This is a genomic window from Streptomyces sp. NPDC091272 (assembly GCF_044757485.1).
Taxonomy (GTDB): Bacteria; Actinomycetota; Actinomycetes; order Streptomycetales; family Streptomycetaceae; genus Streptomyces.
Window position 1 is genome coordinate 366,056 of record NZ_JBIVVC010000004.1, and the last position, 56,991, is coordinate 423,046.

Sequence of the window (56,991 nt, forward strand, 5' to 3'; positions counted from 1 at the left end):
TGCTTCCCGGTGCTCACCCAGTACGTGTGGGGCGCTCGGGACCGGGGGGCCACGCTCATCGTGATCGACCCGCGCGAGACGGCGGTGGCCCGCACGGCCGACATCCACGTCGCCCTCAAGCCGGGCACGGACTCGGCGTTCTTCAACTCCCTGCTGCACGTCGTCGTACGGGAGAAGCTCGTCGACGAGGCCTACCTGGCGGCGTACGCCACCGGCTGGGAGGAGGTCAGGGCCAAGGTCGCCGAGTACCCCCCGGAGCGGGCCGCCGAGATCTGCGGGGTCCCGGCCGCGCAGATCGAACAGGTCGCCCGGGTCTTCGCGGGGGCGGGCAAGGCGATGGCCTGGCACGCACGCGGCATCGAGCACCACTCCCAGGGGGTCGAGAACTGCCTGTCGGTCATCAACCTGTGCGTGGCCACCGGCAACATCGGCAAGCCGGGCGCCGGCTACGGCACGCTCACCGGCCAGGGCAACGGGCAGGGCGGCCGCGAGCACGGCCAGAAGTCCGACCTGCTGCCCGGCGGGCGCTCGATCATGAACCCCGAGCACCGCCGGCAGATCTGTGAGATCTGGGGCATCGAGGAGTCCGAACTCCCGCCCGCCGGCACCTCGATGATGGAGATGGTCTGGCAGATGCAGCGCGGCGAGATCCGCGGAATGATCGGCATCTGCAACAACCCGTTCGTCTCACTGCCCAACTACCGGGTGGTGAAGGAGGGTTACGACGCGGCCGAGTTCCACGCCCAGTTCGACTTCTTCCTCTCGGAGACGGCGGCCAACGCGCACGTCGTCTTCCCGGTCACCAGCTGGGCCGAGGACGAGGGCGTGATGGCCAACGCGGAGGCCCGCGTCGTCAAGCACAACAAGGCGCAGGAGCCCCCGGCCGGCGTCCGCACCGACACCTGGGTGATGTGCCAGCTCGCCCAGCGCCTCGGCGCGGGGGACAAGTTCGCCTTCGCCGGGTCGCGGGAGGTCTTCGACGAGCTGCGGGTGGCCTCCGCCGGCACCGTCAACGACTACTACGGCATCACCTACGAACGCCTGGAGGAGACCGGCGGCATCGTCTGGCCCTGCCCGGACACCGAGCACCCCGGCACCCCGCGCCTCTTCGAGGACGGCAAGACCTACCACCCCGACGGCAAGTTCCACCTCCAGGTGGTCGAGTGGCACCTGCCGATGGACCCGTACGACGACGAGTTCCCGATGACGCTCACCACGGGACGCACCGTCGCGCACTTCCTCTCCGGCAACCAGACCCGTCGGCTCGGCGCGCTCGTCGAGCAGACCCCGCGTCCCTGGGTGGAGGTGCACCCCTCGCACGGCTTCCGCAACGGCGACCCGGTGCGCGTGGTCACCCGGCGCGGCAGCTCCGTATACCCGGCGCTGGTGACGGAGGCGATCCGCCCCGACACCTTCTTCATCCCGTACCACTGGCCGGCGCCGACCGCCGCGAACGTCCTGACCATCGACGCCCTCGACCCCCGCTCCAAGATCCCGGAGTACAAGGTCTGCGCCTGCCGGATCGAGCGGGCGGAGCGGATCGACGAGGTTCCCGCGCCACCGGTGGCGCCGGGCCACCAGGCGTACCCCGAGACCCAGGTCTCCCGCACCGACCCCCTGCCGCCCACCGCCCCACAGGGCAGGGCAACCGCAGAAGAGAGGCGCTGACCAGCCATGATGGGTAAAACGATCTTCATTGACCCGGGTCGCTGCATCGGCTGTCAGGCCTGTGTGTCGGCCTGCCGCGAATGCGACTCGCACCGCGGCAAGTCGATGATCCACCTCGACTACACCGAACCCGGCCAGTCCGTCGCCTCCCTCCCCACGGTCTGCATGCACTGCGAGGACCCGGTCGCGCCCTGCGCCGAGGTCTGTCCCGCCGACGCGATCCTGGTGACCGCGGACGGGGTGGTCCAGCAGGCCGACACCACCCGCTGCATCGGCTGCGCCAACTGCGTCAACGCCTGTCCGTTCGGGGTCCCCAAGATCGACCTTGAGGCCAAGCTCCAGATGAAGTGCAACCTCTGTTACGACCGCACCGCCTACGGGCTCGCGCCCATGTGCGCCACGGTCTGCCCGACCGGTGCCCTCTTCTACGGAACTCTCGAAGAGCTCCAGGCCGAGCGTCCGGGCGTCCAGGTCGCCGACTCCTTCGCGTTCGGCGACGTGATGGTCTCCACGGGGGTCGCGATGGTCGTCCCCGCGGACAAGGTCCAGTGGCCGGTGCCCGGCGGGCTCCCGGTCGTCGAGGTGAACGGGGTCGACGTCCGATGACCACAGTCCAGCCGCCCCCGCCCGGGGGCCCCGGCGGCACGCCACCGGTGGACTCCGGCAGCACCGCCACGGCCACCAGCACCGACGACGCCCAGGCCGCCCTGCGCGACCGGATCAGCGCCGACTCCCTCACCACCCGGCGCGACTACCTGCGCATCGTCGCCACCGTCTCGGGCGGCCTCGCGGTCGGCGGCCTGGCGGTCGCCGGGGGAGTGCTGCACCGGCACGGCGAGGCCCAGGGCGACGGCGCGCCCGAGCCGAAGAAGATCGCCGACGGCCTGCAGCCCGGCGACTCGCTCGCCTTCCGCTACCCGGGCGAGGAGGACCGCGCCGTCGCCGTGCGCCTCACGGACGGTTCCCTGGTCGGCTACTCCGCGGTCTGCACCCACCTCGCCTGCGCGGTCCTGTGGCGCAAGGAACGCGGCACCGAGGGCGAGCTCTACTGCCCCTGCCACGAGGGCATCTTCGACGCCCGCACCGGTGAGGTCACCGCGGGCCCACCGCCCCGGGCGCTTCCCAAGGTCGTCGTCGTCGAGGAGTCGGACGGCAGCATCTGGGCGATCGGCACCACCCGCTCGGGCGAGAGCGTCGAGGACGGCCTCTGTCGCCAGATCGTCGACAAGCACCCCGAGTTCGCCGCCCGTGTCGGCTGCCCGGGAGCCACCGCCCCCCGGCGCACCCCCGCCGACCCCCGCGAGCAGCAGAGGCAGACATGACCGACCGCCCCCCGAACCCACCCCCCGGCCCGAACGCCTCCGGCACCCCCGCGTCCGGCACCCCCGCGTCCGGTGCCGCCGCCCCCGGCCCGAACGCCCCCGGCCCGAGCCCCACCCCTAGCCTGAACACCGCTCCCGGCCCGCACACCGCCACCGGGCCCTCGCGGCCCGTCTACCGTCCCGGCAGCGCCGACCCGCGTCTCAACCGCCCGGTCCGCGAGCGCTACCCGCAGATCCGGCCCACCAGCGGTTACGGCGACCCCCGGGTCCGCCACACGGGCCCCGGCCCCGGCGCGGGCACCGAGCACGAGCCGGAACGCTCGGCCAAGCTCACCGCCCGCCTGCTCCTCGCCATGTCCGTGGTCATCGGCCAGTTGTGGGCCCTGACCATCACCGTCAACGAGTGGATGAAGGGCGACACCGGCACCGCCTGGTGGGGTGCGGGGTTCCTCTGTCTCTCCTTCGCGGCCGTCCTCATCCTCTGGCTCCTCGACCCCAAGGACCGGTGACTCCCATGTCCACCGCAACTCCGGCATCCCCCGGCACCGGCAGCGAGCCCGGCGCCGGCGCCGACACCTACCGGCCCGGCACCACGATCACCGACTGGCGCCCGGAGGACGACTCGTTCTGGCGGTCCACCGGCCGCAAGGTGGCCAGCCGCAACCTGTGGATCTCGGTCCCCGCACTGATGCTGGGCTTCGTCGTCTGGCAGGTCTGGTCGGTGACGGTCGTCAAGCTCGGCGACGTCGGCTTCGGCTACTCCAAGTCGCAGCTCTTCTGGCTGACCGCCATCCCCGGCATCACCGGCGGCACCTTCCGGATCCTCTACACCTTCATCGGGCCGATCTTCGGCGAGCGGAAGTTCACCGCGTTCTCCACGATCATCCTGATCGCCCCGATGCTGTGGCTGGGCTTCGCGCTCCAGGACACCTCCACGCCGTACTGGGAGATGGCCCTGATCGCCGCGGTCTGCGGACTCGGCGGCGCGAACTTCGCCTCTTCGATGGCCAACATCGGCTTCTTCTTCCCCAAGCGGGAGAAGGGCAACGCCAACGGTATGAACGGCGGCCTCGGCAACCTGGGCGTCTCCGTCGTCCAGCTCGTCGCCCCGCTGGTCGTCACCGCGGCCGTGCTCCTCGCCCCGGCGGGCGGCCCGCTGAAGAGCAAGAAGACCGGCGAGGACGTCTGGCTCCAGAACGGCGCTTTCCTCTGGGTGCCGCTGCTGGTGATCGTGGCGCTGCTCGCGTGGTTCCTGATGAACGACCTCAAGGTCGCCGCCGCGCCGTTCAGCCAGCAGAAGATCATCTTCAAGCGGAAGCACAACTGGCTGATGACCTGGCTCTACGTCGGGACCTTCGGTTCGTTCATCGGCTTCGCCGCGGCCCTGCCGAACCTGATCAACACCACCTTCACGCCGATCAACTCGGCCTACTCGGCGACGACGTACGCCTGGATCGGGCCGTTCGTCGGGGCGCTCGCCCGCTGGGGCGGCGGCTGGCTCGCCGACAAGATGGGCGGCGCCCGCGTGACCATGCTGTCCTTCGTCGGGATGGGGATCGCCCTGGTCGTCGTGATCAGCGCGCTGCCGGGCGGCGGCGGAAACGGAAACTTCTGGGTCTTCTACGCGGGCTTCCTCGTCGCCTTCCTCTTCTGCGGCCTGGGCAACGGCTCGACCTTCCGGCAGATCCCGGTGATCTTCCGTGACCAGCACCTGAAGAGTGCGGCGGGCGGCAGCGACGAGGAGAAGGCGGCCGCGCTCAAGCAGTCGGAGATGGAGTCCGGGGCGGTCATCGGCTTCAGCTCGGCCATCGCGGCCTACGGCTTCTTCTTCATCCCCGCGATGTTCGCGAACTTCCCCGTGGTGAGTTCGCTGTGGGTGTTCGTCGGCTTCTACGTCACATGCCTGGCGGTGTGCTGGTGGTTCTACGCCCGCAAGGGCGCCGAGGCCCCCAGCTGACCCGGTGCCCCCAGTTGACCCGGTGCCCCCAGCTGACCCGGTGCCCCCAGCCGACCCGGGGGCACCGGGCCGGCCGCCGTACCCTGGAGGCATGAGCACTCCCGAGTCCGCCACCCCCGAGCCGGCCGGCCGCCCCAGGCCCCGGCTGGTCTTCGACGACCCGCTGGACCAGCAGTCGTCGGACGACACCGACGGCGGCTGGGGCGAGCGGCCCGCCGGGGGCGGCGGCGCGGCGGACCTCGCCCGCTTCCTGGACGAGAAGCCGCCCCACCACGTCTGAACCGGCCGGGGGACACATCCGGCGAGGCGGGTCCGCACGGGGCGCGGGACGCACCCGGGGAGGCGCGGCAGGAGGGTCTCCGTGCCTGCGGGGCGCGGCCGGGGTGCTTCCGCGCCTACCCGGCGCGTCAAGGCCGTTTCCGCGCCTACGGGTTGCCGTGCCCCGGTCCGCGTTGGGCGACCAGAGCGTCCCTGATCTCCTTCAGCACCTCGATCTCCGTGGCGTCCATCACCTCGTCGGTCGCCTCCTTCGCCTTCTCCTTGGCAGCCCGCCTGGCGAGGTACTTCGCCATCGGCAGCACCATCAGGAAGTAGACGACGGCTGCGGTGATCAGGAAGCTCAGCACCGCGCTGAGCACCGTGCCCCACATGATCGGGATGCCCTGCATGGTCCCGTCGACGACCTTGCACGGGTTCTTCAGGCAGGAGCTGTACTTCTCCAGGTCCTGCGTGCCGAACGCGCCGACCAGCGGATTGATCACGCCCTTCACGATCGAGTTCACGATGTTGGTGAAGGCGGCGCCGATGACCACGGCGACCGCGAGATCGATCACGTTGCCGCGCATCAGGAAGGCCTTGAAGCCTTCCAGCACACTGGTCTTCTCTTCGCTCACGAGTGAGCCTCATTTCGCAAGTGCAGGGGGCAGAGCAAATATCCCCGCAACTTACGGCAGCACCCGTCGCCACTGTCCAATCCTGCAACCCGTATCGGTGACGACACTGCTCGTCAGCTCGATTCGGCGCCGCCCCGGTGTTCAACACAGCGTCACCACCAGCCGGGACGCCGCCCCTTCGCCCGCCAGCCGGGCCGCGACGGACCGGGGAACCGCCAGCACCACCAGTGCTCCGTCGGCCGCGGCGGCCCCCGCCGGTTCCGGCAGCCCGCTCACCCGGGCCCCGGTCGCCACCACGCGGGCCGCGGGACTTCCGCCGCCGGTCGGGGGGTTGGGCGCGGCGATCACGTCGACGCGGTCCCCTGTTCGCAGCAGCCGTACCGTGGCCGCGTCCGCGATCCGTACCGGCGCGTGCACCGTCTCGGCCTGCGGGGCCGCCCGCCCGCGCACCTGCTCGGGCGCGCCGGCCGGCGCCGGGTGCGCCTCGACACGGTCCGTGCCGCGTGGCGCCCAGGCGGCCAGGGCCGCAGCGGTCACCGCGAGCCCCGCCGCCACCAACCGGCGCCTGCGCCGCACGGCCCGCCACAGCCCGTGCCGGACCCCGCCGCCTCGCACTCGCAACGGGGCGAATTCCGGCACTCCGCACGGCTCGGGCGCCGACGGGGGTGGCAGGGGCAGGGGCAGAGGAGGCGAAGCAGCAGGGGACGACACGGAAAATCACCACCAGGTCATGAGGGGCGTTCGCTCTGAACACCCCTCACGATCCCCGCGTTCCGCCGATCCCGCCGAGGCCTGTGCACAGTCCTCGGACTGTGGACAACTCGCTCACCCCCGAGGGTGATTCAGAGCTCGATCCCCGTCTCCAACCCGTCCAGCGCGTGGGCGCACAGGCAGTCCCGAGTGGCGTTCGCGGGGAGCCCGGCCACCGCGTCGAACAGCACCCCGCGCAACCGGTCCACGTTGGCGCCGAACACCTTCAGCACCTCCTCGTGGCTGACGCCCTCACCCGTCTCGGCCCCGGCGTCCAGGTCCGTGACCAGCGTCATCGACGTGTAGCAGAGCCCCAGTTCACGTGCGAGCACCGCCTCCGGGTGACCCGTCATGCCGACCACGGACCAGCCCATCGACGCGTGCCAGCGCGATTCGGCCCGGGTCGAGAAGCGCGGTCCTTCGACGACCACCAGCGTGCCGCCGTCCACCGGCTCCCACTCCCGTCCGCGCGCCGCGGCCAGCGCGGCCTCGCGGCCCACGGGGCAGTACGGGTCGGCGAAGGACATGTGCACGACCGCGGGCAGCTTTCCCTCGACCGCCGTCTCACCGTCGTAGAACGTCTGCGTCCTGGTCTTCGTACGGTCGACGAGCTGGTCGGGAACGAGCAGGGTGCCGGGACCGTACTCGGCCCGCAGTCCGCCCACGGCGCACGGTCCGAGCACCTGGCGGGCTCCCACCGAGCGCAGCGCCCACAGGTTGGCGCGGTAGTTGATGCGGTGCGGCGGCAGGTGGTGGCCGCGCCCGTGCCGGGGGAGGAACGCCACCCTCCGGCCGGCGATCTCGCCCAGGAACAGCGAATCGCTGGGCTTTCCGTAAGGCGTGTCCACCGCCACCTCGGTCACGTCCTCCAGGAAGGAGTAGAAACCCGAACCGCCGATGACACCGATCTCTGCCTGCGCTGCGTTCACCATGGCCGTCAGCCTAGGACCTGCCCCGCGGCGGCCGTCGGCCCGGGGCCGTCGCACGCCGAAGTCCCCGCCGTCGGTGACGGCGGGGACTTGGGGACACGGTTCTCAGGCGGCCGAGGACGACCCCGAGGAGGAGCTCGACGAGCTCGACGAAGACTTCGACGACGAGGCGGACGAGGCCGTGGACGACGACGAAGCCGCGGGCTTCGACTCGGATCCACCGCTCGACGATCCACCGTTCGACGAGGACGAGGCGGTCTTCGAGGCCGAGGACGCCGCCGTGCTGCTCGACGAGGAACCGCGGCTGTCGTTCCGGTAGAAACCGGAACCCTTGAAGACGATGCCGACCGCAGAGAAGACCTTCTTCAGGCGTCCCTGGCAGTTCGGGCACTCGGTCAGTGCGTCGTCGGTGAACTTCTGAACGGCCTCAAGGCCTTCGCCACACGCGGTGCACTGGTACTGGTAGGTCGGCACTTGCTCCTCCTGGCACTCTCACTCGATGAGTGCTAACGACGGTCCATAGTGACGTATTCCGCTGGATCAGTCCACCGTGACCGGCACGCGGTGACCCACACCACGTGCCGCGACCCGCCCCGAGGACCGCGGCAGCAGCCGCGAGCGGAGCAGTACCAGCACGGTCAGGGCCAGCGCCGTGCCGCCCAGCGGCACCAGGAATCCGGCGCTCGAACCGTGTGCGTCGGTCAGCCTGCCGGCCACCGTCACCGCCATGGCCTGGCCGAACGCGACGGCGCCGGTCAGCCAGGTGAAGGCCTCCGTGCGCGCGGTGGCCGGGACGAGCGTCTCGACCATCGTGTAGCCGGTGATCAGCGCGGGCGCGATGCACAGGCCCACCAGCAGCCCCAGGCCGGCGAGCAGCGGCACCGAGTGCACCGCCCACAGTCCGGACGCGAAGAGCGTCAGACCCACGTAGCCGGTCATCAGACGCCGGCGCGGGCCGATCTTCCAGGCGATGGTGCCGCAGGCGACGCCCGCGAGCATGTTGCCGCCCGCGAAGATCCCGTACAGCAGCCCGTTCATGCCCGGGTTGCCGGCCTCGGCCGCGAACGCGGTCAGCGAGACCTGCATGCCGCCGAAGACGGAGCCGATGCCCAGGAAGGCCACCGCGAGCACCCGTACGCCCGGCACGGACAGCGCCGAGACGTGCGGGGCGCGCTCGGCGCCCGCGGTGCGGCTCGGGGCGGGCTGGGTGCGCTTCTGCGCCGCGAAGAACAGGCCGCCCGCCAGGGTCAGCGTCGCCTCCGCGATCAGGCCGGCCGCCGGGTGCACGCCGGTGCACAGCGCGGTCGCCAGCACCGGGCCCACCACGAACGTGAACTCGTCCGTCACGGACTCGAAGGCCGCGGCCGTCGACATCAGGGGCGAGCCGTCCAGCTTGGCGGCCCAGCGCGCCCGCACCATCGGCCCGATCTGCGGCACCGAGGCACCGGCGGGGACCGCCGCCGCGAACAGCGCCCACAGGGGCGCGTCGGCGAGGGCGAGCGCGGTCAGGGCGGCGACGGACGCCGTGTGCACCAGCACCCCTGGCAGCAGCACCGCGCGCTGTCCGAACCTGTCCGCGAGCTTGCCGCTCTGCGGGGCGAACAGCGCCATGGAGACACCGGTGACGGCGGCGACGACGCCCGCGGTGCCGTACGACCCGGTGGTGTGCTGCACCAGCAGCACGATGCCGATGGTCAGCATCGCGAAGGGCTGCCTGGCCAGGAAGCCGGGGAGCAGATAGGACCAGACCCCGGGGGTACGCAGCAATTGCCCGTAGCCGGGACGCCTGGTCGTGTCGTGCGTGGTGGCGTCGGTCGTGACCGTGTTCGTCACGGCCCTTGCCTTTCTGCCGCCTGGTAGCGCATCCCTTTGCACGCACGTCGTACGTGGGCACGCATTGCGTGCGGAAGCCGCCGAGAGCTGTCCTCTTGCGCAGGACCGGCGGTAGGTACCAGGGCCCGGTCGATACCGGGGCAGGCCGCCGTGCGGTCGCGCCAGCCCTGCGTCAGGCAGAGTTGGTCGATCAATTCACCTTCATGCTACAGGGGCTTTCGCAGTGTCGCCCTTGCTTTCGCTGCCGCGGGCCGTGGCGCGGGTTCTTTTCCGGTACCGAGCCAGTCCGCCAGCTTGCCGCCCTGGCCGACTGCCCGCAGCCGCCGCTCGGCCGAGTCCCGCACCGGGTCGGTGGCCACCACCAGCAACTCGTCCCCGCGCCGCAGCACGGTCATCGGCTGCGGCACAAAACTGGTGCCGTCGCGCACGACGAGGGTGACGGCGGCGCCGGGCGGCAGCCGGAGCTCGCCCACCTCGACGCCGTGCATCAGGGACTTCTCCGGGATCGCCACCGACAAGAGGTGGCCGCGCAGCCGCTCCAGCGGCGCCGACTCGATGCCCAGGTCGGCGGTCTCGCCGCTGTCGCCCAGCTTCAGCCGCCGCGCCACCCAGGGCAGCGTCGGCCCCTGCACCAGTGTGTAGACGACCACCAGCACGAAGACGATGTTGAAGATCTGGTCGCTGTCCTCGACGCCGCCCACCATCGGGATGGTGGCCAGCACGATGGGCACCGCCCCGCGCAGCCCCGCCCACGACAGCAGTACCTGTTCGCGCACCGGCGTACGGAAGGGCAGCAGGCTCAGTAGTACGGAGGCGGGCCTCGCCACCATCGTCAGGACGAGGCCGACGACGATCGCGGGCCAGATGTCGTCGAGCAGCTCGTGCGGGGTGACCAGCAGGCCGAGCAGGACGAACATGCCGATCTGGGCCATCCAGCCGAGGCCGTCGGCGAAGCCGCGGGTGGCGGGCCAGTGCGGCAGCTTGGAGTTGCCCATGATCACGGAGGCGAGGTAGACCGCGAGGAAGCCACTGCCGTGCGCCATGGCACCGGCCGCGTACGCCGTCACCGCGATGGCCATCACGGCGATCGGGTAGAGGCCGGACGCGGGCAGGGCCACGCTGCGCAGGCCGAGCGAACCGAGCCAGCCGACCGCGAGTCCGATGGCCGCGCCTATGGCGAGTTCGAGGGCGATCTCGCCCACCAGTGCGTACCAGGTGTCCACCGGGCCCGCCGCGGAGAACGCGACGACGAGGATGACCACCGGGGCGTCGTTGAACCCCGATTCGGCCTCCAGGATGCCCGTCAGGCGGGACGGCAGCGGCACCTTGCGCAGTACGGAGAAGACGGCCGCGGCGTCCGTCGAGGACACCACCGCGCCGATGATCAGTGCCTGCCGCCAGTCGAGGCCCACCAGGTAGTGCGCACCCGTCGCCGTGATGCCCACGCTCACCGCGACGCCGAAGGTCGACATGATGACCGCCGACGGCAGCGCGGGTTTGACCTCCTTCCACTTCGCCCCCAGACCGCCCTCGGCCAGGATCACGACGAGTGCGGCATAGCCGATCACCTGGGTCAGCTCGGCGTTGTCGAAGGCGACGTTGCCGATGCCGTCCTGGCCCAGGGCGATGCCGATGCCGAGATAGACCAGCAGGCTGGGCAGCCCGCTGCGCGACGAGAGGCGCACCGCCGCGACCGCGACGAGCAGCACCACCGCGCAGATGAGCAGGAGTTCGTTGAGCTGGTGGACAGTCAGGGGCCGGTCCTTTCCTGGAGCCTGCCGGATCGATCCTCCAGCGGCGTGCCTGCGCAAGGTAGTTTCATTACCTTACCTAATCTTTGACGCTTCCTTAACGCCTTTCCCCAACCACCTCGCAGTGGGCCTGCGGAGACCGGGTCGACGGCGGTACGGGAGACCGAGTCAGGAGCGGTACGGGGCTGCGCCTATGGTTGCTCCAGCACTCCAGGACCACCCTGCCCCGCGAAGGACAGCGATGCCCGCCACCACACCCGCCCCTTCCGCTGCCCCGCAAGGCAAGAAAAAGAAGAAGGGGCGCGCCCGCCTGCTCGTCGTCGTGCTGGTGCTGGCGATCGTCGCGGGGGTCGGCTACGGCACGTACTGGAGCGTCAGCACCGTGCGCGCCTCGTTCCCCCAGACCAGCGGCGAGCTCACGCTCGACGGCCTGGCGGGACCGGTCGACGTCAAGCGCGACGCCAGCGGAATCCCGCAGATCTACGCCTCGTCGGACACCGACCTCTTCCGCGCCCAGGGCTTCGTCCAGGCCCAGGACCGGTTCTACGAGATGGACGTCCGCCGGCACATGACCTCGGGCCGTCTCTCCGAGATGTTCGGCTCGGGACAGGTCGAGACCGACGCCTTCCTGCGCACGCTCGGCTGGCGCCAGGTGGCGCAGAAGGAGTACGAGACCAAGCTGTCGCCGGAGACCAAGAAGTACCTCCAGGCGTACGCGGCGGGCGTCAACCAGTACCTCAAGGGGCGGTCCGACAAGGACATCTCCGTCGAGTACGCGGCCCTCGGCTTCACCACCGACTACACGCCCGAGGAGTGGACCCCGGTCGACTCGGTGGCGTGGCTCAAGGCGATGGCCTGGGACCTGCGCGGCAACATGCAGGACGAGATCGACCGCTCGCTGATGACGAGCCGCCTCGACCAGAAGCAGATCGCCGACCTCTATCCGGCCTACCCCTTCGACCGGCACAAGCCGATCGTCGAGGAGAACCTGGCCAGGACGAGCGGCGGCACGGGCACAGGTACAGGTACAGGCACAGGCACAGGTACTAACAGCGGCTCCGGCGCGGGCACCAGCGGTACGGGCAGCGGCACCGGTACGGGTACGGGTACGGGCAGCAGCAGTACCGGCACCGGAAATGGCAGCAGTACCGGCACCGGCACCGGTAGCACCACCCAGGGGCTCCAGTCCCAGCTCTCCCGCGTCTCCGACGCCCTCGACAAGATCCCGGCCCTGCTCGGCCCCAATGGCAACGGCATCGGCTCCAACTCCTGGGTGGTCTCCGGATCGAAGACCACCACCGGCAAGCCGCTCCTCGCCAACGACCCGCACCTCGCCCCGCAGATGCCGTCCCTCTGGTACCAGATGGGCCTGCACTGCCGTGAGGTCTCCGCGCAGTGCCAGTACGACACGGCGGGCTACACCTTCTCGGGGATGCCGGGCGTGGTCATCGGTCACAACCAGGACATCGCCTGGGGCATGACCAACCTCGGCGCCGACGTCACCGACCTCTACCTGGAGAAGGTCGGCCCCAACAACACCTACCTGTACGACGGCAGGGAGAAGCCCTTCAAGACCCGCGAGGAGACCATCAAGGTCGCCGGCGGCGCGTCGAAGAAGATCACTGTCCGCTCCACCGACAACGGCCCGCTGGTCTCCGACCGCAACGGCGAGCTGGAGACGGTCGGCCAGAAGGCACCCGTCACCAACGCCGCCCCCGACCGCGGCAACGGCTACGCGGTCTCCCTGCGGTGGACCGCCCTGGACCCGGGCAGGTCCATGGACGCCGTCTTCGAGCTCAACCGGGCCAAGAACTTCACCCAGTTCCGGGCCGCCGCAGCCCACTTCGAGGTGCCGTCGCAGAACCTGATCTACGCCGACACCCAGGGCAACATCGGCTACCAGGCGCCGGGCACCATCCCGATCCGCAAGGGTGGCCGCGACGGCCGGCTGCCCGCCGCGGGCTGGGAGTCCAGGAACGGCTGGAGCGGCTTCGTTCCGCAGGCCCAGCTGCCCTACGAGTACAACCCGAGCCGCGGCTACATCGTCACCGCCAACCAGGCCGTGGTGGATGCCAAGAAGTACCCGTACCTGCTCACCGAGGACTGGGGGTACGGCGCCCGCAGCCAGCGCATCAACGACCTGATCGAGTCCAAGACCAAGGACGGCGGCAAGATCAGCTCGGACGACATGCGGACCATGCAGATGGACAACAGCAGTGAGATCGCCAAGCTGCTGACGCCCTACCTGCTGAAGCTGGACGTCTCCAAGGACCCCTACGTCCGCGAGGCACAGAAGCTGCTGGAGGGCTGGGACTACACCCAGGAGTCCGACTCCGCGGCCGCCGCGTACTTCAACGGCGTCTGGCGCAACATCCTGAAGCTGGCGTTCGGCAACAAGATGCCGAAGGAACTCCGGGTCAAGGGACAGTGCCTGTACGTCCGCGGAGCCGATGGTTCCGGACCGGTCGACGACCTCGCCAAGCCCACCCGGGAGTGCGGCGAGCGGGACGGCGACACGGCGCAGCCCGACGGCGGCGACCGCTGGTTCGAGGTCGTGCGCAACCTGGTCAAGGACGAGAAGAACGAGTGGTGGTCCTCGCCCGCCTCCCGCACGGACAAGGCCACCACGACCCGTGACGAGCTGTTCGCGCGGGCCATGGAGGACGCCCGCTGGGAGCTGACCTCCAAGCTCGGCAAGAACATCACCACGTGGAACTGGGGCCGGCTGCACCAGCTCACGCTGAAGAACCAGACCCTCGGCACCGAGGGCCCCGGCTTCATCCAGTACCTCCTCAACCGCGGCCCGTGGAACCTGGGCGGCGGCGAGGCGGCCGTCAACGCCACCGGCTGGAACGCGGCCGGCGGCTACGAGGTCGTCTGGGTCCCGTCGATGCGCATGGTCGTCAACCTCGGCGCGCTCGACAAGTCCCGCTGGATCAACCTGACCGGCGCCTCGGGCCACGCCTACAGCCCGAACTACAGCGACCAGACGGACAAGTGGGCCAAGGGCGAGCTGCTGGACTGGCCGTTCTCCAAGGCCGCGGTCGACAGGAGCACCACCGACACCCTGGTACTCAACCCGGGCAAGGAAGTCACACCGGGCGAGCAGTAGAGAAGCGCCGGACGCCGCCGGGCGTCACCACCGCGTGCACGGGGTGGTCGTGGGGTTCCGCCGGAACCTCGTCGACCACCTCGTTCTCGTACAGCAGCACCACCAGTGGCAGCGCGACGGGCGGCGCGGCGCTCACGCGCGCGCGTGGCGGCCGTGGGCCGGCGCTCTCCAGGCGCGCCAGCACCCGGTCGTACGACCCGCCGCCGCGCCCCAGCCGCATCCCGTGCCGGTCCACCGCGAGACCCGGCAGCAGCACCGCTCCCGCGTCGCGTACGGCGTCCACCCCTTGTCGGGGCCCGCTCGGCTCCAGCAGCCCCCTGGCGGCCCGTACAAGGCCCTCCTGGCCCTCGTACGCCGCCCAGTCCAGGTCGTTGTCGGGCAGCAGCACCGGGAGCAGCACGCGCACCCCGCGCGCGTGGAGTGCGTCCAGGAGCACGCGGGTGCCGGGCTCGCGGCCGATCGAGACGTACGCGGCGACCGTGTCCGCGCCGCCGAGTTCGGGCAGCTCCAGTGCGTGCGCGGCGAGAACCGTGGCGGCCCCCTCGGCGTCTTCCACCGACAACAGGCGCCGCCGTCGGAGGAGTTCGCTCCGCAGCGCGGCCTTACGTGCCACACGGTCCGTCATCTCGGCGTCGCCCACGGTCACTTAACCTCCGTTATTCGCGCGTACTGCAACAAAAAGGCTGGAAGCCGACCTTCCGTCAGGGTCCAGCCGATATCGTTCCGGCATGACTCAGGCCCACCCCAGGATCAGTAAGGCTGTCATCCCGGCAGCGGGACTCGGCACGCGCTTCCTGCCCGCCACCAAGGCGACGCCCAAGGAAATGCTGCCGGTCGTCGACAAGCCCGCCATCCAGTACGTCGTCGAGGAGGCCGCCGCGGCGGGCCTGTCCGACGTACTGATGGTCACCGGCCGCAACAAGCGCCCCCTTGAGGACCACTTCGACCGCAACTACGAACTGGAGTCGGCCCTCACCAAGAAGGGCGACGCGGGGCGCCTGGCGAAGGTCCAGGAGTCCAGCGACCTGGCGACCATGCACTACGTCCGCCAGGGCGACCCGCGCGGCCTCGGCCACGCCGTCCTGTGCGCCGCGCCGCACGTCGGCGACGAGCCCTTCGCCGTGCTCCTCGGCGACGACCTGATCGACCCGCGCGACCCCCTGCTGGCCCGCATGGTGGAGATCCAGGAGCTGCACGGCGGCAGCGTCATCGCCCTCATGGAGGTCGACCCGGACCACATCCACATGTACGGCTGCGCGGCCGTCGAACCGACCGCGGACAGCGACGTCGTACGGGTGACGGGACTCGTCGAGAAGCCGGAGCGGGCCGAGGCGCCCAGCAACCTCGCGGTCATCGGCAGGTACGTCCTGGACCCGGCCGTCTTCGGGGTGCTGCGCGAGACCGCACCGGGCCGCGGCGGCGAGATCCAGCTCACCGACGCGCTCCAGAAGCTCGCGGTCAGGGACGGTTCGGGCGCCGGTGACGAGAAGAGCGGCGGACCCGTCCACGGTGTGGTCTTCAAGGGCCGGCGCTATGACACCGGGGACCGCGGGGACTATCTTCGGGCGATTGTCAGACTCGCATGCGAACGTGAAGACCTGGGCCCGGACTTCCAGACCTGGCTCCGCAGGTACGTCACCGAGGAGATGTAGCAAGTGAGCACCACCGAAGCACCGCCCGCCGCCCCGCACGACGGCGGTCACGGCCCCGACCGCGTCTGGTCGGTGGACGAGCACCTCGACGACGTCCTCGGCGCGGTCCGCCCGCTGGAGCCCATCGACCTCCAACTCCCGGACGCGCAGGGCTGTGTGCTCGTCGAGGACGTCATCGTCCCCGTGGCACTGCCGCCCTTCGACAACAGCTCGATGGACGGGTACGCGGTCCGGGTGGCCGACGTCACCGGCGCGAGTACGGAGTTCCCCGCCGTGCTCACCGTCATCGGCGACGTGGCGGCGGGTTCCGGTGGTGCCGACGCGCTCAGGGTCGGTCCGGGCGAGGCGGCCCGCATCATGACCGGAGCCCCGCTGCCGCCCGGCGCCGAAGCCGTCGTTCCGGTCGAGTGGACCGACGGCGGCACCGGCGGCGGCCCCGCCACCACCATGCGCGCCGCCGGGGCGAACCCGCAGGACTCCACCGGCGAGGTGCGCGTGCACCGGCCCGCGAAGGACCGCGCGCACGTCCGCGCGGCGGGCAGCGACGTCAGGGCGGGCGACATCGCCCTCTCGGCGGGCACGGTGCTCGGCCCGCCCCAGATCGGCCTGCTGGCCGCGATCGGCCGGGCCACGGTGCTCGTCCACCCGCGCCCCCGCGTCGTCGTCATGTCGACCGGCTCCGAACTCGTCCAGCCCGGCGAACGGCTGGCCGCGGGCCAGATCTACGACTCCAACAGCTTCGCCCTCACCGCCGCCGCCCGCGACGCGGGAGCCATCGCCTACCGCGCCGGAGCCGTCACCGACGACGCCGAGGAACTCCGCGCCACCATCGAGGACCAGCTGGTGCGCGCCGACCTCCTGGTCACCACCGGTGGCGTCAGCGTCGGCGCGTACGACGTCGTCAAGGAGGCGCTCGCCTCGGTGGCCGACGAGGACGAGCCCGGCAGCGGCGTCGACTTCCGGAAACTGGCCATGCAGCCGGGCAAGCCGCAGGGCTTCGGGACCATCGGCCCCGACCACACCCCACTGCTCGCACTCCCCGGCAACCCGGTCTCCAGCTACGTCTCCTTCGAGCTGTTCGTCCGCCCGGTGATCCGCGCCCTGATGGGCCTGCCGGACGTCCACCGCACGACGGTCCGCGCCACCCTCGCGGCGGACGGGCCCCTCGGCTCACCCTCCGGCAGGCGCCAGTTCCTGCGCGCGACGTACGACCCCGCGGCCGGCACGGTCACCCCCGTGGGCGGGTCCGGATCCCATCTGGTCGCGGCCCTCGCACACGCCGACTCACTGCTGGTCGTCCCCGAGGACACCACCGAGGTCGCGCCGGGGACGGAGGTCGAGGTGGTCCTGCTCACCCAGTGACCGGCGCGTGGCGGTACGGTGTCTGCCGCTGCGCCGTGGCAACGACTGCCCAGGCAACGACCGGCGCCGGAACGCGAGGCGGAGTTAATGAGTACGCAAGGCAGCCAGAGCAGCCCGACGGGCCCCCGGGCCCCGGCAGGGCTGACGCACATCGACGAGGCCGGCGCGGCTCGGATGGTCGACGTCTCCGAGAAGAACGTCACCACCCGCACCGCCCGCGCCAGCGGACGCGTCCTCGTCGCGCCACGCGTGATCGAGCTGCTGCGCGGCGAGGGGGTCCCCAAGGGCGACGCCCTCGCCACCGCACGCATCGCGGGCATCATGGGCGCCAAGCGCACCCCCGACCTGATCCCGCTCTGCCACCCCCTCGCCGTCTCAGGCGTCAAGGTCGACCTCTCGGTCGCCGACGACGCGGTCGAGATCCTCGCCACCGTGAAGACCACGGACCGTACGGGCGTCGAGATGGAGGCGCTCACGGCGGTCACCGTCGCGGCCCTGACCGTCATCGACATGGTCAAGGCGGTCGACAAGGGCGCCGTCATCACGGACGTACGGGTCGAGGAGAAGACCGGCGGCAAGTCGGGGGACTGGAACCGCTCATGACCCACAGCCACACGCACCGGTACGCGGACCCGATCACCGCCCTGGCCCCCGACGCCCCCGCCGGTACCGAGGACCGCCGCGCGTCCGAGGCGCACGCACCCCCGGGCGTCGTGCCAGTACCGGTCTCCGAACCCGGTTACCAGCCGCAGGAGCCAGGCGCCCCGATGCACGCGGGCCCGGACATCCGCCCGTACCGCGCACTCGTCGTCACCGCCTCCAACCGGGCGTCCGCGGGCGTCTACGCCGACAAGGGCGGCCCGCTCGTCGCCGAGGGGCTGGCCCGGATGGGCTTCATCGTGGACGGCCCCCGCGTCGTGCCCGACGGGGACCCCGTCGAGGCGGCCCTGCGCGACGGCGTGCTCCTCGCGTACGACGCCATCGTCACGACCGGCGGCACCGGGATCTCGCCCACCGACCGCACCCCCGACGCCACCCGCCGCGTCATCGACTACGAGGTCCCCGGCATCCCCGAGTCCATCCGGGCCGAGGGCCGCCCGCACGTCCCGACGGCCGCGCTCTCCCGGGGCCTCGCCGGAGTGGCCGGGGGCACGACCCTGATCGTCAACCTCCCCGGCTCCACCGGCGGTGTCCGCGACGGCCTCGCCGTCCTCGACCGGATCCTGCTGCACGCCGTCGACCAGCTGCGCGGCGGCGACCACCAGAGGCCCGCCGGCCCCGCCGGCCCGTCCGGGAGCGTCAACTGAACGGCTCCGCCTGGCCCGTGGAACTGGTGGACGGCGACATCACTCTCCGCCCGATAAAACTGCGCGACCAGCGGGCCTGGCGCGAGGTCAACCGGCGCAACCGCGAATGGCTCCGCCCCTGGGAGGCGACCGTTCCGCCCCCGCTGCCGACCGGCCCCGTCGCGCACCGGCCGACGTACCGTCAAATGGTGCGCCACCTGCGTACGGAGGCGAACGCCGGCCGGATGCTGCCCTTCGTCATCGAGTACCAGGGCCGGCTCGTCGGCCAGCTGACGGTCGCGGGGATCACCTGGGGTTCGATGTGTTCGGGCCACGTCGGCTACTGGGTGGACCGGGACGTGGCGGGCCGCGGCGTCATGCCGACCTCCGTCGCGCTCGCCGTCGACCACTGTTTCCGCACGGTCGGACTGCACCGCATGGAGGTCTGCATTCGCCCGGAGAACGGCCCCAGCCGCCGTGTCGTGGAAAAGCTCGGCTTCCGCGAGGAGGGCGTGCGCCCGCGCTATCTGCACATCGACGGGGCCTGGCGCGACCACCTCGTCTACGCGCTGACCTCGGAGGAGGTCGTGCCGGAAGGGGTGCTCGGCCGGTGGCGGCGCCGTTCGGCGGCGCAGCAATGACATCCGGCGGGGCAGTGTCAGCGCCGGAGCAATGACATCCGGCGGGACAGTGACATCCGACGAGGCCGTGACATCCAAAAGAATGAAATAAATGTTCGAATTCGGTCGTGAGTGCAATCCCGGACGCCAAAAAAGTTCGGAATATCAGACAGATACGCCCGACACACCGGCCCAATTGGCCGATGGCTCCCTCCGGGCCCCTCTACGGTGTGAGGTGTGAGCAGCAGCGGCCTGATCTACGCAGTCATTGTCGGGGCCTGGGCCGCCTACTTGGTGCCGATGTGGCTCCGCAGGCAGGACGAACTCAACGAGGCCCGTCCGACGGAACGCTTCAGCACCGCCATCCGGCTTCTGTCCGGACGGGCGGCGATGGAGCGCCGGTACGCCAAGGAGCTCCAGCAGCGCCCGGCCGACGAGCAGGACGGCACGGCGGACAGCGACCCCGAAGCCCCCGACAGCGCGGACCCCGCGACCGACCCGGTCGACGTCCGCGACTTCGCGGCGCCTCCTTCCAGGACCGAACGCCCGGCGGCCCGCGAGCAACCGCGCGACCACGTCAGGGAAAAGCTCCGGGAACCGTCCCACCCCCAGCCGTCGCACGGCCGGCAGGACCGGGACCAGCAGCCCCGGGGCCAGGAGGAGCGGGAGGCGCAGGCGCGGGACGAGTCCGCCCGGGACCGGTCCCGTCGCTCCATGGGCGGGGAGGCCGCGCAGCCCTCCGCGGGCGCCGCAGAGCGGGCCCGCCGCTCCAAGGTCCTCGCCCGGCGCCGCCGCACCACCGTGCTGCTCTTCGCCGCCTTCACCCTCGGCACGATCGTCGCCGCGGTCGGCGGGCTCCGCTACCTCTGGGCGCCCGGAATCCCGGCCGTACTGCTCAGCGCGTACATCGTGCACCTGCGCGGCCAGGAGAAGCGCCGGTTCGCGTTCACCATGGACCGACGGCGCGCGGAGCTGGCCGCCGAGCGGCTGCGCGAGCAGCGGACCCAGCAGGTCCGCCGTCCCGTACCGCAGTCTCCGACGGCCGACCAGCACCACGGTCACCACCCGCGCCACCCCCACCCCCCGCACCAGCGCGCCGAGAGCGACGGACGTCCCGAGCCGGAGCCCGCCCCCGCCGTCTCCCCGCAGGAGGCCGGCCGGCGCGCACTGGTCGAGCAGACCGACCACGCCGAGTGGGTCGACCAGCAGCGCGAGCGTGAGCGTGGCGGCCCCCGCGGCGAGAGCTGGGAGCCGGTTCCGGTTCCGCTCCCCACGTACGTCACCGCGCCGGTCGCCCCGCGCGCCACCGGTGACCTCGACCTCGGCGCCCCGGGCACCTGGAGCTCCGCCCGTTCCAGCACCGCCGAGCCGGCAGTGCCTCCGGCGGCCGACGCCGACTCCTCGGGCTCCTCGGCATCCGCGGCGCAGGAGGCGGCCCCGCGTCGCCAGCGTCCGCAGCAGGGGCGCCGGTCACGCGACCGCGGACGCACCCCGCTCTTCGACCAGTACGACGAGGACGAGCGGCCCCGCGCCGCCAACGAGTGACGGACGCGGCGCGCCCGCCGAAGGACCCGCCGCAGGTGGGGGCGTCGGCGGGCGGCCGGAACGGATTACCGAGCACCCCGGAAGAGGTGCTAGAGTTCTACTCGTTGCAAGGGCCTGTGGCGCAGTCTGGTAGCGCACCTCGTTCGCATCGAGGGGGTCTGGGGTTCAAATCCCCACAGGTCCACAACAACAAGAAAGATCCCGTCCGGTCGGAAGACCGGGCGGGATCTTTCGTTTGCCCGGCGGCAGTTGGGCGCCCGGCAAAGTTCGTGAGCGCGACCAACCGGGGGCGGGGCGGCCGGGGACGCACGGCGGCCGGCCCGCGCGGGCCGGCCTTCTCTCATGACTCCATGGCTCTCATGACTCCACGGCTCTCACGACTCCGTTGCTCTCACGTCTCCACTGCTCGGGCAGGACGGATCAGCTGAGGGACTTGGCGAAGCAGCGGCTCTCGTCGGTGTGGCGGTAGAGGCCGAACTTCTCCGTGGGAAGATAGCCGCTCGACAGGTAGAGGGCGATGGCCTCGGGCTGCTCGGTGCCGGTCTCCAGGACCATGCGGGTCCGGCCGGCCGCGCGGGCGTCGTTCTCCAGCAGGGCGAGTATCCGGCGGGCCAGGGCCCTGCCGCGAGCTTCCGGGACGACGTACATGCGCTTGAGCTCGGCGTCGCCGTCCGCGTAGTTCTCCTCGCTCGCGTCCTGGGCGCGCCAGCCGCCGGTGGCCATCGGGAAGCCCGCGTCGTCGTACGCGATCAGGTAGAGGCCGCGCGGCGGGGCGAACATGGCGGGGTCGAGCGGTGTCATGTCTCCGTCGCCGTAGCGCTCGGCGTATTCGAGCTGCACCTGGTCGTTGAGCTTGACGGCGTCGGGGTGGTCGTAGGCGACGGATCTGATTTCCATACGTATGAGCGTACGAGCGTGAAGCGGGTGGGCGGAGACGTGCCCAGGGGTCGTAGGGTTTCTGGATGCTCAATGTGACCAGCGTGAACGTGAACGGGCTCCGGGCCGCCGCCAAGAAGGGCTTCGTGCCGTGGCTGGCGGGGACCGACGCCGATGTGGTGTGCCTCCAGGAGGTACGGGCCGAGGCCGAGCAACTGCCGCAGGAGGTACGGGCCCCTGAGGGCTGGCACGTGACCTTCGCCCCCGCCACGGCGAAGGGCCGGGCCGGGGTCGCCGTCTATACCCGGCGCGAGCCGGACCGCGTGCAGATCGGATTCGGCAGCGAGGAGTTCGACGCGAGCGGGCGGTACCTGGAGATCGACCTGCCGGGGGTGACCGTCGCCAGCCTCTACCTGCCGTCGGGCGAGGTGGGGACCGAGCGGCAGGACGAGAAGTACCGGTTCATGGACGAGTTCATGCTCTACCTGGTCGCGCTGAAGGGCCGCGCGGCGGAGGCCGGACGCGAGGTCGTGGTGTGCGGGGACTGGAACATCGCGCACCAGGAGGCCGACCTGAAGAACTGGAAGGCGAACAAGAAGTCCTCCGGTTTCCTGCCGGAGGAGCGCGAGTGGCTCGGCCGCGTCTTCGAGGAGGCCGGATACGTCGACGTGATGCGCAAGCTGCATCCGGACGTGGAGGGCCCGTACTCGTGGTGGTCGTACCGGGGGCGGGCTTTCGACAACGATGCAGGTTGGAGGATCGACTACCAAGTTTCGACACCGGGCCTCGCCGAGCGCGCGGTCAAGGGCTGGGTCGAGCGCGCGGCGAGCCACGGGGAGCGGTGGAGCGACCACGCGCCGGTGACGGTGGCGTACGGCAGCTAGGGCAGACGGCGCGGAAGGGGGCGGGTTCCGGTTCCGTCCGCGCCCCGTTCAGCTCTTGCGCAGGTGCCGGTCCAGGGCCATGGAGAGTTCCGCCTCGACGACGCTCTTGGCGAGTGGGCGCAGGCGTTGCGGGTCGGCCTGGTGGGTGGTGACCAGGCGGATGAAGATCTGGGCCAGTACGTCCGCGTGTTCGCGGACCTGGAGTCCCGCGGCCATCACCTCGGCGAGCGGGACGCCCTCGCGGACCAGTGCGGCCGACACGTCGAGCAGGCGGCGGCTTATGTGGACGACCTCGTCGCCGTCGACGGTGAGGTAGCCGAGGGCCATCGCGGAGGCGAGGTTCTCCGGGGTGACCTCGCCCTCGAAGTAGTCGGCGAGCTGTTCGGGGGTGAGGCGGACCGGCACCTCCTCGGTGGGTTCGCCCGGGGTGCCGAGGGTGAGCAGTTCGCCCATGTCGCGGCCGCTGTCGAAGGTCGACGCGAGGTCGGCGATGCCGGTGAGGGTGTGGCCGCGCTCCAGGAGGGCGGTGATGGTGCGCAGCCGGGCCAGGTGGTGGTCGTTGTACCAGGCGATGCGGCCCTCGCGGCGCGGCGGTGGGATCAGCTTGCGCTCGCGGTAGAAGCGCAGGGTGCGCACGGGGATGCCGGCCGCGCGGGCCAGTTCCTCCATGCGGTACTCGCGGTAGGGCTGCGTCTCGTTGCCGGGTGCTTCTTCCACGCGGGGAAGCCTATGGCGTACCTCAGGTAACTCGTCGTGCCGTACCCCTACCGATCAGTACGGGACTGTTCTACGCTCCCATCGTGCCAGTGATTGCTGGCAGAGTCATGGAGTGTGTTGAGTGCGGGAGGCGTCGGGCATGGCCGAGTTCGAGCACGAGCATGTACGAGTGGCGGTGATCGGGTCCGGTTTCGGTGGCCTGGGGGCAGCCGTCCGGCTGCGCCGCGAGGGGATCACCGATTTCGTCGTCCTGGAGCGGGCCGACTCGGTCGGCGGGACCTGGCGGGACAACAGTTACCCGGGGTGTGCGTGCGACGTACCGTCACACCTCTACTCCTTCTCCTTCGCGCCCAACCCGGAGTGGCCGCGCACCTTCTCCGGCCAGGAGCACATCCGGGCGTACCTGGAGCACGTCACCGACACTTTCGGCCTGCGCCCGCACATCCGGCTCGGCCACGAGGTCACGATGATGACCTGGGACGCCGAGAAGCTGTGGTGGAAGATCGAGGCGGCCAATGGGACGACCCTCGTCGCGGACGTGGTGGTGTCCGCGACCGGGCCGCTGTCCGACCCGAAGACGCCGGACATCCCCGGGCTCGGCAGCTTCCCGGGCAAGGTCTTCCACTCGGCGAAGTGGGACCACGACTACGACCTCAAGGGCAAGCGCGTCGCGATGGTCGGCACCGGCGCATCCGCCATCCAGATCGTCCCCTCGATCCAGCCCGAGGTCGAGAGGCTGACCCTGTTCCAGCGCACCCCGCCGTGGGTGATGCCCCGGATGGACCGAGAGATCAGCGGCGCCGAGCGCTGGCTGCACCGTCAGGTGCCCGTCACGGGGAAGGTGCGGCGCAGGATGCTGTGGGGCATCCGTGAGCTCCAGGTGCAGGCCTTCACCAAGCGGCCGAACGAGCTGGGCTTCATCGAGAACATCGCCAAGGCCAACATGGCCAAGGCGATCAAGGACCCGGCGCTGCGGGCCAAGCTGACCCCCTCGTACCGCATCGGCTGCAAGCGGATCCTGCTGTCGAGCGCGTACTACCCGGCGCTCGCCCGGCACAACGTCGACGTCGTCGCCTCCGGGCTGAGCGAGGTGCGCGGATCGACCGTGGTGGCCGCCGACGGCACGGAGACCGAGGTCGACGCGATCATCTTCGGCACCGGCTTCCACGTCACGGACATGCCGATCGCGGACCGGGTGGTGGGCGCCGACGGCATCACCCTCGCCGAGGCCTGGAAGGGCGGCATGGAGGCCCTACGCGGGGCGAGCGCGGTCGGCTTCCCCAACTGGATGACGATCATCGGCCCGAACACGGGCCTCGGCAACTCGTCGATGATCCTGATGATCGAGGCCCAGCTCAACTACCTGGCCGACTACATGCGGCAGTTGAACGTGCTGGGCGGGCGCGCCGCCCTCTCCGCGCGGCCTTCCGCCGTCGGGGCGTGGAACCGGCGGGTGCAGGAGCGCATGCAGCGCACCGTCTGGAACACCGGCGGCTGCGACAGCTGGTACCTGGACGCCAACGGCCGCAACACGACCGTCTGGCCCGGCACGACGTCGGAGTTCCGGCGGGCCACCAGGGAGGTCAACCTGGCCGAGTACGAGGTGATCCGGGCGCGGGCGCCACTGGCCGACCAGGTCGAGGCCGAGGGGGCGGTGGCGTGAGCCGGGTGGCCGGAGGACTGGGCCTCGACGTACGGGAGTTGACCGTCAGGTCGGCCGACGGGGCGCGGATCCACGTCGAGGTGTACGGCGACGAGGGCGCGCCCGCGGTGGTGCTCTCGCACGGCTGGACCTGCTCGATCGCGTTCTGGGCGGCCCAGATACGGGAGCTGGCCGGGGAGTTCAGGGTCATCGCGTACGACCAGCGGGGGCACGGGCGCTCGCCCGACTCGGGGGCGTACTCGACGGACGGTCTCGCCGACGACCTTGAGGCGGTGCTCGCCGCGACGCTCGCCCCCGGGGAGAAGGCCGTGCTGGCCGGGCACTCCATGGGCGGCATGACCCTCATGGCGGCGGCCGGGCGGCCCGGCTTCACCGAGCACGCGGCGGCGGTCCTGCTGTGCAGTACCGGCAGCGCGCGGCTGGTCGCGGAGTCGCTGGTGCTGCCGCTACGGGCCGGGGGCGTGCGGACCCGGCTGACGCAGGCCGTACTGGGTGCGAAGGCGCCGCTCGGGCCGGTCACGCCACTCTCCAGGGCCGTGCTGAAGTACGCGACGATGGGGCGCGGCACGGCCAGGGAGCGGGTCGCGGAGTGCGCGCGGATCGTGCACGCGTGCCCGAGGGCCGCGCGGGTCGGCTGGTCGCACGTCCTGGCCGGGCTGGAACTCGCAGCCGGGGTCGCCGCGTTGGACGTCCCGGCCGCCGTCGTCGCGGGCGCCGACGACCGGTTGACGCCACCGCTGCACGCCCGCGAGATCGAGGCCGCGCTGCCGCACTCGCTGGGGCTGACGGTACTGGCCGGGGTGGGGCACATGACGCCGGTGGAGGCGCCCGAGTTCGTCACGGGGAAGCTCCGTGAGCTGGTCCACAGCTATGTTCTTGCCGGTACGGGAGTTGGGGAGGAAGTCGCGTGAGCTACAGCCTTGAAGGTCAGGTCGCGGTCGTCACGGGAGCGGCGCGGGGGGTGGGCGAACTGCTCGCCAGGAAGCTGTCCGCGCGCGGGGCGAACGTCGCGCTCGTCGGGCTCGAACCCGAGTTGCTGAAGGACGTGACGGGCCGGCTGCACACCGAGAGCGACTGGTGGTACGCGGACGTCACCGACCACGAGGCGATGGCGCGCGTCGCGCAGGAGGTCAAGGAGCGGTTCGGGAAGGTCGACATCGTCGTCGCCAACGCGGGTGTCGCGTCCGGCGGGCCCTTCGTTGACTCCGACCCGGAGGCCTGGCGGCGGGTGATCGAGGTCAACCTGGTGGGTGGCGCGGTGACCGCGCGGGCGTTCCTGCCGGTGCTGCTGGAGAGCCGGGGGTACTTCCTGCAGATCGCCTCGCTGGCGGCGATCACACCGGCGCCGATGATGAGCGCCTACTGCGCGTCGAAGTCGGGCGTCGAGGCGTTCGCGCACTGTCTGCGGGCGGAGGTCGGGTACAAGGGCGTCCGGGTGGGCGTCGGCTATCTGTCCTGGACGGACACGGACATGGTGCGCGGGGCGGATCAGGACGAGGTGATGCGGGAGCTGCGGCAGCGGCTGCCGTGGCCGTCGAACCGGACGTACCCGCTGGGCCCGGCGGTCGACCGGATCGTCGCCGGGATCGAACGCCGCTCGCACCATGTGTACGCGCAGTGGTGGCTGCGCGGGATGCAGTCGGTACGGGGGTACCTGCCGGCGGTCATCGGGACGGTGGGACAACGCGAGATGCGGCGCTTCGAACCGAGGCTTCGGGGAGTGAGTCGGGGGTTGGTGGGGGCGGGGGGTGCGGCGGACGAGTCGAGGCGGGCGTAATCCGCCCCTTCCCGCTGCCCAGCCTCCTTGGGCAGCGGGGCCGTCCCCTTTCCCCACCCCTCAGCCCTCTTGGGCAGCGGGGCCGCCCCCCGGGGGCGGGACGGGTGGGCAAGGGGGCGGCCCCTTGCGCGGAGCGTGACCCGTTGCGTGCCCCCTTGCGCGATGTTCCCTTCGCGCGGGCGCGTCGTGGCTGGTCGCGCAGTTCCCCGCGCCCCTGAAGGGGCCGTCTCACTTCGTGCGGGTGGGGGCTGGTCGCGCAGTTCCCCGCGCCCCTGAAGGGGCCGTCTCACTTCGTGCGGGTGGGTGGGGGCTGGTCGCGCAGTTCCCCGCGCCCCTGGAGGGGCGCCCCCCTGCGTGGGGGAGGGTCAGCGGGGAGGTAGCAGGGGGCGGCGTTTGTCGGGGAGGTTGGAGAGGGGTGGGGGGGAGGACGGGGGGGTTCGGGAGAGGAGGGTCAGGGCGGTGCGGACCGCGTCGTCCAGGACCGCGTAACGGCCCTCCGCCCAGTCCAGCGGGGTGCGGAGCGCGTCGATGTCCGGCGAGACGCCGTGGTTCTCGACCGACCAGCCGTACTCGTCGAACCACGCCGCGTTCATCGGGACCGTGATGACCGTCCCGTCGCCCAGCGGATGGCGGCCCGTCATGCCGACCACTCCGCCCCAGGTCCGCTGGCCGACCACCGGCCCGAGCGAGAGCAGGCGGAAGGCGGCGGTGATCATGTCGCCGTCCGAGGACGTCGCCTCGTCGGCGAGGGCCACCACCGGGCCGCGCGGGGCGTTCGAGGCGTAGGAGATCGGCTGGGCGTCCCGGGTCAGGTCCCAGCCCAGGATCCGGCGGGTCAGCTTCTCGATGACGAGCTCGCTGATGTTGCCGCCCGCGTTGCCCCGTACGTCCACGATCAGCGCCGGGCGCGAGACCTCCAGGCGCAGGTCGCGGTTGAACTGGGCCCAGCCGGAGCCGCCCATGTCGGGGATGTGCAGATAGCCGCACCTGCCACCGCTGAGGTCGCGGACGACCTCCCGGCGTTTGGCCACCCAGTCCTGGTAGCGCAGCGGGCGTTCGTCGACGAGGGGGACGACCGCCACCCGGCGCGGGCGGGCCTCCTTGCCCGGCGGCACCTCGGGCAGGAAGGTGAGCTCCACCGTGGTGCCGCCCGCCGCCGCGAGGAGCGGGAAGGGGCCCGCCACCGGGTCGACCGGGCGGCCGTCCACGTGGGTGAGGACCGCGCCCACCCGGATGCCCGTACCGGCGAGCGGTGAACGCGCCTTGGAGTCCGAGGAGTCGCCGGGCAGGATCCGCGAGACGGTCCAATTGCCGTCCTTGACGTAGAAGTTGGCGCCGAGCAGGCCCATCGCGCGCTGGTAGTGCGGCGGGCCCTCGTTGCGCCGGGCCGACGCCACGTACGCGTGCGACGTGCCCAGTTCGCCCAGTACCTCGCGCAGCAGGTCGGCGAACTCGTCGGGTGAGGAGACCCGTTCGACCAGCGGGCGGTACTGCTCCAGCACGGCCGGCCAGTCGATGCCGCCCATCCTCGGTTCCCAGAAGTACGCCTGGACGATGCGGCCCGCCTCCTCGTACGACTGCCGCCACTCGGCGCCCGGGTCCACCTCGTGCAGGATGCGGCGCAGGTCCAGGTGGACGGTGGTGTCGTTGTCGCCGCGCTCGGTGGCGGGGACGGCGCGCAGCTCGCCGTCCTCCATGACCACCAGGCGTGTGCCGTCGCCGCTGATCGCGAACCATTCGAGGTCCTCGGCGAGTTCCGTCCTGCGGGCCTTCACCAGGTCGAAGTGTTCCAGCGTGGGCCGCCCCGAGGTGTCGGCCGGGTTGGCGAAGGTCTCGCCAAGCGCCCCCGAGATGGGCCAGCGCAGCCACACCAGGCCGCCTCCGCCCACCGCCGAGAGCGAGGAGTACTTGGAGGCCCGCACCGGGAACGGGGTGACCCGGTTGGGCAGGCCCTCCACCTCGACGGTCACCGTCCCGTCGCCCTCCGCCGCCTGCCCGGGGTCCAGGCCGCCCGCCGCCGGACGCCCGTCGGGGGAGAGGGCGAAGGGCGAGGGGGTGGCCGAGGAGAGCGGGACGAGGTAGGGCCGGCAGCCGAGCGGGAAGGACAGGTCCCCGGTGTGGACGTCGTAGACCGGGTCGAAGCCGCGCCAGGAGAGGAAGGCCAGATAGCGGCCGTCGCTCGTGAACACCGGGTTCTCGTCCTCGAAGCGGCCGTTGGTGACGTCGACGACGAGAGCCTGCGCGGGGTCGTTGATACGGGCCATCTTGATCTGGCGCAGCGAGCGGCCGATCCCGGGGTGGGACCAGGTCAGCCAGGCACCGTCCGGCGAGAAGGCCAGGTCGCGGACGGGGCCGTTGACCGAGCGGATCAGCTCGGTCAGCTGTTCCTCGCCCTCCGTCACGGTGAGGAGCAGCAGGCGGCCGTCGTGGGAGGCGACCGCGACCCGGCCGCCGTCCGGATCGGCGATGAGTTCGTGGACCCGGCCCAGCTGGCCGGAGGCGAGCCTGCGCGGGGCCCCCGCGCCCGCCGCCCTCGGCAGGTACGCGATCTCCACCGCGTCCTCGCCCTCCGCGTCGGTGACGAAGGCGACCTGCCCGCTGGAGCCCAGCATCTCGGGCAGGCGTACCCGTACCCCCGGGGTGTCCGTGATCGTGCGGGCCGGGCCGTCGCGGTGGGTCAGCCAGTAGAGGCTGCCGCGCACCGACACCGCGCTGGCCCGGCCCGTCGTGTCCACCGCGAGGCCGCCGACGTGGCTGGCGGCCGGGACCTGGAAGCGGCGTCTGCCGGTGCGCGGGCCGCCGAGCCGCACGTCCAGCCTGCGCGGGACCCCGGTCGGGGAGAAGTCGTCGACCAGCCACACGTCGCCCGCGCACTGGTACACCACCCGGGTCCCGTCCGACGAGGCGTGCCGGGCGTAGAAGTCGGCGTGGTCGGTGTGTCTGCGCAGGTCGGAGCCGTCGGTGCGGCAGGAGTAGAGGTTGCCGATGCCTTCGTGGTCGGAGAGGAAGGCGATCCGGTCGCCGCCGACGAACATCGGGGAGTCCAGGTGCCCGTTCAGGTCGGGCAGCAGTTGTTCGCCGTGCAGCCACAGCCGGCCCGTGGCGCCGCCCCGGTAGCGCTTCCAGGCGGCCGGCTCGTGCGGCGGCTTTCCGGTGAGCAGCAGGGTGCGGCGCTCGCCCTCGCAGCCGGGCAGCGTGTCGCAGACGGCGATGTCGTGCACCGGGCCCCACGGCAGCCTGCCGCCCGGACTGCCGTCGGTGGGCAGCGAGTACGCCCACGAGAAGTACGAGAAGGGCTGGCCGTGCGAGGACACGGCGAGGATGTGCCCGTCCGGTGTCCAGCCGCAGACCCGGGCGTCGACCGCCCCCCAGTGCGAGAGCCGCCGCGAGGGGCCGCCGTCGACCGGGGCGACGTGCACCTCCGGGTCGAGGCTGCGCCATGACGTGTACGCGAGCCGGCTGCCGTCCGGCGAGAAGCGGGGGTGTCCGAGGCGGGTCCTGTCCACGGTGAGCCGCCAGGCCCGTTCCGGGGTCCGGCCGGCCGGGACGATCGGCGCCACCCAGAGGTCGTCCTCCGCGACGAAGGCGAGGGTGTCGCCGTGCAGGTGCGGGAAGCGGAGATAACCGGGAACGGCGGCACCGGCGGGGCCGGTGCGGGCGGTGGGCTCCGGTGCGGACTCGTTCGTGGGCACTCGCATGTGCTCATGCTTTCCGCGCCCGGGGGGCCCGGCAACTCGTACGGCCGGATCTGCGCGCGACCCCTCCCGCCTTACCCGTACGTCCGCCGCAGGAAGCCCCTCCCGCCTTACCCGTACGTCCGCCGCAGGAAGCGCACCAGTGGTGCGCAGTCGAACTGGAGCAGCAGCATCCCCTGGGCCGTGTGCAGCTCCAGCACCGCCTGGACCCGCCCGCACGGCCAGATGCGTACGTCGTCCTGCTCGGCCGGTGCGCGCAGGCCCGCTTCGAGCAGGGCGCGCGGGAAGGTCCAGGTGTGCCGGCCGGGCCCGGGTCCCGGGCGGGGGAGCAGCACGGTCAGTGCGCGCGGGTCGTCGGCGGGGTCGTGGCGGAGGGTGACCGGCAGGCAGACCGGGACGGGGGCGTCGGTGACCAGATTGGCGCGGAGGTCGACCTGGACGGGCGCCCCGGGTTCGGAGGCGGTGCTTTGCGGGCTCTCAACGGCGCGGGGCATTCGCCCGCCTCCTCACCTCGTACGTGCGCGACACTCACATTGGGGCCATTTGTCATCCAATGTCCCATATTTTGGCGTCGGGACGACCTGGGTATTTGTTCCTTGTGAGCTTTTGCAAGCGCTTTGCAATAACTCCCTATCATCGAACGGTTGTCCGCAGAACGTTCTGTAGCGGTTCGAACCCAGGAGTACCGCCATGCATGTCCCCGACGGTTTCATCAACGCGCCCGTGTCCGTGGCGGCCGGAGTGGCGGCGGTCGCCGCCGTCGGTGTCAGTCTGCGCGGGGCCCGCCGCGAGCTGGCGGACGAACGGGCCGCGCCCCTCGCGGGCCTGGTCGCCGCCTTCGTCTTCGCCGTCCAGATGCTGAACTTCCCCGTCGCCGCCGGAACCAGCGGACATCTGCTCGGCGGCGCGCTCGCCGCGATACTCGTCGGCCCGTTCACCGGTGTGCTCTGCATCTCGGTCGTCCTGCTGATGCAGGGCGTCCTGTTCGCCGACGGCGGCCTGACCGCGCTCGGCGTGAACATCACGGTGATGGGCGTCGTCACGGTCCTCGTCTCCTACGGGATCTTCCGCGGCCTGGTGAAGGTGCTGCCGCGCGGGCGGCGCCGCACGGTCACGGTGTCCGCCTTCGTGGCCGCGCTGGTCTCGGTCCCGGCCGCCGCCGCCTTCTTCACCCTGATCTACGCGATCGGCGGCACCACGGACGTTCCCGTCGGCAAGGTGCTGACCGCGATGGTCGGCGTGCACGTCCTGATCGGCATCGGCGAGGCCGTGATCACCGCCCTCACCGTGAGCGCCGTCCTCGCGGTGCGGCCCGACCTGGTGCACGGTGCGCGCGGCCTCGCGGACCCGCTGAAGCTGCGGGTGGGCGGCGAACTCGTGGACGCCCCCGCCCGGGACACCGCAGCCGTCCCGGTCGCGGCCAGGTCGACCCGGAAGATCTGGGGCGCAGGGCTGATCGCCGCGCTGGTCCTCGCAGGTGTCGTGTCGTTCTACGCGTCGGCGAGCCCGGACGGCCTGGAGAAGGTCGCCGCCGACCAGGGCATCGACAAGAACGTCCGTGAGCACGCCGCGGCAGGCTCCCCGCTCGCCGACTACGGCATCAAGGACATCGGCAACACCCGCCTCTCCGGCGGCCTCGCCGGGGTGATCGGCGTCGGCGTGACCATCGCGGTCGGCAGCGGCGTCTTCTGGGTGATCCGCAAGCGGCGCGACGACGACGGGTCGAAGGCCGCGGACAAGGCGACCGCCTGACATGGGCGCCGGTCACGCCCACGCGCTCTACCGGCACGGCCACAGCTTCGTGCACACCCTCCCGCCGCACTGCAAACTCGCCGCCGTCTTCGCCTTCGTGGTGGTCGTCGTCTCCACCCCCAGGGAGGCGGTGTGGGCGTTCGCGGCGTACGCGGTGCTGCTGGGCGTGGTGGCGCGCGCCGCGCGGATCCCCGCCCGGCACCTGCTGAGCCGGATGCTGGTCGAGGTGCCGTTCGTGGCCTTCGCCGTCCTGATGCCGTTCGTGGCGGAGGGCGAGCGGGTGCAGGTCGCGGGCGTCTCGCTGAGCGTGTCCGGACTGTGGGGCGCGTTCAACATCCTCGCCAAGGGCACGCTCGGCGTCGGCGCCTCCGTGCTGCTCGCCTCGACCACCGAGCTGCGCGAACTGTTGCACGGGCTGCAGAAGCTGAGGCTGCCGCCGCTGCTGGTGCAGATCGCCTCCTTCATGATCCGCTACGGCGATGTGATCGCCGGCGAGCTGCGGCGGATGTCGATCGCGAGACGCTCCCGGGGGTTCGAGGCCCGGGGCGTACGGCACTGGGGCGTACTGGCGAAGACGGCGGGGGCCCTTTTCATCCGCTCGTACGAGAGGGGTGAACGGGTGCATCTGGCGATGGTGAGCCGGGGTTACACGGGAGTGATGCCGGTGCTCGACGAGGTACGTGCCTCGCGGGAGCAGTGGATGTGTGCGGGAGCGCTGCCGTTGGCGGCGCTGGTGGTGTGTCTGACCGGATGGGTGTGGGTGCTGTGAGTACGACTGCGTCGCTCGATGTGAAGGGTCTCGCCTATGCCTACCCGGACGGGCACCAGGCGCTGTTCGGGGTGGACCTGCGGATCGGCAAGGGCGAGCGGGTGGCGCTGCTCGGGCCCAACGGCGCGGGCAAGACCACCCTCGTCCTGCACCTGAACGGCATCCTCCCGGCGGGCGCCGGATCGGTGGAGGTGGCGGGCCTGCCGGTGGCCAGGCGGAACCTCGCGGAGATCAGGCGGCGGGTCGGGATCGTCTTCCAGGACCCCGACGACCAGCTGTTCATGCCGACGGTACGGGAGGACGTGGCGTTCGGCCCGGCGGCGGGCGGGATGCGCGGGGCGGCGCTGGAGGAGTGCGTACGGGAGGCGCTGGAGCAGGTCGGGATGGCGGAGTTCGCGGACCGCGCCCCGCACCACCTGTCCTTCGGGCAGCGGCGGCGGGTGGCGGTGGCGACGGTGCTCGCGATGCGCCCGGAGATCCTGGTGCTCGACGAACCCTCGTCCAACCTTGACCCCGCCTCCCGGCGGGAACTGGCGGACATCCTCCGCCAGTTGGACGTCACGGTGCTGATGGTCACGCACGACCTGCCCTACGCACTGGAGCTGTGTCCGCGCGCGGTGGTGCTCAGCGAGGGCGTGGTGGTGGCGGACGGCAGGACCCAGGACCTGCTGCTGGACGAGTCGTTGATGCGGGCGCACCGCCTGGAGCTGCCGTTCGGCTTCGACCCGGGGTCGGTGCGGGTCGGCCGATAGCCGGTACGAGGCGGCCGGGGGGCCGGTCGGGACGGCTGCGGGGCCCCTTCGGAGCCCGTCCGTCCCCGCTTTGGTGCAGGCAGAGTCAATTTCTTGCGTACGTGAGCTCACTTCTTACGCAATCCTTTGTACGCTGCTCGTGTGACGAAACGACGACTCACCCAGGTGGCCGAGCACGCGGGGGTCAGCGAGGCGACGGTCAGCCGGGTGCTCAAGGGCAGTCCGAAGGTGGCGGGTTCGACCCGGGAGCTGGTGCTGACCGCACTGGACGTGTGCGGGATCGAGCGACCGCAGCGCTACCGGCGGGAGCGGGCGGCGCTCATCGGGCTGATCGTGCCCGACCTGCAGAACCCGATCTTCTCGGCGTTCACCGAGGCGCTGTGCGGACTGCTGAAGAAGCGCGGCCTGGTGCCGGTCCTGTGCACGCGCACCTCCGACGGGGCGTCGGAGGCGCACTACATCGAGATGCTGATGGACCAGCACATCGGCGGGCTCGTCTTCATCGGCGCGAGCTACGCCGACGCCGGCCCCGAGCAGGGGCAGGCACTGCGCGAGCGGAACATCCCGATGGTGCTGCTCAACGCCGCCGACGAGAACACCGGGGTGGCGCAGGTCAGGGTGGACGACGCGCTCGCCGCGGAGCAGGCGCTCCAGCACCTCGCCGCGCTGGGCCACGAGCGGATCGGGATGATCCTGGGGCCGGTCGGGCACGTCCCCTCGGCGCGCAAGCTCGCCGGATTCGCGACGTTCCAGAGCCGGCGGCCCGAGCCCGCGGGTGACTGGCGGAGGTTCGTCGCCCATGCGCTGTTCACCATGGAGGGCGGCGCCACGGCGCTGCCGCGGCTGGTGGAGGCGGGGGCCACCGCGGTCGTTTGCGCAAGTGACGCGCTCGCCCTCGGAGCGGTGCGGGGCGCCCGTCGGCTCGGGCTGCGGGTGCCGCAGGACCTGTCCGTCGTGGGCTTCGACGATTCCCCGTACATGGTGGCCACCGACCCGCCGCTGACCACCGCGCGGCAGCCGGTCCAGGCCATGGCGCTGGCGGTCGTCGCCTCGCTCGGGGAGCAGATCAACGGCCGTGCGAACGCGAACGAGTTGGTCATGTTCGACACCGAGCTCGTCGTGCGCGGCTCGACCGCGGCCCGGGTGCGTGAGTCATCGCGGTGACCGTGACGGGGCATGATCAGTATGTTTCTTGCGTATGAACATTGACTTCTTGCGTAACGGGCTTCTACCTTCAGCGGCAGCTTCACCACGAACGGGGCCGGTCGGTCCCGCCGTTGACAGGAAGGCACGATCCGCATGGATGGCAACTTCGGCTCCACCAGGCGACAGGTACTCGGCGCGGGTCTCGCCACGGTGGTGGCATTCGGTCTCACCGCGTGCGGATCCGCCGGCCCGGCGTCGAGCGGCGTCGACAAGAACGGCGTGGTCACCGTCTCCGTCAACGGCATGCCGCCCAAGACGCAACCGGTCGACCGCAAGTACTTCGAGGAGGACATCAAGGAGTTCGAGAAGCAGTTCCCGAAGATCAAGATCGACGCCCGAGAGGGCTTCATGGATCCGAAGGTCTTCTCGGCGAAGCTGGCGGGCGGGCAGCTGGAGGACGTCTACTACGTCTACTTCACCGACCCGGCGGGGCTGATCCAGCGCAGACAGGGCGCCGACATCACGCCCTACCTCAAGGACGTCCCGTACGTGAAGGACGTCAAGCCCGAGCTGCAGAAGGTGTTCACCGGGCCCGACGGCAAGATCTACGGCCTGCCCAACGGTCAGTACTCGCTCGGACTCGTCTACAACCGCGAGCTGTTCAGGAAGGCCGGGCTCGACCCCGACAAGCCCCCGGCCACCTGGGACGAGGTGCGCACCGCCGCCAAGAGGATCAGCGCCCTCGGTGACGGGACCGTCGGGTACGCCGACTTCAGCAAGAACAACCAGGGCGGCTGGCACCTCACCTCGTGGCTCTACTCCATGGGCGGTGACGTCGCCACCCAGCAGGACGGCAGATGGAAGGCCGCGTTCAACAGCGAGGCGGGCAAGAAGTCCCTCCAGGCGCTGCACGACATGCGCTGGACCGACAGGAGCATGGGCACCCGCCAGCTGCTGGAGATAGCCGACGTCCAGAAGATGATGGGCTCGGGCAAGCTCGGGATGTACATGGCGGGCCCGGACAACGTCCCCACCATCGTCAAGCAGTTCGAGCGCAAGTACTCGGAATTCGGTACGGCCGCGATGCCCGGCAGCGCCACGCTCGGCGGTGGCAACGGCTTCATGTTCAACCCGAAGGCCTCGCCGGAGAAGATCAAGGCCGGCGTGCAGTGGATCCAGTGGAAGTACCTCAACCCGGACCGCGAGGAGTTCGTCACCAAGCGGTCGGTGAAGGACGGCGTGCCCATCGGGCTGCCGCTCGACCTGCTCTACAGCGGGGCCGCGATGGAGAAGGTCGACGCCGTCCACGCCGCGCACGCCACCGTGCCGCAGAAGAACTTCGCGCAGTTCGTCGAGCGCAACGCCAAGCTGACGCAGAAGGTCGAGCCGCCGAACGCGCAGCAGATCTACACCGTCCTCGACGGTGTCATGCAGGCCGTACTGACCAAGCGGGACGCCGACTTCGACCAGTTGCTCGCCACGGCCGAGAAGAAGGTCAACGCCGTTCTCGCCACGGTGAAGTGACATGCGCGCACACCTGCCCGCGACGGGGCGGCCCGGCGCGCCGAGGGTTCCTGCTGGGGACGAGGGCCTCGACACGGCGGGCCGACCCGACGACGACACTCGTCCCGCCCCGGCCGAGAGCCCCGACGGTCCCGGCCGTGCCGCTCGCCGCGCCCCCTCGCTCACCGTGGCCCCCGGTCGCCTCGGTCGTCGGGTTCGCGAGAATCTCGTGGCGTATCTGTTCCTCGCCGCCGGCCTGCTGTGCTTCGCGCTGTTCTCCTGGTTCCCGATCGTGCGGGGCGTCCTGCTCGGCTTCCAGGAGGTTACCTTCGCCCAGCCCGCCCGCTGGGTGGGCTGGGAGAACTTCCAGCGACTCTTCGACGACCCGCTGTTCGCGACCGCCTGGCGCAACACCGGCTACTTCACCCTGCTGGCGCTGATCTTCGGCTTCGCGGCCCCGTTCGCCACCGCCGTCGTCCTCAACGAGCTGCGCTCGGGCAAGTCGTACCTGCGGATGACCGTCTATCTGCCGGTGATGCTGCCGCCGATCGTCACGATGCTGCTCTGGCGCTGGTTCTACGACCCCGGCCCCGGCCTCTTCAACTCCGTCCTGGAGGTCTTCCACCTCCCGGGGGCGCAGTGGCTGGAGTCGGAGAACCTGGCGATGGTCTCCCTGGTCCTGGTCTCCACCTGGGCCAACATGGGCACCACCACCCTGATCTACCTGGCCGCACTCGGCAGCGTGCCCGGCGAGCTGTACGAGGCGGCGGAGCTGGACGGCGCGTCCATCCGGCAGCGGCTGTGGCACGTCACCGTCCCGCAGATGCGGTTCATCCTGATGATCACGCTGCTGCTCCAGGTGATCGGCACCATGCAGGTGTTCGTGGAACCGTTCGTGCTCACCGGCGGCGGCCCCGACGACGCCACCGTCACCGTGCTCCTGCTGCTCTACCGGTACGCCTTCGTCTACAACGACTTCGGCCTGGCGAGCGCGATGAGCACCGTCCTGTTCCTGGTCCTCGGCCTCTTCTCGCTCGTCTACCTGCGGCTGACCAGGACCAAGAGCTGACCCGAGCCGGTCGACCGACCAGGACGAAGGGCCGGCTCGGCCGCCTGGCCGTCCGAGTCGCCCGAGCTGCCCCAGCTGCCCGAAGTGATACGACCGTACGACTCGAAGGGGCCCCCGTGGCTGCGGAATCACCGGTGCGCACACTGATCGCGCCGACCGAACTCACCCGTCGCACCAGCCGGTTCCTCTACCGATTCGTCCTGGTGTCCACCCTCGTGGGCTTCACCCTCGCGTTCGTGTTCCCGCTGTTCTGGATGGTGACCGGGGCCCTGAAGACCTCCGCCGAACTGGCCGACCCCAACCCGAGCCTGCTCCCCGGATCCTGGCACCCCGAGACCTACGCCGAGGCGTGGACCAACGTCGGCCTCGGCCAGTACTTCCTCAACACCCTGCTGCTCGCGGGCGGTGCCTGGCTCACCCAGCTGCTGGTGGACGTGTCGGCGGCGTACGCACTGTCCAAGCTGCGCCCCGTGCTGGGCAACGCGGTGCTCGCGATGATGCTCGCGACACTGATGCTGCCGGTCTCGGCCCTGCTCGTACCGACGTACCTGACCGTCGTCGATGTGCCGCTCGTGCACCTCAACCTGATCAACAGCCCCTGGGCGATCTGGCTGCCCGCCGCCGCCAACGCCTTCAACATCTTCGTCCTGAAGAGGTTCTTCGACCAGATCCCCACCGAACTGCTGGACGCCGCACGGATCGACGGTGCGGGCACCCTGCGGGTCCTGGTGTCGGTGGTGCTGCCACTGTCGCGGCCCGTGCTCGCCGTGGTGTCGATCTTCGCGGTGGTCGGGGTGTGGAAGGACTTCCTCTGGCCGATGCTCGTGCTCCCCGAGCCGAGCAGGCAACCCCTCACCGTCGCCCTCAACCGGCTGGCCGAGTTCATGCCGGCCAACCAGCTGCTCGCGGGCATGGTGATGGCCAGCGTGCCGCTGCTGGTGCTCTTCCTGATCTTCCAGCGGCACATCATCGCGGGCCTGACCGCGGGCAGCCTCAAGGGCTGACCCCAGGCCTCCCCCCCACCCCGCCGGTACGAAGGACCGTCCCGGCGGCCTCCAGAGCGCCCGCAGCCCGGCTCTCCCCTCGGGCCAGGCCACGGGGCTCTTCACGGAAGGACACACAGTCGTGTCTCGTGCACCAGGAACGTCCCCCAGGACCGCAAGACCGGTCCCCGCCTCCGTCCCCGCCTCCGTCCGCCCCTTCACCGGACCGGCCCCCGCCTTCGTCCGGTCCCTCGTCCCCACCCTCCTCCTCGCCCTGCTGTGCAGCCTGCTGTACGGCCTGACCGCGACCACCGCCCAGGCGGCGGACGGCCTGCTCGAAGCCGAGTCGGCGCAGCTCGCGGGTGGCGCGGTACAGGCCGCCGACCACACGGGCCACACCGGCAGCGGCTTCGTCGGCGGCTACACCGACGGCAACAAGGGCCGCGCCTCCACCACCTTCACCGTGGAGTCCGCGGCAGCGGGCAACGGCTCCGTCCGGATCCGGTACGCCAACGGCACCACGGCGAACATGACGCTCAGCCTGTACGTGAACGGCGCCAAGGTCCGCCAGGTGAACCTGCCCGCCACCGCCAACTGGGACAGCTGGGCCGTCCGCGAGGAGGCCGTCGGCTTCCGCAAGGGCGCCAACACCGTCGCCCTCACGTTCACCCAGGACGACAGCGGCAACGTCAACCTCGACCACCTCGCGTACACCAGCCCGGACGACACCTCCGTGCCCTCCACCCTGACCCACCAGGCCGAGGACGCCTTCGTCTCCGGCGGCGCCGCCCGCGCCTCGTCGGTCACCGGCTACCAGGGCTCCGGCTACGTCGGCGGCCTCGACCGGGCGGGCGCCCGCACGGTGTTCTCCGTACAGGCCGCCACCGCCAAGACATACCCGCTGGTGCTGCGCTACCGCACCACCGACAGCAACGCGGCCACCGTCACCCTGACCGCCAACGGCTCCCCGGTCCGCCGGCTCACCCTGCCCGCCGCCGCGGGCGCCTGGGCCGACGCCACCACCGACGTGCCCCTGCGCGCCGGGCTCAACACCCTCACGCTGCGCACCGAGTCCGGCGACAACGGCCGCCTGCTGCTCGACGGTGTCGCCGCCACCGGGACCACCGCCAACGCCACCCGCGGCGCGACCCTCCCGTACACCTCCTACGAGGCCGAGGCGGGTACCACCAACGGCTCCACGATCGGTCCGGACCGCACCTATCTGACGGTCGCCTCCGAGTCGTCCGCCCGCCGGGCCGTCGTCCTGGACCAGACCGGCGAGTACGTGCAGTTCACCCTGACCAGGCCCGCCAACGCGCTGACCCTGCGCTACTCCGTCCCGGACAACGCGGCCGGCACCGGCAGCAACGCGACGCTGAGCCTGTACGCCAACGGCACGCAGGTCCGCGACCTGGCACTGACCTCCAAGTACAGCTGGGTGTACGGCGCCTACCCCTACACCAACGTCCCCTCGCAGGGCTCGCCCCACCACTTCTACGACGAGGTCCGCAGCCCGATCGGCAGCTTCCCGGCCGGAACCGTGCTGCGCCTCCAGAAGGACTCGGGCGACAGCGCCGCCTCGTACACCCTGGACCTGCTGGAGACCGAGACGGCACCGGCGGCTGCCACCATGCCGTCCACCGGCTTCGTCTCCGCGGCCACCCTCGGCGTCACCGCGGGCGACGGCTCCGACGACACCAACGCCCTCAACTCGGCGCTGAACACCGCCAAGACGCAGGGCAAGGGGCTGTGGCTGCCGGCCGGCACGTTCAACATCTCCGGCCGGATCAACCTCGCGGGGGTCACCCTGCGCGGCGCGGGGGAGTGGCACACCACGATCTACGGCAGGGCGGGCAAGGGCGGGTTCTTCGGGGTCGGCGGCACCAGCGTCGTACAGGACCTGACCCTCGACGGCGACGCGTCGGTACGCGACGACAGCAACTCGGACGCCGCCTTCGAAGGTGACTTCGGCAACGGGTCGACCCTCCAGAACGTGTGGATCGAGCACAGCAAGGTCGGCCTGTGGATCGACGCGCCGACCAACGGCCTGCTCGCCACCCAGCTGCGCATCCGCGACACCTGGGCCGACGGGGTCAACCTGCACAAGGGCACCGCCGACACCGAGGTGTCGCAGAGCAGCGTGCGCAACACGGGTGACGACGGGCTCGCGATGTTCTCCGAGGCCCAGGCCGTCCGCAACTCGTCCTTCCGCTTCAACACCGTCCAGCTCCCGATGCTCGCCAACACCGCCGCGATCTACGGCGGCCAGGCCAACCGCATCGAGGACAACCTGCTCACCGACACGGTCGTCGCCTCCGCCGGCGTCGCGATCAGCAGCCGCTTCGCCCCCGTGCCGTTCAGCGGCACCACGGTGGTCGCGCGCAACACCCTCACCCGCACCGGCGGTTACGAACCGAACTGGGCGAGCAAGTTCGGCGCCCTGTGGATCTACGCCGACTCCTCCGACATCACCGCCCCCGTCCTCGTCCAGGACAACCAGATCCTCGACAGCACCTACAGCGGACTGCTCGTCTCCTGGCAGAAGAACGTCAGCTCGCTGACGGTCACCGGCACGAGGATCGACAGGACCGGTCTGCACGGCATCGAGATCCAGTCGGCGGGCTCCGGCAACTTCTCCGGCGTCACCGTGGCGAACACCGCTGCGGCGGCGCTGAACGTCACCGGCGGCTTCGTCATCAACCGCGGAGCCGGCAACTCCGGCTGGTGACCACCGCCCCCTTCCCGCGCGGGCCCGGCGCTGCGACACCCGGCCGGGCCCGCCCTTCCCGCGCGGGCCCGGCACTGCGACACCCGGCCGGGCCCGCGCACCCATCCCCAGCAAGGAGCTCCTGTGACCCACTGGTGGCGGCACGCCGCGATCTACCAGATCTACGTACGCAGCTTCGCCGACCGTGACGGCGACGGCGAGGGAGACCTGGCCGGAGTCCGCGACCGGCTGCCCTACCTGCGGGAACTCGGCGTCGACGCACTCTGGTTCACCCCCTGGTACACCTCGCCGATGGCAGACGGCGGCTACGACGTCGCCGACTACCGCGACATCGACCCGCGCTTCGGCTCCCTCGCACAGGCCGAACAGCTGATCAACGAGGCGCACCGGCACGGTCTGCGGGTCCTCGTCGACCTGGTCCCCAACCACTGCTCCGACCAGCACCCCTGGTTCCAGCAGGCCCTCGCGTCCCCGCCCGGCTCGCCCGAGCGCGAACGCTTCTGGTTCCTGCCCGGCCGCGGCGAGAGCGGCGAACTCCCGCCCAACGACTGGCAGTCGTACTTCGGCGGCGACGCCTGGACCCGGATCACCGAGGCGGACGGCACGCCCGGCCCCTGGTACCTGCACATGTTCACCCCCCAGCAGCCCGACCTGAACTGGGAACATCCGGGCGTGCGAGCCGAGTTCGAGGACATCCTGCACTTCTGGCTACGGCGCGGCGTCGACGGCTTCCGTATCGACGTGGCACACGGCCTGGCCAAGAAGCCCGGCCTGCCGGACGTCGGCCCGCACCCCGACGTGAGCGACCTGCCGTACCAGGACTGCGAAGGCGTGCACGAGATCTACCGCGACTGGCGCAAGATCCTCGACTCCTACGAGGGGAGCCGCACCTTCGTCGGCGAGGTGTGGCTGCCCACCGCCGAACAGTCCGCCCGCTATCTGCGCCCGGACGAGCTGCACTCCGCGTTCAACTTCGAGCTGCTGTGCTGCCCGTGGGACGCGACCGCGCTGCGCACCGTCGTCGACGACACCTTCGCCGGTCACCTCCCCGTCGGCGCCCCGCCCACCTGGGTGCTCTCCAACCACGACACGATCCGCCATGTGACCCGCTACGGCCGCGCGGACACCTCGTTCGACATGGGTGACAAGCGGCTGCTGGACCCCAGCGACCTCACCCTGGGCCGCCGCAGGGCCCGCGCCGCCGCCCTGCTGACCCTGGCCCTGCCGGGCGGCGTCTACATCTACCAGGGTGACGAGCTGGGCCTGCCCGAGGTGCAGGACCTCCCCGACGTCCTCCTCCAGGACCCGACGTTCGTACGCTCCGGGGGCCGGGACCGGGGCCGCGACGGCTGCCGGATCCCGCTGCCGTGGTCGGCGTCCGGCACCTCGCTCGGCTTCTCACCGGACGGCGCCGCCGAGGCGTGGCTGCCGCAGCCCGCCGACTGGTCGTCGCTCACGGTCGAGTCGCAGCTCGCCGACCCGGACTCCTTCCTCACTCTCTACCGCACGGCGCTCGCCCTGCGCGCGGAACGCCTGGTGCCGCTGCCCGAAACGCTCACCTGGGTGGACGCGGGCCGAGACACGCTCTGCTTCGACCGCCCAGGCGGCTTCCGCTGCCTGGTCAACCTCGGTACGCAACCGGTGACCCTGCCCGCGGACGCGACCGTGGTGCTCGCCTCCGGACCCCTCGAAGGCCGCGCGCTGCCCGCCGACTCGGCGGTGTGGCTGCACCTGTGACCGTCCGGCGGACGCCCGGTGCGGGAGACACCCCGCCGGGCGTCCGCCGTTGCCGACCCGCTCCACCACCCGCGCCCCGCACCCTGCACCATGGAGAGGTACAACACGCAACGAGCGGAAGTGGGCACACGTGGACGTCCAAGGCACGGTGGCGGCCGGGTTCGAGCCGGTCAGGGACGCCTTCGTACGCAACTTCCAGGTGCGCGGCGACCGGGGCGCGGCCGTTGCCGTCTACCGGCACGGACGCAAGGTCGTCGACCTCTGGGGCGGCACCCGGGACGTGGACGGGACGGTGCCGTGGGCGCTGGACACCGCCCAGGTCGTACGGTCGGCCGGCAAGGGCGTCGCCGCCGCCGTACCGCTCCTGCTGCACCAGCGCGGCCAGATCGACCTCGACGCGCCGGTGGGCACCTACTGGCCCGAGTTCAAGGCGGCGGGCAAGGAGCGGGTGCTGGTGCGGCACCTGCTCTCCCACCGGGCCGGACTCGCCGCCCTCGACCGGCCGTTGACCCCCGCCGAGGCCTGCGACGGCGTGTCGGGGGCCCGCGCGGTCGCCGCCCAGGCACCCGAGTGGGAGCCCGGCCGGGACCACGGCTACCACGCCCAGACGTACAGCTTCCTGATCGCGGAGCTCGTACGCCGGGTGACCGGCCGCACCATCGGCCGCTGGATCGCCGAGGAGATCGCCAGGCCGCTGGGGCTCGACTTCTGGATCGGGCTGCCGCAGGAGGAGTCGCACCGGGTGGGGCGGCTGGGCCCGGTGGAGGAGCCGCCGGCCGACGGCGGGCTGAAACTGCGCCCCAAGCGGGCCGTCAGCGAGGCCTGGGCGGACCCCGGCTCGCTCACCCGCCGCGCCTTCGGGGCCATCGATCCGCTGCCGGACGAGAACGACCCCGCCTACCGGGCCGCCGAGCTGCCGGCTTCCGGGGCCATCTCCACCGCCCGCGCGCTGGCCCGCTGCTACGCGGCGATGATCGGCCAGGTTGACGACGGAGTAAGGCTGTTCGCGCCCGCGACGCTCACCCTCGCCCGCACCGAGGAGTCGTCGGGCCCCGACCGCGTGCTGGTCGTCAACACCCGCTTCGGCCTCGGCTTCATGCTGCACGGCTCCGCGTCACCGCTGCTTGGGCCCGGTTCGTTCGGCCACCCGGGACGGGGCGGCTCACTCGGCTTCGCGGACCCGGAGTCCGGCATCGCGCTCGGCTACGTCACCAACGGCCTGCGCAAGGGCGTCACCGCGGACCCGCGCGCGCTGGCGCTGGTGGCGGGGGTGCGGGCGGCACTGGCGGCACGGCCGTAACGGCGAGGGGCGGACGCCGGCTCCGGCACAACCGGACCCAACACCCGCCCTCCCACCTGCCAACTGGCGCCTGCCAACGCCTACAGCTTGAACCCGTAATCCATGATCTTCTTCGCGTCGGCGGTCCTGTTGACCTCGTTGGACGAGGCCAGCACCGCGCCGACCACCGTGCGGTTGCCACGGGTCGCAGCGAAGACCAGGCAGTACTTGGCCTGGGTGCCCGAGCCCGTCTTCACGCCGATGGCACCGGAGTAGCTGCCGAGAAGCTTGTTGGTGTTGGTCCACGCCATGTTGCGGTAGCCACCGCTCTTGGTGGTGACCCGCTGGGTGGTCGACCTCGTCTTGACGATCGCGCGGAAGTTGTTGTTCTTCAACGCCTTGGACGCCAGCTTCGAGAGGTCGCGCGGCGTCGAGTAGTTGGAACCGTTGCTGATGCCGTCGAAAGAGTCGAACTTGGTGTTCGTCATCCCGAGGCTCTTCGCGGTCGCGTTCATCTTGCCGATGAACGAGCTCACGCGCGCGGCGCGCGTCTTGCCCGCGCCGAACTTGTCGGCCAGTGCGTACGCGGCGTCACAGCCCGACGGCAGCATCAGCCCGTACAGCAGGGCCCGCACCGGCACCTTGTCGCCGACGATCAGCCGCGCCGACGAGGCGCCCTTGCGGACGATGTAGTCGCTGTACGACTTGTCGATCGTGACCTTGGTGTCCAGGCTGAGCCCCTTGGTGCTGAGCACCACCAGAGCGGTCATGATCTTGGTCGTGGAGCCGGTGGAGAGCCGGGTGTCGCCGTACTTGCCGTAGTACGTACGTCCGGTGTTGCCGTCGAGCAGGAAGCCGCCCTTGGCGACGATCGACGGCGCCTTGGGCTTGGCGGGCGCGGCCTGCGCGGCGGGCGCGACGAGGGCGCCGGCGGTGAGCAAGGATCCGGCCGTGACGAGGGTGGCCATCATGCGGCCGGTCGCCTTAAGTCCAGTTTTCAAGGTGGATGCTCCAAATGCCCTGATAAAAGAGGCCACATGAGGGGGCCGCCTGCTCATGGGACGCCCGTGGAGGGTGGATGGATGTGCGGCGGACGAAGTCTTTACCTTTTTGCGACCTCGGACACCTCGACGCCCCTACGGACGGGCGTCGAACCGGTGCAGCAGCTTGCCGTCGGAGCCGTACACGTCGAGGAAGTACCCGTCGGGTGCGGCAAAGCCCTCGTGCTTCTTCAGGTGGTCGAGAAGCGTGGCCCGCAGCTCGTCGAAGCGGGCCGGGTCGTTCGCCTCGTCGTCCGCCGTGCCCTGCGTCCACACGATCACCCGGGGCAGCTTCTCCGCGACAACCTTGCTGTCCACGCCCGTCACGCTCTTCGGGCCGCCGCTCTTGCGGAACCGCTCGGCGCGCTGGGCGGCTGCCAGCGGTACGGGGCCGATCGTCAGGGTGTCGGCGTAGTACGCGGGGGCGGAGTGCTGCACGGGACCTGGTGCACCGGGCCCCGCGGACTCGTCCGCCCCGGTACAGCCGCCGGTCAGCAGCACGGCGACGAGGAGCAGGGGAGCGAGGGCGGCGCGACGGCGGCGGGGCGGGGTGAGGTTCACGCCGGGACAGTACCGGCGGTACGGGGCCGGGCACAGGGCTTCGGGACGCGGGTCGCCCCTTCGGGGGACGCGGATCTAGGATCCCGATCATGCCCACCTCACTGAGCGACAACGCCCGCAAGGTCATCGACGGCCGGAACCTCGCCGTCCTAGCCACCCTCAACCCCGACGGCAGCCCGCAGAGCTCGGTCCTGTGGGTGGGGCGGGACGGCGACGACCTCCTCATCTCCTCCCAGGCCGGCCGCCGCAAGGTGACCAACATCGAGGCCGACCCGCGCGTCAGCCTGAGCGTGTTCGACCTGGCGGACCCCCAGAGCTACGTGGAGGTCCGCGGCCTGGCCACGGTCACCGAGGACGAGGGCCGCAAGGTGGCCGTCGCCCTGGCCGAGAAGTACGAGGGCCCCGGCGCGGGCGAGGAGTACCTCCAGCTGCCGCCGGAATCGGTACGCGTGACGATCCGGATCGAGGTCCGGAAGGTGGTGGGGAGTGCGGCGGGCTGAACGCCGCCCTGAGCGGGGCTACTTGAGCGAGTTGACGAACGTCGTCCATGCGGAGGCCGGGAAGAGGATGGCCGGGCCGGTGGGGTGCTTGCTGTCGCGGACGGGGAGGTGGGTGGGGGAGGCGTTGTCGTTGACTTCGAGGCAGTCGCCGCTTTCGCCGCCGCTGTAGGAAGACTTGCGCCAGGCGTCGCTCACTTCGAGGCAATCTCCGCTAGAGCCGCCGCTGTAGGAGGACTTGCGCCAGTCGGTGAGGAGCGAGGCGTCACGGATGGTCTGCTTGGAGCGCTTCATGTTCGTAATCCTCCGCGACGGACCTGAGCAAGGCCAGGGACTTCCGGTGCGACAGGGCGTCGCCCAGTGCATGATCGTAGGCCACCTGGCATTGCCGGACCACGGACGGAATCTCCCACACCCGGCCTGACTTCAGGCCCTCCGTATAGGCGATCGGCGGGAGTTCGTTGAACCACATAAGTTTGACGAGCCCTTCCACCAGAGAGTGGAAACCGGCCGAGAATGGCAGCACGTGAACCCGGATGCGTCGGCTGTCTCCCAGGTCTGCGATGTGACGGAGCTGACGGCACATCACTCCAGGGCCGCCGATCGGACGGCGGATCACAGACTCGTCCAGCATCGCCCAGAACAGCGGTGAATCGAAGTTGTCGAAGATGCGTGCTCGGCCGAGTCGTGTGCCGAGTAGCTTGTCACGTTCCTCGTTGCTCTTCGGAGCGGCGCCGGAGTTGAGCACTTCTCGCGCGTACTCCTCCGTTTGCAGCAGCCCTGGCACCAACTTCGGCGCGTACTCCCGGATCGCCGTCGCCTGCCCCTCGAACTCCAACGCCTCCTTGAAGTGCTCCGCGACCACTTTCCCGTCCAGCGTCGGCAGGAACTCCTCAAAGAAGTTGCCCCTGCCCAGGGCGACGTCCAGGCGCCGTGCGTCGTCCAGCGTCGGCCTGCGCCGTCCGGCCTCCATGTGGGCGATGTGGGTCCGCGAGATGATCGTGATCTCGCTCAACTCCTCCTGAGTGAGGCCCATTTCCTCGCGTCGACGCTTGAGTTCCTTGCCGTACTTCTCTCGGGAGACCGGGTTGTCCTCGATGGCCACGTAGATCCACTCCCTTGCGTTCCGCGTTGTCACACGCAAACCCCTACCGAGGGTAGCCAGGCCGACTCCACTCTGTGAGGTGTTCCGCACACACAGCGAGAGGAAGCCGCATGGAAACCCCTTACGGAGAAGGTGAGTTCGTCACACACACCGAGACCGACGTCTACGGCCCCGGCAAAGTGATCGGCATCGAAGGTGCCTGGCGGCGGGTGCGGTTCACGCGGTTCGTGGCGAGTGTGGACGCCCGTAACCTGCGTGCGGCGAGCGACGCCGAGCGGGCCGAGATCGTGGCGTGGCTGGCCGCCCGGCAGCAGCGGTACGGGGGCAAGTGGTGACTGCCGAGACCGGTCCCGGATCCGAATCCCGCCCCCCAGTCGAACCCGCGCCGCCGGGGACGTACCTCACCCTCCGTGTCTCCCGGGACGGGGGCCGCACCTGGGGGCCCCGTACGACCTACGCCCCCGACCGGAAGTCTCCCCCGCTCGAAGCGGGCAGCCGGTTTCCGCTGTGCGGGTGCCCGCGCTGCGGCGGGACGCGGGGCGGGTGGTGAGCGTGGGCGCCGGATCAGCCGACGTGCAGCATCAGGCCGATGCCCACCACCATCAGCCCCGCCGCCGCGATCCGCGGCGCGCCGAAGCGCTCCTTCAGGAAGATCGCGCCGATCGCCGCGCCCACGATGATGCTCGACTCCCGCAGCGCCGCCACAGGGGCCAGCGGCGCGCGGGTCTGGGCCCACAGGACCATCCCGTACGCGACGACGGAGAGTGCCGCCCCGACGAAGCCGCGTACCGCGAACGGCTTGACCTGCGCCACCAGCAGCGACCTGCGGCGGTACAGCGCGTACACCGGAATCGCGATGCCCTCCAGGACCATCAGCCACGCGATGTAGCCGAGGGACGTCCCGGACGCGCGGACCCCGACGCCGTCGACCGTCGTGTAGAGCGCGATGGCCAGTCCCGTCGCGAGCGCCGCGCCGATCGCCGCCCAATGGGGTTTCTTGCCGGAGCCCCGGATACCCCACAGGGCCACGCCGACCAGCCCCGTACAGGCCACCGCGACCCCCGCCAGCTGCCAGCCGTCGGGGATCTCGTGGACGAAGACCGCCGCCAGCGCGGTCACCGCGAGCGGGGCCGTGCCGCGCGCGATCGGATACATCTGGCCGAAGTCACCGAGCGTGAACGACCGCATGAGCAGCAGCATGTACGCCACGTGCAGGGCCGCGGACAGGACCAGGTAGGGCCAGGCCCCCGCCGCCGGGAGCGGCACGAAGAGCGCAAGGACGAGGCCGATCAGCAGGCCGCCGCCCGAGATCAGCGTGAACGAGACCAGCTGGTCCTTGATGTGGTGGGCGATCGCGTTCCACGAGGCGTGCGTGACGGCGGCGACCAGCACGGCGGCTATGACGAGCGGCGTCATGCCGTACCGGCCTCCTCGTCCGCGAGGGGCTTCTCCCGTACGTCGGTGAGCGTCGCGCCCGCGTACTTGACGAGGGCCGCGGGGGCCATCGGGAACACCGTGTGCGGAGTGCCGGCCGCCGCCCAGACCACGGGGTGGACGAGCAGGTTCCGGTCCGCCAGGACGCGGGTCCTGGTGCGGTGGCCGAACGGCGGCACGCCACCGATCGCGTAACCGGTGGTCTCCCGTACGAGATCCGCGTTCGCCCGGGTGACCTTCCGCGCGCCGAGCTCGTCCCGTACGAGATCGAGGTCGACGCGCGAGGAGCCGTCCATCAGGACCAGCGCGGGCACGCCGTCCGCCTCGAAGATCAGCGACTTGACGATCTCGCTGACGTCGCAGCCGAGCGCGGCGGCGGCCTCGACGGCGGTGCGGGTGGCGTCGGGGAACTTGCGGACGTCCGCGGCGAGGGACGTCAGCCCCATGTCGCTCAGCGCCTCGGCGAAGAGGGGGTGCACGGGGGTGGGTTCGGATGTGCTCATGGCCCGCACGCTACTTGTAGCTGTACGGGCCATGCGAACGTGTTCCGGTGAGTGAGCGCTCAGCGGGCGTTGAGGACCTGCGCGACGACCGGGCCGGCCGCGTCCCCGCCGTGGCCGCCCGCCGGGACGGAGGCCGCGGCGACGAGGTTGTCCGCGTACCCGGTGAACCAGCTGTTGGAGGTCTTCTGGTTGTCGATCTCCGCGGAGCCGGTCTTGGCGCCCTTGTCGCCGCCCACCGATGACATGGCCGTCGTGGCCGTCCCGCTGGTGGCGGTGAGGCGCATCATCGAGCGGATGCCGGAGACGGTGCCCTCGGAGAGCGACTCGGAGGCCGTCGCGAACTCCCGGTCGTCCAGGTCGCGCGCCACGATGAAGGGCTGGTGGAAGGTGCCCGTCGTCGCGGTCGCGGTGATCGAGGCGATGTTCAGCGGGTTGAACTGGGTGGTGCCCTGCCCGATGTACTGGGTCGCCGCGTTGCCCCGGTCCGCCGGCGGGATCTGACCGTCGAAGGTGGCGATGCCGGTCTGCCAGTTCATGCCGATGCCGAAGTGCGAGGTGGCGAAGGCGGGCAGGGCCTTGTCGTCGTCGACCGGGACGATCTGCTTGATGAAGGCGCTGTTGCAGGAGACGGCGAAGGCCTGCGAGAACGGGATGTTCCCGTAGCCCTTGTGGTTGAGGTTGTCGACCTTGGTGCCGTAGTAGGTGGCGTCCGGCGGACACTCGACGGTCTTGGCGGGGGTCACGATGCCCTTCTCCATGAGCATCGCCGCCGTGAGGATCTTCAGGGTGGAGCCGGGGGCGGTGGCGCCGCTGACCGCCGCGTTGAAGCCGTCGGACCGGTTGTTGGCGATGGCCCGGATCGCGCCGGTCTGCCGGTTGAGCGCGACGACCGAACCGCCCTTGTAACCGCTGACGGCCTTCTCCGCCGCCGCCTGCACCCCCGCGTCGATCGTCGTCTCCAGCTTGCCGGGGACGCCCTTCGAGAGGGTGAGGAGCGTGCGGGCAGGGGCGTTCGTGCCCTCCGCCGGCTCGATGTACAGCTCCACGCCCGGCTTGCCGTTCGCCTTCTCGCCGTACTTCTCACGGAGCTGGTCCAGGACCGGGCCGAGTGAGGGGTACTTCTCCTTCGTCAGTTCCTTGCCGTTGCGGTCGACGGCCTTGATGGGCGGCGCGGTCGCCGTGCCCGTCTTGAGGAACTCGCCCGCCTTCAGGGCGGGGTGCACGACCGACGGCTGCCAGTCGACCAGCGCGCGGCCCGTGCTCTTGCCCCGTACGACCGTGAGCGAGGACGCGTAGCTGATCGGCTTCTGCTGCCCGTCGGAGGCGACCTTGCCGGTCAGTGTGAACGGCACCTTGGTGCCCTGCGCCTTGCCCGGGGTGATCTTCACGCCCGAGATGTGGCCCTCTTCGAAGTACGTGGCGAAGACGCCGGAGGCGACGCCCGCGTTGTTGGTGAGCTGCGCGGCCGTGTTGCTGTCTGCCTGCGACCACGCGTCGAAGAACGCCTTCGTGGTCGTCCTTGTCTCGTCCGCGTCCGGCGGCCCCGTCTTCGCGGCCCTCGTCCCTATCTCGCTCGACCCGCCGCCCTTGCCGCCCGCGTTGCTGCTGCCGCCGGTGATACCGGCGTAGACGTTGTACCCGCCCCAGCCCACCCCGCCCGCGACAAGCACGAATGCTCCGCCGACCACAGCGATCTTGGCTCCACCGCGCATGTCGCAGTCCCCTCCCCAGGAGCTGTCCGGCATCCGTGCCGGACAGTTGTCGGGGAGTGACTCTACGGCTTGCCGGTGACAGGAGCGACGGGCGTTACGTGACTGGTACGTGGCGAGGGAACGCACCCCGGGCCCGTTGCCGCGCCTGAGGGAAAGCGCTCCCAGGGCCGGGGCGGGCGACCGGGGCGGCCGTCCGAGGGCGGTGCCTCAGAGCTTGCGTCCGCAGTGCGGCCAGGGGCTCGCCCCGCGCTGGACGTACAACTTCTTGGCCCGGTAGGTCTGTTCCGACGCGGGCGCCTCGTGGGCGGCGCCCGAGCCGCCCAGCGACTGCCAGGTCTGCCGGTCGAACTGGTAGAGGCCGCCGTACGTCCCCGACGGGTCCGTCGCGCTCGCCCGGCCGCCGGACTCGCACTGCGCCAGACCGTCCCAGTTCAGGTGGTCGGCCCCGGCGACCCCCGTCGGCCTCGGCTTCGTGCCGACCCTGATCACCTGGTCCACCGGCTCCCTGGCGATCTCCGAGCCGAGCCTCTTGGGCCGCTGCCTCACCCCGTTGACGGTCCGCACCGAGTAGGTGACCTTGCGCAGGCCCCGGGCCCCGGTCCGTTCGACCTCCTCGGTGCCCTTGTAGACCGTGGGATCCTCCTTGCGGATCACCTCGAAGTCGATCGGCTCCTCGCGGACCTCCCGCGAACCGGTGATCCGCATGACCGTCACCGTCTGCCCGTCCCGCGGGAAGCTGTCCAGCGGTACGGAGGTGGTGTCCTGGTTGCCGAGGGAGAGGCCCGCCTCCTGGACCGCCTCCCGCACCGTCGCCGCGTTCGTACGGATGGTGTGCTCGCGGCCGTCGGCCATCAGGGTCAGCGTGCGTTCCGTACGGACGTCCAGGGTCAGGCCCCCGCGGGAGATCGCCGCGGAGCGGGACGCCGAGAGGTACGCACCCTCCGCCCGCACCCCGAACTGGCGCAGCGCGCCCGCCACGGTCCGCGCCGTGGTCCACACCTGGCGGCGCTCACCGTCGAGCGTGAGCACCACCGGACGGCCGTACCGCACGACGACCTCGTCCCCGCTGGCCAGGTTCGCCCCCCGGCCGGGCGCCACCAGGTCGTGCTCGCCGACGGCGATGCCCTCCTTCTCCAGGAGCTCGGTGACGTCGTCGGCGAAGGTGTGCAGGGTGCGGGGGGCGCCGTCGACGCTCAGCTCGATCGACTTGTCGTTGGCGACGAACGCCGAGGTGCCGCCCGCCAGGAACGCCACCACCAGCGCCTGCGGCACCAGCTTGCGGAAGCTGTCGGGTCTGCTCTCGGGTCTGCCGTCGGCCGCGGCGGGGGCGGTGGCTGCCTGCTCTCCCCGGTCGGGCGAACCGCCCTTGCGGCGCCGGTCGGGCCGCCGGGGCGCGGGGGCGATGTCCTCACAGCCGACGGGTGGCCGGTGTGCCTGGAAGGCGGCCTCGCCACCGACGGGGGGGCGGTGTGCCTGGAGGGCGGCCTCGCCACCGACGGGCGGGCGGTGTGCCTGGAAGGCGGCCGACGCCGGGTTCTGGCGGGGGAGCAAGGACTCCGCGCCCCCGGCGGGCGCCGGGGGCGCCGCAGGTCCGAACTGGCCTGCCCCGGTGTGCGGGTGGACGGCCGTCGCTCCCTCGTAGCCGTACGTGACGGAGGGGGCGGGGCCGTAACTCCCGTACGAATACGACTCGTACGGCTCGTAGGGCTCGTGGGGCGCCGCCTGCGCGGTGTGGTCGGTCCCGGCCGCAGGGCCCGGTGGGTAGGTGTCGTACGGCGGGGCCGCCGCCTGGTACGTGCCGCCGCCCCCGTAGGGGGCGCCCGTCTCCTCGTACGCCGCCGCCGCACCGCCGTACGGCTGCTGCGGCTCGTACGGCGACCCGTACTGCGCGTCGTACGACAGCGCACCACCCTGCGTATTGCTCACGTCGCTCCCGGTCGGCCCGAAAGGCGGACCGGATGCCGGGCCGCCACGTGCTGCGGGCCGGGACACTAGCGGAGTGACCGTCACTCTCCAAAGCGACGCGGCTACTCAGGGTCGCGTCACGAACTTCCGTACGAGCGCGGGAGCGGCTTCGGGGCGGGCTCAGTAGCCGAACGCGCGGGCCGTGTTCGCCGCGATGGCGGTCGCCATCTCGTCCTCGTCGATGCCCTTCACCGCGGCCATCGCACGGACGGTGATCGGGATCAGGTAGGGGGCGTTGGGCCGTCCGCGGTAGGGGGCCGGGGTGAGGAAGGGGGCGTCCGTCTCCACCAGCACCAGTTCCCTCGGGGCCACCGCGAGCGCGTCGCGCAGCGGTTGGGCGTTCTTGAAGGTGACGGTCCCGGCGAACGACATGAAGTACCCGTTGGCCGCGCACACCTCGGCCATCTCGGCGTCACCCGAGTAGCAGTGGAAGACCGTCCGCTCCGGGGCGCCCTCCTCGGCGAGCACGCGCAGCACGTCGGCGTGGGCGTCGCGGTCGTGGATGACCAGCGCCTTGCCGTACCGCTTGGCGATCTCGATGTGCGCGCGGAACGACCGCTCCTGCGCGGCCGTGCCGTCCTCACCCGTGCGGAAGTGGTCGAGCCCGGTCTCGCCGACGCCCAGGACGTGCGGGAGGGCGGCCAGCCGGTCGATCTCGGACAGCGCGTCGTCCAGTGCCGCGTCCCCGCCGCCGGGGCGGGCGCCCTGCCGGGACCAGCCGTCGGGGTCGCCGAGGACGATGCGGGGGGCCTCGTTGGGGTGCAGGGCGACGGTCGCGTGGATGTTCTCGTGCGCGGCGGCGGTCTCCGCGGCCCAGCGGGAGCCCTTCACGTCGCAGCCCACCTGGACCAGGGTCGTCACCCCGACCGAGGCGGCCGTGGCGAGGGCCTGCTCGACGGTGGTGTCCTGCATGTCCAGATGGGTGTGCGAATCGGCGACCGGCACCCGGAGGGGCTCGGGGGCCGGCGGCGCGCTGTTCCTGTCGGCGTTCTTGGCGGGGCTCGGGCTCATGCCCTCGATCCTACGAAAGCCGTGGGCCCGGCCCCCTTGGCGGCGGCGGGGAGCGGGAGGGCCTACCAGTGACGGCCTACCTGCGGCGCCCTACCTGTGGCGCCTGTGGCGGCCTACCTGCGGTGGAAGGGGTGCAACAGGTCGGAGAGGTGCCAGTGGTGCGGTTCCCGCTGCTGCGGGACGTCGACGTCGGCGCTCGCGGCGGGAGGTCCGGCGACCGGGGCCGCGTCGCGCCTGCGCGTGGCCTGGGCGGAGGACACCTGCCCGGAGCGCATGATGCGCACGACCGTGCCGCCGCAGTTGAGGCAGGAGGGCCGGGAAAGCGGGGACGGGACGCGCTCGCCGTCCGCGCGGTAGACGACGAAGGGCCGACCGGAGGCGTCGGTGTGGTGCTCTATCTCGTACGCCTGCTCCCAGCCGTGCCCGCACTTCATACAGGCGAAGGCGTAGGCCTCCGCCACCGTGTCCGACGAGGTCCGCCCTGCTGTCGTGCTGCCGGCTGCGCTCTGCGCGATCTCGCTCATGCCAGCTCCTTTCCACTTACTTTCCAGTGGACGCCTTATCGGGCGGAAGCGCGACAGACCTGTCAAAACGTGGGGAGTATTTGACGGGAGCCTCAGAAAGTTGCCTTATGCACGGGGTTCGCTTTGCATTTCACGACACCCCTTTACCTTCCGCACCCCCGGTGACCTGGGTACGAGCCGCATTCTTTGCCGCCACGACCGCATCGAACACCTCCCGCTTGGGCAGCCCCGCGTCGGCTGCGACAGCGGCGATCGCCTCCTTGCGCCGCTCGCCCGCCTCCTCGCGCACCTGCACCCTGCGCACCAGCTCCTCGGCGTCCAGCTCGGCGGGCCCGGACTCGGGCGCACCCTCGACGACGACGGTGATCTCACCCCGCACCCCGTCGGCCGCCCACTCGGCCAGCTCCTTCAGCGGGCCGCGCCTGACCTCCTCGTACGTCTTCGTCAGCTCGCGGCAGACGGCCGCCCGCCGCTCGTCGCCGAACACCTCGGCCATCGCGGCGAGGGTGTCGTCCAGGCGGTGCGGTGCCTCGAAGTAGACGAGGGTGCGCCGCTCGTCGGCGGCCTCGCGCAGCTTGCCCAGGCGCTCGCCCGCCTTGCGCGGCAGGAAGCCCTCGAAGCAGAACCGGTCGACCGGCAGCCCGGACAGCGCGAGTGCGGTGAGCACCGCGGAGGGCCCCGGCACGGCGGTCACCCGAAGGTCCTTCTCGACGGCCGCTGCGACCAGCCGGTAGCCGGGGTCGGACACCGAGGGCATGCCCGCGTCGGTCACCAGCAGCACCCGCGAGCCGCTCTCCAGCGCCTCCACCAGCTCGGGCGTCCGCGCGGACTCGTTGCCCTCGAAGTACGACACGACACGTCCCGTGGTGTGCACCCCCAGCGCCTGGGTGAGCCGCCGCAGCCTGCGGGTGTCCTCGGCGGCGATCACGTCCGCGTCCGCCAGCTCCTTCGCCAGGCGGGGCGGCGCGTCGGACACGTCCCCGATGGGCGTCCCGGCGAGCACGAGGACACCGCCGGCGGGAGCGGCAGAGGCAGATGCGGGTGCAGTCGATCCAGTCACACCCCCATCCTCCCAGGACGGCCGGGCTGCGGCGCACGGCGTACGGCGCACTCGGGGCGGGCCCGGGGCGGGCCCGGGGCGGCCGGGATCGGGTGCACACCGGCCGAGGCCCCGGGGCGGCCGGGGAAAGTGCTGCCCGGCGGGCCTGCGGGGTGGCCGGGCGACGTGCACAGCCGCGTTCCCTACGATGGCGCGGTGACGAGTACTGCGCCCCACGCCCAGCACGGACGGGCCCCCGAAGAGGAACCGCCCTCCTGGCAGCGGCGGCTGCGCCGATTCGGCTACCTGCCCCGCCGGACGGCAGGACTGCGGGAGCGTCTCGTACCCCCGTACGTACGCCCGCCAGGGCCGTACCTGTGGTCCCTGCTCAGGATCTCCCCGGCCCTCGCCGACCGCCTGATGCGGCTCGCCCCCTGGGGCGGGCCGCTCCTCGTGACGCTCGTCGCCGGCCTCGCGCGGTTCTGGAACCTGGGCAGGCCCCACGCGGTGATATTCGACGAGACGTACTACGCGAAGGACGCGTGGGCGCTGGTCAACCAGGGGTACGAGGGCAGCTGGCCCAAGGACATCGACCGGCGCGTCCTCGCCGACCCCGGTTCGGTGCCGATCCCCACCGAGCCCGGTTACGTCGTGCACCCGCCGGCCGGGAAGTGGCTGATCGGCTGGGGCGAGCAGCTGTTCGACTTCTCGCCGTTCGGCTGGCGCTTCACCGTGGCGGTGCTCGGCACGCTCTCGGTGCTGATGCTCTGCCGCATCGGACGGCGGATGTTCCGCTCCACCTTCCTGGGGTGCCTGGCCGGGCTGCTGCTGGCCGTCGACGGCCTGCACTTTGTGATGAGCAGGACCGCCCTGCTCGACACGGTGCTGATGTTCTTCGTACTGGCCGCCTTCGGGTGCCTGGTGGTCGACCGGGACCGGTCGAGGCGCAGGCTCGCCGACGCCCTGCCGGTGGACGGGGACGGGGTGCTGCGGCCGGACGCGGAGATCGCCGAAGGGCTGCGGCTCGGCCTGCGGCCCTGGCGGCTGGCCGCCGGACTCTGCCTCGGCCTCGCCTTCGCCACCAAGTGGAGCGGGCTCTACACACTGGTCGTCTTCTGCCTGCTGACCGTCTTCTGGGACGTGGCCGCCCGGCGCACGGCAGGCGCCCACCGGCCCTACCTCGCGGTGCTCAAGCGCGACGTGCTGCCCGCCTTCGTCTCCACCGTCCCGGTCGCGATCGGCACCTACGTCGTGTCCTGGGCGGGCTGGCTGTTCACCGACAAGGGGTACTTCCGCGAGTGGGCGAAGGGCCGCTCGGGACTCTCGCCCGACCACGTGGGCGGCATCTCCCTGCCCCAGTTCGACATGACCTGGGTGCCGGAGTGGCTGCGCAGCCTGTGGCACTACGAGAGCGAGGTCTACTCCTTCCACATCGGCCTGACCTCCGGGCACACCTACCAGTCGAACCCGTGGTCGTGGATCCTCGTCGGCCGGCCCGTCTCGTACTACTACGAGTCCCCGAGGCCGGGCCAGGGCGGCTGCCCGGCCACCGAGACGGAGAAGTGCGCCAGCGAGGTGCTGGCCCTGGGC

Annotated in this window: 52 protein-coding genes and 1 tRNA gene (2 of these 53 only partly in view); 31 read left to right on the forward strand and 22 right to left on the reverse strand. The window is 71.2% G+C overall.

Annotation, left to right across the window (positions count from 1 at the left end; translation table 11 throughout):
* The 6 genes from ACIQM4_RS14750 to ACIQM4_RS14775 form a co-directional block, all read left to right on the forward strand.
* Positions 1-1,668, forward strand: the 3' portion of a protein-coding gene (locus ACIQM4_RS14750) for a molybdopterin oxidoreductase family protein (RefSeq protein WP_401591421.1). 672 nt of this gene lie to the left of the window's left edge; 1,668 of the gene's 2,340 nt are visible here — the last part of the coding sequence; the start codon falls outside the window, past its left edge; it ends in the stop codon at positions 1,666-1,668.
* 6 nt (positions 1,669-1,674) lie between these two features.
* Entirely contained in the window at positions 1,675-2,274 is a 600-nt protein-coding gene (locus ACIQM4_RS14755) for a 4Fe-4S dicluster domain-containing protein (protein WP_362417721.1), read from the forward strand.
* Positions 2,271-2,990 (forward strand): Rieske (2Fe-2S) protein, encoded by a 720-nt coding sequence (locus tag ACIQM4_RS14760; protein WP_401591005.1) that lies wholly within the window; start codon positions 2,271-2,273, stop codon positions 2,988-2,990. Before ACIQM4_RS14755 ends, ACIQM4_RS14760 begins: the two co-directional genes overlap by 4 nt.
* A complete protein-coding gene (locus tag ACIQM4_RS14765) occupies positions 2,987-3,499 on the forward strand; it encodes a hypothetical protein (protein ID WP_401591008.1) in 513 nt (170 codons plus the stop codon). The genes ACIQM4_RS14760 and ACIQM4_RS14765 overlap by 4 nt, the downstream gene beginning before the upstream one ends.
* Before the next feature lie 5 nt (positions 3,500-3,504).
* The gene (locus ACIQM4_RS14770; protein WP_401591011.1) at positions 3,505-4,947 is read left to right on the forward strand and encodes an MFS transporter; all 1,443 of its coding nucleotides are present in this window, start codon (positions 3,505-3,507) and stop codon (positions 4,945-4,947) included.
* Between the two features lie 91 nt (positions 4,948-5,038).
* Positions 5,039-5,227 (forward strand): hypothetical protein, encoded by a 189-nt coding sequence (locus ACIQM4_RS14775; RefSeq protein ID WP_401591013.1) that lies wholly within the window; start codon positions 5,039-5,041, stop codon positions 5,225-5,227.
* A gap of 145 nt (positions 5,228-5,372) precedes the next feature.
* On the opposite strand, the gene mscL is transcribed toward ACIQM4_RS14775, so the two are convergent.
* From mscL to ACIQM4_RS14805, 6 genes are all read right to left on the reverse strand, one after another.
* Positions 5,373-5,840: a large conductance mechanosensitive channel protein MscL gene (gene mscL, locus ACIQM4_RS14780; protein ID WP_401591016.1), complete on the reverse strand. Its 468-nt coding sequence runs from the start codon at positions 5,838-5,840 to the stop codon at positions 5,373-5,375.
* 141 nt (positions 5,841-5,981) lie between these two features.
* Complete coding sequence (locus ACIQM4_RS14785) at positions 5,982-6,455, reverse strand: hypothetical protein (protein ID WP_401591423.1); 474 nt, start codon at positions 6,453-6,455, stop codon at positions 5,982-5,984.
* A 227-nt stretch (positions 6,456-6,682) separates the two neighbouring features.
* A complete protein-coding gene (locus ACIQM4_RS14790; protein WP_401591018.1) occupies positions 6,683-7,522 on the reverse strand; it encodes an S-methyl-5'-thioadenosine phosphorylase in 840 nt (279 codons plus the stop codon).
* A 102-nt stretch (positions 7,523-7,624) separates the two neighbouring features.
* Positions 7,625-7,993 carry an FmdB family zinc ribbon protein gene (locus ACIQM4_RS14795; protein WP_401591020.1) on the reverse strand — a complete coding sequence of 123 codons (369 nt, stop codon included), beginning with the start codon at positions 7,991-7,993 and terminating at the stop codon, positions 7,625-7,627.
* A 66-nt stretch (positions 7,994-8,059) separates the two neighbouring features.
* Positions 8,060-9,352, reverse strand: a complete 1,293-nt coding sequence (locus ACIQM4_RS14800) for an MFS transporter (protein WP_401591023.1) — start codon at positions 9,350-9,352, stop codon at positions 8,060-8,062.
* Positions 9,353-9,558: 206 nt separating this feature from the next.
* On the reverse strand, positions 9,559-11,163 hold the full coding sequence (locus ACIQM4_RS14805; protein WP_401591026.1) for a potassium/proton antiporter: 1,605 nt from the start codon (positions 11,161-11,163) through the stop codon (positions 9,559-9,561).
* Between the two features lie 181 nt (positions 11,164-11,344).
* On the opposite strand from ACIQM4_RS14805, the gene ACIQM4_RS14810 reads away from it, so the two are divergent.
* Complete coding sequence (locus tag ACIQM4_RS14810; RefSeq protein ID WP_401591029.1) at positions 11,345-14,215, forward strand: penicillin acylase family protein; 2,871 nt, start codon at positions 11,345-11,347, stop codon at positions 14,213-14,215.
* Here ACIQM4_RS14810 and ACIQM4_RS14815 read toward each other — a convergent pair.
* Complete coding sequence (locus ACIQM4_RS14815) at positions 14,196-14,840, reverse strand: 5-formyltetrahydrofolate cyclo-ligase (RefSeq protein ID WP_401591425.1); 645 nt, start codon at positions 14,838-14,840, stop codon at positions 14,196-14,198. The two genes, ACIQM4_RS14810 and ACIQM4_RS14815, sit on opposite strands and share 20 nt — an antisense overlap.
* A 103-nt stretch (positions 14,841-14,943) precedes the next feature.
* Here ACIQM4_RS14815 and galU point away from each other — a divergent pair, with 103 nt between their 5' ends.
* The 7 genes from galU (at position 14,944) to ACIQM4_RS14850 (ending at position 20,864) form a co-directional block, all read left to right on the forward strand.
* A complete protein-coding gene (galU, locus tag ACIQM4_RS14820) occupies positions 14,944-15,867 on the forward strand; it encodes a UTP--glucose-1-phosphate uridylyltransferase GalU (RefSeq protein ID WP_401591032.1) in 924 nt (307 codons plus the stop codon).
* A gap of 3 nt (positions 15,868-15,870) precedes the next feature.
* Positions 15,871-17,229 (forward strand): gephyrin-like molybdotransferase Glp, encoded by a 1,359-nt coding sequence (glp, locus tag ACIQM4_RS14825; RefSeq protein ID WP_401591035.1) that lies wholly within the window; start codon positions 15,871-15,873, stop codon positions 17,227-17,229.
* An 87-nt stretch (positions 17,230-17,316) separates the two neighbouring features.
* Positions 17,317-17,832: a cyclic pyranopterin monophosphate synthase MoaC gene (gene moaC / locus ACIQM4_RS14830; protein ID WP_401591038.1), complete on the forward strand. Its 516-nt coding sequence runs from the start codon at positions 17,317-17,319 to the stop codon at positions 17,830-17,832.
* A gap of 164 nt (positions 17,833-17,996) precedes the next feature.
* Entirely contained in the window at positions 17,997-18,536 is a 540-nt protein-coding gene (locus ACIQM4_RS14835; protein WP_401591427.1) for a molybdenum cofactor biosynthesis protein B, read from the forward strand.
* Positions 18,537-18,553: 17 nt separating this feature from the next.
* Entirely contained in the window at positions 18,554-19,156 is a 603-nt protein-coding gene (locus ACIQM4_RS14840; protein WP_401591041.1) for a GNAT family N-acetyltransferase, read from the forward strand.
* 216 nt (positions 19,157-19,372) lie between these two features.
* A complete protein-coding gene (glpR, locus tag ACIQM4_RS14845) occupies positions 19,373-20,680 on the forward strand; it encodes a gephyrin-like molybdotransferase receptor GlpR (protein ID WP_401591043.1) in 1,308 nt (435 codons plus the stop codon).
* 110 nt (positions 20,681-20,790) lie between these two features.
* Positions 20,791-20,864 (forward strand) — tRNA-Ala (locus ACIQM4_RS14850).
* 236 nt (positions 20,865-21,100) lie between these two features.
* Here the strand turns inward: ACIQM4_RS14850 and ACIQM4_RS14855 are convergent.
* Positions 21,101-21,577, reverse strand: a complete 477-nt coding sequence (locus tag ACIQM4_RS14855; RefSeq protein WP_401591045.1) for a GNAT family N-acetyltransferase — start codon at positions 21,575-21,577, stop codon at positions 21,101-21,103.
* 65 nt (positions 21,578-21,642) lie between these two features.
* Here ACIQM4_RS14855 and ACIQM4_RS14860 point away from each other — a divergent pair, with 65 nt between their 5' ends.
* Complete coding sequence (locus ACIQM4_RS14860) at positions 21,643-22,440, forward strand: exodeoxyribonuclease III (protein WP_401591047.1); 798 nt, start codon at positions 21,643-21,645, stop codon at positions 22,438-22,440.
* Between the two features lie 48 nt (positions 22,441-22,488).
* On the opposite strand, the gene ACIQM4_RS14865 is transcribed toward ACIQM4_RS14860, so the two are convergent.
* The gene (locus tag ACIQM4_RS14865) at positions 22,489-23,109 is read right to left on the reverse strand and encodes a MerR family transcriptional regulator (RefSeq protein ID WP_401591429.1); all 621 of its coding nucleotides are present in this window, start codon (positions 23,107-23,109) and stop codon (positions 22,489-22,491) included.
* A 187-nt stretch (positions 23,110-23,296) separates the two neighbouring features.
* On the opposite strand from ACIQM4_RS14865, the gene ACIQM4_RS14870 reads away from it, so the two are divergent.
* The 3 genes from ACIQM4_RS14870 to ACIQM4_RS14880 are packed head-to-tail and all read left to right on the forward strand — an operon-like array spanning position 23,297 to position 26,597.
* The gene (locus ACIQM4_RS14870; protein ID WP_401591050.1) at positions 23,297-24,820 is read left to right on the forward strand and encodes a flavin-containing monooxygenase; all 1,524 of its coding nucleotides are present in this window, start codon (positions 23,297-23,299) and stop codon (positions 24,818-24,820) included.
* The gene (locus ACIQM4_RS14875) at positions 24,817-25,731 is read left to right on the forward strand and encodes an alpha/beta fold hydrolase (protein WP_401591053.1); all 915 of its coding nucleotides are present in this window, start codon (positions 24,817-24,819) and stop codon (positions 25,729-25,731) included. Before ACIQM4_RS14870 ends, ACIQM4_RS14875 begins: the two co-directional genes overlap by 4 nt.
* Positions 25,728-26,597 (forward strand): SDR family oxidoreductase, encoded by an 870-nt coding sequence (locus ACIQM4_RS14880; protein WP_401591056.1) that lies wholly within the window; start codon positions 25,728-25,730, stop codon positions 26,595-26,597. The genes ACIQM4_RS14875 and ACIQM4_RS14880 overlap by 4 nt, the downstream gene beginning before the upstream one ends.
* Positions 26,598-26,962: 365 nt before the next feature.
* On the opposite strand, the gene ACIQM4_RS14885 is transcribed toward ACIQM4_RS14880, so the two are convergent.
* Both ACIQM4_RS14885 and ACIQM4_RS14890 read right to left on the reverse strand, forming a co-directional pair.
* Positions 26,963-30,295, reverse strand: coding sequence for a S41 family peptidase (locus ACIQM4_RS14885; protein ID WP_401591059.1), 3,333 nt, complete (start codon positions 30,293-30,295; stop codon positions 26,963-26,965).
* 107 nt (positions 30,296-30,402) lie between these two features.
* Entirely contained in the window at positions 30,403-30,786 is a 384-nt protein-coding gene (locus ACIQM4_RS14890) for an SsgA family sporulation/cell division regulator (RefSeq protein ID WP_401591061.1), read from the reverse strand.
* 196 nt (positions 30,787-30,982) lie between these two features.
* On the opposite strand from ACIQM4_RS14890, the gene ACIQM4_RS14895 reads away from it, so the two are divergent.
* From ACIQM4_RS14895 to ACIQM4_RS14940, 10 genes are all read left to right on the forward strand, one after another.
* A complete protein-coding gene (locus ACIQM4_RS14895; RefSeq protein ID WP_401591064.1) occupies positions 30,983-32,044 on the forward strand; it encodes an energy-coupling factor ABC transporter permease in 1,062 nt (353 codons plus the stop codon).
* Between the two features lies 1 nt (position 32,045).
* Entirely contained in the window at positions 32,046-32,813 is a 768-nt protein-coding gene (gene cbiQ / locus ACIQM4_RS14900; protein ID WP_401591067.1) for a cobalt ECF transporter T component CbiQ, read from the forward strand.
* On the forward strand, positions 32,795-33,565 hold the full coding sequence (locus tag ACIQM4_RS14905) for an energy-coupling factor ABC transporter ATP-binding protein (protein WP_401591070.1): 771 nt from the start codon (positions 32,795-32,797) through the stop codon (positions 33,563-33,565). Before cbiQ ends, ACIQM4_RS14905 begins: the two co-directional genes overlap by 19 nt.
* Positions 33,566-33,706: 141 nt before the next feature.
* Positions 33,707-34,729, forward strand: a complete 1,023-nt coding sequence (locus tag ACIQM4_RS14910) for a LacI family DNA-binding transcriptional regulator (RefSeq protein WP_401591073.1) — start codon at positions 33,707-33,709, stop codon at positions 34,727-34,729.
* Between the two features lie 261 nt (positions 34,730-34,990).
* The gene (locus ACIQM4_RS14915) at positions 34,991-36,235 is read left to right on the forward strand and encodes an extracellular solute-binding protein (RefSeq protein ID WP_401591431.1); all 1,245 of its coding nucleotides are present in this window, start codon (positions 34,991-34,993) and stop codon (positions 36,233-36,235) included.
* A 1-nt stretch (position 36,236) separates the two neighbouring features.
* The gene (locus tag ACIQM4_RS14920; protein ID WP_401591076.1) at positions 36,237-37,283 is read left to right on the forward strand and encodes a carbohydrate ABC transporter permease; all 1,047 of its coding nucleotides are present in this window, start codon (positions 36,237-36,239) and stop codon (positions 37,281-37,283) included.
* A 116-nt stretch (positions 37,284-37,399) separates the two neighbouring features.
* Positions 37,400-38,287, forward strand: a complete 888-nt coding sequence (locus ACIQM4_RS14925; RefSeq protein WP_401591079.1) for a carbohydrate ABC transporter permease — start codon at positions 37,400-37,402, stop codon at positions 38,285-38,287.
* A gap of 121 nt (positions 38,288-38,408) precedes the next feature.
* Positions 38,409-40,994 carry a CBM35 domain-containing protein gene (locus ACIQM4_RS14930; RefSeq protein ID WP_401591081.1) on the forward strand — a complete coding sequence of 862 codons (2,586 nt, stop codon included), beginning with the start codon at positions 38,409-38,411 and terminating at the stop codon, positions 40,992-40,994.
* A 123-nt stretch (positions 40,995-41,117) separates the two neighbouring features.
* Complete coding sequence (locus ACIQM4_RS14935; RefSeq protein ID WP_401591084.1) at positions 41,118-42,731, forward strand: glycoside hydrolase family 13 protein; 1,614 nt, start codon at positions 41,118-41,120, stop codon at positions 42,729-42,731.
* Between the two features lie 130 nt (positions 42,732-42,861).
* On the forward strand, positions 42,862-44,031 hold the full coding sequence (locus tag ACIQM4_RS14940; RefSeq protein WP_401591087.1) for a serine hydrolase domain-containing protein: 1,170 nt from the start codon (positions 42,862-42,864) through the stop codon (positions 44,029-44,031).
* 80 nt (positions 44,032-44,111) lie between these two features.
* Here ACIQM4_RS14940 and ACIQM4_RS14945 read toward each other — a convergent pair whose 3' ends face one another.
* Positions 44,112-45,011, reverse strand: coding sequence for a D-alanyl-D-alanine carboxypeptidase family protein (locus ACIQM4_RS14945; RefSeq protein ID WP_401591090.1), 900 nt, complete (start codon positions 45,009-45,011; stop codon positions 44,112-44,114).
* Between the two features lie 135 nt (positions 45,012-45,146).
* Positions 45,147-45,611, reverse strand: a complete 465-nt coding sequence (locus ACIQM4_RS14950; RefSeq protein WP_401591093.1) for a hypothetical protein — start codon at positions 45,609-45,611, stop codon at positions 45,147-45,149.
* Between the two features lie 89 nt (positions 45,612-45,700).
* Here ACIQM4_RS14950 and ACIQM4_RS14955 point away from each other — a divergent pair, with 89 nt between their 5' ends.
* Positions 45,701-46,111, forward strand: coding sequence for a PPOX class F420-dependent oxidoreductase (locus ACIQM4_RS14955; protein WP_401591096.1), 411 nt, complete (start codon positions 45,701-45,703; stop codon positions 46,109-46,111).
* A gap of 18 nt (positions 46,112-46,129) precedes the next feature.
* Here ACIQM4_RS14955 and ACIQM4_RS14960 read toward each other — a convergent pair whose 3' ends face one another.
* The gene (locus ACIQM4_RS14960; RefSeq protein WP_401591098.1) at positions 46,130-46,402 is read right to left on the reverse strand and encodes a DUF397 domain-containing protein; all 273 of its coding nucleotides are present in this window, start codon (positions 46,400-46,402) and stop codon (positions 46,130-46,132) included.
* A complete protein-coding gene (locus ACIQM4_RS14965; protein ID WP_401591100.1) occupies positions 46,374-47,213 on the reverse strand; it encodes a Scr1 family TA system antitoxin-like transcriptional regulator in 840 nt (279 codons plus the stop codon). Before ACIQM4_RS14965 ends, ACIQM4_RS14960 begins: the two co-directional genes overlap by 29 nt.
* A gap of 110 nt (positions 47,214-47,323) precedes the next feature.
* On the opposite strand from ACIQM4_RS14965, the gene ACIQM4_RS14970 reads away from it, so the two are divergent.
* Positions 47,324-47,548, forward strand: a complete 225-nt coding sequence (locus ACIQM4_RS14970) for a hypothetical protein (protein ID WP_401591103.1) — start codon at positions 47,324-47,326, stop codon at positions 47,546-47,548.
* Between the two features lie 229 nt (positions 47,549-47,777).
* On the opposite strand, the gene ACIQM4_RS14975 is transcribed toward ACIQM4_RS14970, so the two are convergent.
* The 7 genes from ACIQM4_RS14975 to rsmI form a co-directional block, all read right to left on the reverse strand.
* A complete protein-coding gene (locus ACIQM4_RS14975; protein ID WP_401591105.1) occupies positions 47,778-48,629 on the reverse strand; it encodes an EamA family transporter in 852 nt (283 codons plus the stop codon).
* A complete protein-coding gene (locus tag ACIQM4_RS14980) occupies positions 48,626-49,150 on the reverse strand; it encodes a YbaK/EbsC family protein (RefSeq protein ID WP_401591108.1) in 525 nt (174 codons plus the stop codon). The genes ACIQM4_RS14975 and ACIQM4_RS14980 overlap by 4 nt, the downstream gene beginning before the upstream one ends.
* Positions 49,151-49,209: 59 nt before the next feature.
* On the reverse strand, positions 49,210-50,862 hold the full coding sequence (locus tag ACIQM4_RS14985) for a penicillin-binding transpeptidase domain-containing protein (protein WP_401591110.1): 1,653 nt from the start codon (positions 50,860-50,862) through the stop codon (positions 49,210-49,212).
* 207 nt (positions 50,863-51,069) lie between these two features.
* Complete coding sequence (locus tag ACIQM4_RS14990) at positions 51,070-52,266, reverse strand: ubiquitin-like domain-containing protein (RefSeq protein WP_401591433.1); 1,197 nt, start codon at positions 52,264-52,266, stop codon at positions 51,070-51,072.
* A 681-nt stretch (positions 52,267-52,947) separates the two neighbouring features.
* On the reverse strand, positions 52,948-53,838 hold the full coding sequence (locus tag ACIQM4_RS14995; protein WP_401591113.1) for a TatD family hydrolase: 891 nt from the start codon (positions 53,836-53,838) through the stop codon (positions 52,948-52,950).
* A 113-nt stretch (positions 53,839-53,951) separates the two neighbouring features.
* A complete protein-coding gene (locus ACIQM4_RS15000) occupies positions 53,952-54,362 on the reverse strand; it encodes a hypothetical protein (protein ID WP_401591115.1) in 411 nt (136 codons plus the stop codon).
* Between the two features lie 130 nt (positions 54,363-54,492).
* Positions 54,493-55,422, reverse strand: coding sequence for a 16S rRNA (cytidine(1402)-2'-O)-methyltransferase (gene rsmI, locus ACIQM4_RS15005; RefSeq protein ID WP_401591118.1), 930 nt, complete (start codon positions 55,420-55,422; stop codon positions 54,493-54,495).
* Between the two features lie 195 nt (positions 55,423-55,617).
* Between rsmI and ACIQM4_RS15010 the strand changes: the two genes are divergently transcribed.
* On the forward strand, positions 55,618-56,991 hold the 5' portion of the coding sequence (locus tag ACIQM4_RS15010; RefSeq protein ID WP_401591121.1) for a dolichyl-phosphate-mannose--protein mannosyltransferase. Its footprint extends 387 nt past the window's final position; only the first 1,374 of its 1,761 coding nucleotides appear in the window; its start codon is at positions 55,618-55,620; its stop codon lies beyond the right edge, outside the window.

What these genes read in the sequence shown, in the direction of transcription:
- ACIQM4_RS14755 (WP_362417721.1), top strand. Translation starts at nt 1,675, where the DNA reads ATGATGGGTAAAACGATCTTCATTGACCCGGGTCGCTGCATCGGCTGT.
- ACIQM4_RS14760 (WP_401591005.1), top strand. Translation starts at nt 2,271, where the DNA reads ATGACCACAGTCCAGCCGCCCCCGCCCGGGGGCCCCGGCGGCACGCCA.
- ACIQM4_RS14765 (WP_401591008.1), top strand. Translation starts at nt 2,987, where the DNA reads ATGACCGACCGCCCCCCGAACCCACCCCCCGGCCCGAACGCCTCCGGC.
- ACIQM4_RS14770 (WP_401591011.1), top strand. Translation starts at nt 3,505, where the DNA reads ATGTCCACCGCAACTCCGGCATCCCCCGGCACCGGCAGCGAGCCCGGC.
- ACIQM4_RS14775 (WP_401591013.1), top strand. Translation starts at nt 5,039, where the DNA reads ATGAGCACTCCCGAGTCCGCCACCCCCGAGCCGGCCGGCCGCCCCAGG.
- ACIQM4_RS14790 (WP_401591018.1), bottom strand. Translation starts at nt 7,522, where the DNA reads ATGGTGAACGCAGCGCAGGCAGAGATCGGTGTCATCGGCGGTTCGGGT.
- ACIQM4_RS14810 (WP_401591029.1), top strand. Translation starts at nt 11,345, where the DNA reads ATGCCCGCCACCACACCCGCCCCTTCCGCTGCCCCGCAAGGCAAGAAA.
- ACIQM4_RS14815 (WP_401591425.1), bottom strand. Translation starts at nt 14,840, where the DNA reads ATGACGGACCGTGTGGCACGTAAGGCCGCGCTGCGGAGCGAACTCCTC.
- galU (WP_401591032.1), top strand. Translation starts at nt 14,944, where the DNA reads ATGACTCAGGCCCACCCCAGGATCAGTAAGGCTGTCATCCCGGCAGCG.
- moaC (WP_401591038.1), top strand. Translation starts at nt 17,317, where the DNA reads ATGAGTACGCAAGGCAGCCAGAGCAGCCCGACGGGCCCCCGGGCCCCG.
- ACIQM4_RS14835 (WP_401591427.1), top strand. Translation starts at nt 17,997, where the DNA reads ATGCACGCGGGCCCGGACATCCGCCCGTACCGCGCACTCGTCGTCACC.
- ACIQM4_RS14855 (WP_401591045.1), bottom strand. Translation starts at nt 21,577, where the DNA reads ATGGAAATCAGATCCGTCGCCTACGACCACCCCGACGCCGTCAAGCTC.
- ACIQM4_RS14860 (WP_401591047.1), top strand. Translation starts at nt 21,643, where the DNA reads ATGCTCAATGTGACCAGCGTGAACGTGAACGGGCTCCGGGCCGCCGCC.
- ACIQM4_RS14865 (WP_401591429.1), bottom strand. Translation starts at nt 23,109, where the DNA reads ATGGAGGAACTGGCCCGCGCGGCCGGCATCCCCGTGCGCACCCTGCGC.
- ACIQM4_RS14870 (WP_401591050.1), top strand. Translation starts at nt 23,297, where the DNA reads ATGGCCGAGTTCGAGCACGAGCATGTACGAGTGGCGGTGATCGGGTCC.
- ACIQM4_RS14885 (WP_401591059.1), bottom strand. Translation starts at nt 30,295, where the DNA reads ATGCGAGTGCCCACGAACGAGTCCGCACCGGAGCCCACCGCCCGCACC.
- ACIQM4_RS14890 (WP_401591061.1), bottom strand. Translation starts at nt 30,786, where the DNA reads ATGCCCCGCGCCGTTGAGAGCCCGCAAAGCACCGCCTCCGAACCCGGG.
- ACIQM4_RS14895 (WP_401591064.1), top strand. Translation starts at nt 30,983, where the DNA reads ATGCATGTCCCCGACGGTTTCATCAACGCGCCCGTGTCCGTGGCGGCC.
- cbiQ (WP_401591067.1), top strand. Translation starts at nt 32,046, where the DNA reads ATGGGCGCCGGTCACGCCCACGCGCTCTACCGGCACGGCCACAGCTTC.
- ACIQM4_RS14905 (WP_401591070.1), top strand. Translation starts at nt 32,795, where the DNA reads ATGGGTGTGGGTGCTGTGAGTACGACTGCGTCGCTCGATGTGAAGGGT.
- ACIQM4_RS14920 (WP_401591076.1), top strand. Translation starts at nt 36,237, where the DNA reads ATGCGCGCACACCTGCCCGCGACGGGGCGGCCCGGCGCGCCGAGGGTT.
- ACIQM4_RS14955 (WP_401591096.1), top strand. Translation starts at nt 45,701, where the DNA reads ATGCCCACCTCACTGAGCGACAACGCCCGCAAGGTCATCGACGGCCGG.
- ACIQM4_RS14960 (WP_401591098.1), bottom strand. Translation starts at nt 46,402, where the DNA reads ATGAAGCGCTCCAAGCAGACCATCCGTGACGCCTCGCTCCTCACCGAC.
- ACIQM4_RS14970 (WP_401591103.1), top strand. Translation starts at nt 47,324, where the DNA reads ATGGAAACCCCTTACGGAGAAGGTGAGTTCGTCACACACACCGAGACC.
- ACIQM4_RS14975 (WP_401591105.1), bottom strand. Translation starts at nt 48,629, where the DNA reads ATGACGCCGCTCGTCATAGCCGCCGTGCTGGTCGCCGCCGTCACGCAC.
- ACIQM4_RS14980 (WP_401591108.1), bottom strand. Translation starts at nt 49,150, where the DNA reads ATGAGCACATCCGAACCCACCCCCGTGCACCCCCTCTTCGCCGAGGCG.
- ACIQM4_RS14985 (WP_401591110.1), bottom strand. Translation starts at nt 50,862, where the DNA reads ATGCGCGGTGGAGCCAAGATCGCTGTGGTCGGCGGAGCATTCGTGCTT.
- ACIQM4_RS14995 (WP_401591113.1), bottom strand. Translation starts at nt 53,838, where the DNA reads ATGAGCCCGAGCCCCGCCAAGAACGCCGACAGGAACAGCGCGCCGCCG.
- ACIQM4_RS15000 (WP_401591115.1), bottom strand. Translation starts at nt 54,362, where the DNA reads ATGAGCGAGATCGCGCAGAGCGCAGCCGGCAGCACGACAGCAGGGCGG.